We start from the raw sequence: 45447 nt of genomic DNA on the forward strand, positions 1-45447 counted from the left end.
TGACTTCCGTCGAACGATAGGCTTTGCTCTTGCTCACGGGGACGACCTCCTAAAAACAGGGTTTGGGGTTGGTTAAAACAATAACTCAACCTTAACCCTTTCGAGGCGTCCCCGCTCTTTACCCCTCTATAGCCAACTACGCTGATTCGAATGTGCTGAAGCTCGATGTCATTTATGAAGACAATCACCTGCTGGTCGTCAACAAGCCGGCCGGAATTGCCACCCAAGGCGCCGAGGCGCACCAATCCAGCCTGCTGACGCTGGCCAAACAGTATATCAAGCAAAAGTACCGCAAGCCGGGCAAGGTTTATCTCGGCACGGTCAGCCGCCTCGACGCCGCGGTGTCGGGCGTGGTGGTGTTCGCGCGCACGTCCAAGGCGGCCGCCCGGCTGAGCGAACAGTTTCGAGAGCAGACCGTCAAAAAGCTCTACTGGGCGGTGGTGTCGGGCAATCCGGCCGAGAGCGACACGTGCGTCGATTGGCTCGCCAAGGACGAGCCGCGGCAACGGATGCGGGTGGTCGAGCCGGGCACGGCCGGCGCCCAGCTTGCCCGGCTGACGTATCGCCGTCTGCGGCGCCTGGCGGCCGGCTGGCTGCTGGAAATTACCCTTGAGAGCGGCCGAAAGCACCAGATTCGCGTGCAGCTTGCCGGCCGGCGGTTGCCGGTGGTGGGCGACCGCAAGTACGGCAGCGGCGAAACTTTTTCGCAGGGGATTGCCCTCCACGCTCGTATGCTACAATTAGTGCATCCCACGCGCGACGAGGCCATGATCTGGAAGGCCGAGCCTCCGGCGGCATGGAGCGCGTTGGGACTGAAACCTTGACGATGGCCTCATCTTGGAAGCAGGGCGGAACTTTCCGGCTTCCGCAGGGGTTTTGAATACGCGACACGCGGCCTCGCGCCGCGGTTTGTCGGCAGACGCGGCCCTCGGCCGCGTTGCAGCGGCAAGACGCCCGCCGTTGTCAAGGTATATCCTTGGAAAAAGCAGATCGCCGTGTTAATGTGGAGGTGCGGTGCGTCGCGGAATTCGTGAGAATTCCGGGGCCTTGTAAGATTCTGGAGCCTGATCCGTCTCGTGTCGAAGTCGATTTTCCAACAATCTGCCATTGCCAGCGGACTGCTGACCCGTCAGGAGTTGGACGAAGCCATTGCGCTGGCCAGCGCCGAGCGGCATAAGAGCGGGGCTGTCAGCGACGAACGGCTGGCCAAGAAGCTGATCGACTTGGGCAAGATCAACCGCTGGCAGGCCCAGGAATTGGGCCGGGGCCGGATCAAGTTCACGCTCGGCGCCTACCACCTGATCGACTCGCTCGGCAAGGGCGGCATGGGCGAGGTCTATAAAGCGGAGCACTCGGTGATGGGGCGCATGGTCGCCGTCAAAGTGCTGCCGCCGCACAAGACCACGCCCGAATCCGTCGCCAGCTTCATTCGCGAGATACGCACCCAGGCCCAGCTCGACCACGAAAACCTGGTGCGCGCCTACGATGCCGGCCACGACCTCAACGTCCACTTCCTGGTTACCGAATACGTTCCGGGCAACAACTTGCGGAACTTGATCCGTCGCGAAGGCCGGCTGAGCATGCAGTCGGCGGCGTCGATCATTTCGCAGGGCGCGCGGGGGCTGGCCTACGCCCACAGCCGCGGCCTGATTCACCGCGACGTCAAGCCCGGCAATTTGTTGGTCACGAACGACGGGCACACCAAGGTTTCCGATCTAGGTTTGTCGGGCTACTTCAATGATCCGGAGCAGACCGACATTCACGGCGGCAAAGTGGTCGGCACGGCCGACTATCTGGCGCCCGAGCAGATCACCGCTCCGGAGCGGCCCACGCCGGTGAGCGACATCTACGCCTTGGGTTGCACGATGTACTACGCCGTCACGGGCAAGGTGCCGTTTCCCGGCGGCACGCCCCGCGAGAAGGCGCGCAAACACTGCCACGAATACCCGCTCGACCCGCGTCGGCTGAATTCCGAACTCAGCGACGAATTTGTGGAAGTCATCGCCGACATGATGGCCAAGGCGCCGGAAGAGCGGATTCCCACGGCCAATGACGTCATGGCCCGCCTGGCTCCGTGGGTGGAAGGCACGATGGAGCCGCGCCGCGAGGCGGCCCTGGCGGCTCCGGTGCAGTTGAGCTATTCTCCGCCCCGCCCGGTGCCCACGCTCAGCGACACCACGCCGATTTTCGTCTCGCCGCCGGCCGAAGACCCCAGCCAGGTCGAGAGTCCCAGCCAGCTTTCGCTGGGCACCCAGCCGGTCGGCATGGCGAGCCAAGAGACCGTGCCGATGTATCCGCTGGAGCCGAGCATCTGGCAATCGCAGTTTGGCGACATCTCGCCGTTGGTAAAGATACTGATCGGCGTGGGCATGATCACGGCCATCGGCACGATTCTGGCGGTCGTCATCGGCCTGATCTACGCGGCGGCCACTTCGCCGTAAGCGGTCTCGACCAGCCATATCGGCTGCACCTTGGAGGTAAGGTGGGGCCAGCGAGCTTGCGAGCGCCGGCCCACCGTGTTGGACGTAGACCATCGCCAAAGCCAATCAACGTTTAGGAACCCTGCCGCGCGAGTTCCGCCGCCCATTGCGAATCGGCGTCGTCGAGACGTGCCGGCGAAGGAGCAGTGTAGTCCACGTCGTTGTCGTAACCGCCCCGCTCGTAGGTTTCCTCAAAAACGGCCCCCAGCTCCAGGGCGACATCAGGGTCGCCCGGCAGCAAGGGGATGGCAATTGTCGGCAATGGCTGGCGGACGCCCCAGGGAACGATCTGGCACATGGGCCGTTGGTCGGCCCTCGAAACGAAGGCGTAATAGCGTGCGGGCGGCAGGGGTTTCGCCAAGGGCAGTCGCTGCCCGCCAATCAATAGGTCCAGTTCCACCAGATGCACCGGCTGACAGAGAATCGCGTTGCGCTTTGCCAGATAATCGCCCCGGCCCTGACCGGTCTTGTTCGTCGGCGAAAGCAATTCAATGATTCCGACGAGCGAACGTTCGGGCCGATGATAAATCTGAACGTAGGTTTCACGCGATTGCCCGAAATCGCCTGTCATGTCAAACAGCAGGGTTCGCTCGTTGATGCGAGCGTGGTAACCGCGGGGCAGCCGCTGTCGAATTTGGTGCCGCAAGCAGCTTATGAATTCCGAATGGAAATCGGGCCATACGCCCGGATCTTCCAGATACGGATTCACTCCTGGAAAGGGATTAGGCATTGTCATTGCTCAGCGTGGAAGGGCAGACCATTCTAATCGGCCGCGACTCTTGCATCCACCGTCCCTTGCGCGCTGCGCGGATCGAGCTGCCGCATGAGTCTTGTGTTCGCCGGCACCCATCGTAAAATGTTGATGCGTGTTGAACACTGCCCCGCCATATAAGGAGTCACCCGCCATGTCGCGATCCAGCCGCCGCCATTTTCTCAAAACCTCGCTCGCCGCCGCCGGTGCCGCGGGAGTTGCCACCTTCGCCGGTACCCAAGCATCGGCCAAAGCGCGGGGTGCCAACGACGCCATCCGCGTCGGCATCGCAGGACTCAACGGACGCGGCGGCGAACACTTGAAACAGTTTGCTTCGCTCCCCGGCGTGGAAATCACCTATTTGATCGATCCCGATCAAAAGGTGCTCGAGCGCCGCGTGAAGGAAGTCGAGTCGCTCACCGGCCGCAAGCCGCAGGCAATCCAGGACGTTCGCAAGGCGCTGGACGACAAAGAACTCGACGTGATCACCGTCGCCACACCGAACCACTGGCACTCGCTGATCGCCATCTGGGCCTGCCAGGCGGGCAAAGACGTGTACGTCGAAAAGCCGTGCAGCCACAACGTTCACGAAGGCCGCATCGCCGTCGAAACGGCCCGCAAATACAACCGCATCGTGCAGCACGGCACCCAAAGCCGCAGCGATAGCGACTGGGCCGGCGCGGTCGATTTCGTCCGATCGGGCAAGGCCGGAAAGCTGCAAGTCGCACGCGGCCTGGTCTATAAGCCGCGCCCCAGCATCGGCTTCAAAAAGGCGGAAGCTCCGCCCGATTATCTCGACTTCAATCTCTGGCTCGGCCCCGCGACGGAGCAGCCGTTCCACCGCAACCTGGTGCATTACAACTGGCACTGGTTCTGGGACACGGGCAACGGCGACATCGGCAACCAGGGCGTTCACCAGATGGACATCGCCCGGTGGGGCATCGACGGCGCCACGTTCCCCAAGAGCGTCATCGGCCTCGGCGGCCGCTTCGGCTACGAAGATCAGGGCCAGACCGCCAACACGCAGATCGCCGTGTTCGACTACGGCGACGCCCAGTTGATCTTCGAGGTGCGCGGCTTGCCCACCGAGAACTTTGCCCACACGGGCCACGGCAGCGACAACGTTTTCCATTGCGAAGGCGGGCTCGTCACACGCAAGCAGTTCTATCCCAAGGGGAGCGCCCAGCCGGAGCCGATTCCCAGCGCCCCGATCGGGCCGGGCAAGAACCATTTTGCCAACTTCATTTCGGCTGTCCGCAGCCGCAACCAGTCGGAGCTGAACGCCGACATTCTGGAAGGCCACTATTCGTCGGCGCTTTGCCATCTGGCGAACATTTCGTATCGCTTGGGCGAGAAGGTTCCTTTCAATCCGCAGACGAAAGCCTTCGGCGACAACAAGGAGGCTTACGAGACGCTGGCCCGGATGGAACAGCACCTGACGCGCAACGGGCTGAAGCTCGACGAGATCGATTACCTGCTTGGCCGCAAGCTTGCTTTCGACTCACAGAAAGAGTTGTTCGTCGGCGACGAGCAGGCCAACCGCATGCTGACGCGGGACTACCGCGCGCCGTTCGTGGTGCCCGAGAAAGTGGCATAGGAGGCGAGAGCCGACTGTAGGGTGGGACAAGCGAGCTTGCCGCACCCTACGCATTCACGCGCCAACTACCGGATTGCGCAGCAGCCCCAGCCCGTCGATCTCGACTTCGGCCACGTCGCCGGGCTTCAGGAAGACCTGCGGCTTGCGCGCGACGCCGACGCCGGGCGGCGTGCCGGTGAAGATCAGATCGCCCGGCTCCAGCGTGCAAACCTGCGAGACGTAGGCCACCAACTCGTCGACCGGAAAAATAAACTGGTCGGTGTTCGAGTTCTGCATTGTTTCGCCGTTCAGCCGAAAGCGAATGCCCAGCTTGCACGGATCGGCAACTTCGTCCTTCGTGACGATGGCGGGGCCGCAGGGCCCGAAGGTGTCGAAGGTCTTGCCGAGCAGCCATTGCCGGCTGGGCTTGCCCGTTTGCCAATCGCGGGCCGAAACGTCGTGTCCGGGGCAATAGCCGGCGATGTACTCATAGGCCCGCGCGCGCGGAATATCGCGTCCTCGCCTTCCGATGACGGCCACCAGCTCGGCCTCATAATCGACCTGCTGGCTGACGCGCGGCAGCACAATCGCTTCGCCATGACCGATCAGCGCCGTGGGGAACTTATTGAAGATGACGGGCTCATCGGGCGGCGTGCCGCCGGTCTCGCGCGCATGATCGGCGTAGTTCAAGCCGACGCAAATCACTTTTTGCGCGTCGGGCACGGGGGCCAGCAGTTTTTTGATCGCGGCGGGGTCGATTTCGGGGCCTTCGGCCGCGGCGCGAGCGGCCCGCTTCTGCCCGTCGTCTCCCAGAGCGAGCAGGGCCCGCATGGAAGACGGAAGCCCGCTCGCCGACAGGTCGATATACCGCTCGCCCCGCACGGCGGCGATGCGTGGTCCATCGGCGGAAAGATAACTGACGAGCCGCATGGCATATTCTCCGGTGGTCGTAATCGGACTGTAAAACAGGCGTTGTAGCATGGAATGCACCCGGTGCCCAGCCACCGCCGCGCCCGGCGGCGCCGCCGAACCGAGCGAGAACCGGGCACGCGACTCTGCTACGAGTGTTTGCTGAAGAACTCGTCGGAGGCCACGAAGCCGGCGATCACGTCTTCGTTGGTCATCAGTCCTTGAGCGAACTCGCTGACCCAGTAGTTGATTCCGGCCTGGTCGGGCGAGCGGCCCAGGAAGGTCTGGTAGTCGCCGGTGACGCGCGTGGTTTCGCGTTCCAGGCTGGTGGTGAAGCCCAGCGCCACCTGTTCTCGTGATTCGCCGCCGGCCAGTTGCGCCAGCCAGAACGATAGGCCGTTTGCATCGGCCGGTCGGTTCAGTAGTTTCAGATAAAGGGCGTTGACCCAGCCCGAGTCCGTGCCGCCCGCGTTGGTGTAGAACTCGGCCGACGCGATGAAGCCCGCTTCCAGCTCCTCGTCGGTCAGGCCGTGGTCGCGCAACTGGCTGGTCCAGTAGGCCAGGCCCGCGGCGTCGGCAGCGCGCCCCAAATACATCTCGTAAGCGGGCGTGATTATCTTGTCGGCGTAATACTCGTCGCTGTGCGTCAAAGCCGTCGCGAAGTCTTGCCGCGAGAGGCCGCCGGCCAACTGCCCGGCCCAATACGACACATCGGCGGCCGACGCCGCGCGGCCCAACACGTCTTGGAAGGCCGCCGCCACGTAGTCCTGCAACTGGCTCAGCGTCGGGCTCGGTCCTAGATGCGCCACGGGCAGCGGGGCCGGACCCGCCGGCGGCGCCGTCAGGCCCGAAAGCACCGGGTCGCCGGCCAGCGCTTGTTGGAAAATGCTGGGCAGCGACGTCACCGGCGCGAATCGCGCCGTCAGAAACGTGAGCGCGTCGATCCGGCCGTTCACCTGCACGACGTCGCTGGCGCTGTTGATTTCGGTGTTGGGCGTCACCGCGACCGCCGTGCCGCCGCCGGCGTTGACCGTGCTGTTCCCGTTGCCCGTCAACTGCTTGTAACTGACGGTGCCGTCGGCGTTGTATTGCGGAGCGAACTCGGCGAAGACGAAACTCGTTGCACTGCGGGCAGCGAGGCTCTCGCCCGTGCCGCTGGTGTCGCCTCCGCCGAACAGCACGTCCTCTCCCGTGCCGCCCAACAGGGTGTCGGCGTTGAGGCCGCCGATCAGCACGCCGAACGCACTCGTGTCGTTGGCCAGATCGTTGGAATCGACCGGCGAGCCATACATATAAAGGCTCTGGATGTTCTGGATTTGAATCGGGTCGGCGCTACCAAAATTGCCGACGTGCGCGTGGTAGACGTTTCCGGTCGCGGCGGCCGTCTGCGGCACGACCACGTTGAGCTTGTTATGGAAACCGCCGGGGCTGGTGCCGCCGTCGAGCTTCAACGTCGTCGTAATCGGCAACTCGCCGGGACCGGCCGACCCGTCGGCATTCTTCGTGGCGGTGTTCGGTAGGAACAGATTGAACGTATCGTCGACCAACTGGCTGCCAAGCTGGTTGCCGCCATTCACCTCGACCGTCGTGCCCGCGCCCATGTCGAGATACTCGACGAGCACGTGCGGCGCGTTCAAGGGGCGGCCGATCGACATGTTGTCGATGTTGTACACCTGCCCGCTGGTCGAACCTTGATCGTTGAGATCGAGGGTTTTCACCTTATCGACGACCAAGAGTCCGGCGATGCCGTCGAGGCGATGGCCCAGGTCGCCCACGTCGACGGTTCCGCTGGCCTGTCCCTTGAGATTGACCGGCGTGGTGCCGAGCGTGCTTTGAACATTGAAATCGAGGGCGGCGTTGGTGCCCAAATTCACGTAGACTTGTGCCAGGCCGCTGTAATTCACGGTTCCGGCCATGCCCAGCCCGGTGATGCTGGTGGCGGTGAGCGTGCCGGAAGTGCTGGTGGCGTCGCCGCCGTCGTCGAGGTTCAGCGTATTGTTGGCCCCGGCCGCGGCGACGTTCACGGTGCCGGCAATTCCGGAGACGACGCCCGCGCCGCTCGCGCCGGCGGTCGACGAGATGTTGACGGTGTCGCCGCCGCCGTTGGCGTTGATGTTGGTGGTGGTGCCCCCCAGCGTTTGTTGGAGGTTGATCGTGTCGTTGCCCGCCCCGCTGAAGACGTTGATGGTGGGCGAGTTGATGGCGCCATCGAGATCGATCGTGGCACCGGGGGTGGTATCGTTGTTGTTGAAATCGGCCCGCAGGGTGACGGTTCCGGCGGTGGCCGCGAGGGTACTGCCGGCGTCGATCTTCAGATTGTCGCCGGCCCGCAGCTCGATGTTGCCGCCGCTCGACGTCAACGTGGAGCCGCCGCCGAGCTCCAGGTTGTCTTTCGGACCGCCGGCTTCGTCGTGCTGTTCCTCGGCCACGGTGATCAGGACGTTGCCCGTGGTAGTGACGTTGATGCCGGAGTTGAGCGTAAACGGTCCGCTGGTGATGGTCAGCGCGGCGAGCGGATGGAGGCCGCCCACCTTACCCTCGAACTGCACGACGCCAAAGTTGCCGAAGGCGCGGCCGCCGCTAGTGTCGATCGTCAGCGCGGCGCCGCCGAGATTCAGCGCATCGACCGTCGAACTGAAGGTCACGTTGGCGTTGTCGTTGAGCGTGGCCAACGTGTCGTCGATCGTTACCTGCACTGCGCCGCCGTAGCTCTGAGCGCCGGCGGATCTGATCAGGCCACCGTTGAGGTTGGACGTGCCGGTCACTGACAGCGAGTTCAGCGCGAATAGGCCGCCCACCGCGCCATCAAAGGTCACCGCGGCGTTGATCATCAACGCACGGGGAGTGGCGTCGCTGTCCAGCATGCTGGCGAAGGTGACCGAGGTGGCATTGAGCGTAGTGTCGGCCGAGAGCGTCGCCGCTCCGCCGTAATCCTGCGTGGTGGTGGTCGTAACCGCGCCCCCCTCAATGTCGGCCGTGCCTGTCACCGACAGCGACTTCAAGGGATTGGCGCCGCCGACCGCGCCGTCAAACGTGGCCGCACCGTGGATCGTGAGAACTCGGGCTGTGGTGTCGCTGTTCAGCGTACCGGCGAACGTCACCGTGGTGGCGTTGAGCGTGGTATCGGCCGAGAGCGTCACCGCTCCGGCGTAGCTTTGCCTGGTGGTGGTCGTGACGGCGCCCCCCTCAATGTCAGCCGTACCCGTCACCGACAAGGATTTCAGGGCGTGTAGGCCGCCCACCACGCCATCGAACAGGGCGTCGCCCGTGACGGTCAAGGCGTCGGTGTTGCTGGCGGCGTCGTCGAGCGTGCCGCCAAAGGTGATGGTGGTGCCGGTCAGATCGAGAGCCTTGCTCGTCGGCCCGACCGTGACCGCGCCGTCGTAGTTTTGCATCGTGCTGGTGGTGACCGCGCTGGCGGCCGAAGCGAAGCTGCTCGTTCCCGTGACGTGCAGCAAGAGCAGCTCTTTGGCGCCGCCCACCACGCCGTCGAACACGGCGTTGCCGCTGACGGTCAAGGCGTCGGTGTTGCTGGCGGCGTCGTCAACCGTGCTTCCAAAGGTGACCGTGGTGCCGGTCAGATCGAGGGCCTTGCTCGTCGGTCCGACCGTGACGGAGCCGTCGTAGCTTTGCGTCGTGCTGGTGGCGACCCCGCTGGCGGCCGAGGCGAAGCTGGTCGTTCCCGTGACATGCAGCGAGAGCAGCTCTTTGGCGCCGCCCACCACGCCGCCGAACACGGCGTTGCCGCTGACGGTCAAGGCGTCGGTGTTGCTGGCGGCGTCGTCAACCGTGCTGCCAAAGGTGACCGTGGTGCCGGTCAGATCGAGAGCCTTGCTCGTCGGTCCGACCGTGACGGAGCCGTCGTAGCTTTGCGTCGTGCTGGTGGCGACCCCGCTGGCGGCCGAGGCGAAGCTGGTCGTTCCCGTGACATGCAGCGAGAGCAGATCCTTGGCGCCGCCCACCACGCCGCCGAACACGGCGTTGCCGCTGACGGTCAAGGCGTCGGTGTTGCTGGCGGCGTCGTCGAGCGTGCTGCCAAAGCTGATCGTGGTGCCCGTCAGATCGAGAGCCTTGCTCGTCGGCCCGACCGTGACCGTGCCATCGTAATTTTGCGTTGTGCCGGTGGTGACCGCGCTGGCGGCTAAGGCGAAGCTGCTCGTTCCCGTGACGTGCAGCGAGCGCAGCTCTTTGGCGCCGCCCACCACGCCGCCGAACACGGCGTTGCCGCTGACGGTCAAGGCGTCGGTGTTGCTGGCGGCGTCGTCGAGCGTGCTGCCAAACGTCACGATGCCCCCGGTGCTGGTGAGATCCAGAGCAGCCCCCGTCGGACCAGCGGTCACGGTCCCATTGTAGTTCTGGGCGCCGCTGGTGGTGACGGCGCTGGCCAGCAGGGTGAAGTCGCTGGTGCCCGTCACGGTCAACGACTTCAGTGGCGTGCCACCGACCACGTTGTCGAACACGGCATTGCCGCTGACGGTGAGCGCGTCGGTGTTGGCGGTGGCGTCGTTCACGGTGTTGCCGAAGGTCACGCTGCCGCCGGTGCTGGTGAGGTCCAGAGCGGCCCCTGTGGGACCGACGGTCACGGCCCCGTTGTAGTTCTGGGCGCCGCTGGTGGTGACGGCGCTGGCCAGCAGGGTGAAGTCGCTGGTGCCCGTCACGGTCAACGACTTCAGCGGCGTGCCGCCGACCACGTTGTCGAACACGGCGTCGCCGGTGACGGTGAGAGCGTCGGTGTCGGCGGTGGCGTCGTTCACGGTGTTGCCGAAGTTCACGCTGCCGGCGGTGCTGGTGAGGTCCAGCGCGGCCCCGGTCGGACCGACGGTCACGGGCCCGTTGTAGTTCTGGGCGCCGCTGGTGGTGACGGCGCTGGCCAGCAGGGTGAAGTCGCTGGTGCCCGTCACGGTCAACGACTTCAGTGGCGTGCCGCCGACCACGTTGTCGAACACGGCATTGCCGCTGACGGTGAGCGCGTCGGTGTCGGCGGTGGCGTCGTTCACGGTGTTGCCGAAGGTCACGCTGCCTCCGGTGCTGGTGAGGTCCAGCGCGGCGCCCGTCGGACCGACGGTCACGGGCCCGTTGTAGTTCTGGGCGCCGCTGGTGGTGACGGCGCTGGCCAGGAGCGTGAAGTCGCTGGTGCCCGTCACGGTCAACGACTTCAGTGGCGTGCCGCCGACCACGTTGTCGAACACGGCATTGCCGGTGACGGTGAGCGCGTTGGTGTTGGCGGTGGCGTCGTTCACGGTGTTGCCGAAGGTCACGATGCCGCCGGTGCTGATGAGGTTCAGAGCGGCCCCCGTGGGACCGACGGTCACGGGCCCGTTGTAGTTCTGAGCGCCGCTGGTGGTGACGGCGCTGGCCAGGACGGTGAAGTCGCTGGTGCCCGTCACGGTCAACGACTTCAGCGGCGTACCGCCGACCACATTGTCGAACACGGCGTTGCCGGTCACGGTGAGCGCGTCGGTGTCGGCGGTGGCGTCGTTCACCGTGCTGCCGAAGGTCACGATGCCGCCGGTGCTGGTGAGGTCCAGAGCGGCCCCGGTCGGACCGACGGTCATGGCCCCGTTGTAGTTCTGAGCGCCGCTGGTGGTGACGGCGCTGGCCAGCAGGGTGAAGTCGCTGGTGCCCGTCACGGTCAACGACTTCAGCGGCGTACCGCCGACCACATTGTCGAACACGGCGTTGCCGGTCACGGTCAGCGCGTCGGTGTTGGCGGTGGCGTCGTTCACAGTGCTGCCGAAGGTCACGATGCCGGCGGTGCTGGTGAGGTCCAGAGCGGCCCCCGTCGGACCGACGGTCACGGGCCCGTTGTAGTTCTGAGCGCCGCTGGTGGTGACGGCGCTGGCCAGGACGGTGAAGTCGCTGGTGCCCGTCACGGTCAGCGACTTCAGCGGCGTGCCGCCGACCACGTTGTCGAACACGGTGTCGCCGGTGACGGTCAGCGCGTCGGTGTCGGCGGTGGCGTCGTTCACCGTGCTGCCGAAGGTCACGCTGCCGCCGGTGCTGGTGAGGTCAATCGCGGCTCCGATAGCGCTGATGACAACTGGTTGCTGGTAGTTCTGGTCGCCGCTGGTGTTGATCGCGCCGCCGTTCAGGTCGCTGGTGCCCGTGCCGTCGAGCGTCAGTGTCGTCAGGCCGGGAGCGGTTACGCCCACGGTATCGTCGAAGGTGGTCGTGCCGCTGCTGGTGACGTGCAAAGCGAAGGCACCGTCGACCGTCTTGGCGAAGGTCACATTGGTGGCGGTCAAGGCGGTCGTCGTTTGCAGCGTTACCGCGTTGTTGAACTTGAGCTGGGCCGCCTGCATCGCGTCGGTGTGGATCAGCGTCTGGCCGGTGCCCGGCGTGACGCCGTCGACCGTCAACGTGCCCAGCGCGTCGCCGGGCGACTTTCCGACTTCGCCTTTGAAGGTCGTCGAAGGACTGTCGACCTCCAGGTCGTGGGCGGTGCCGTTGGTGTTGACGGTGTTGTCGAACGTGACGGCGGTGGCTGCTTTGACATTGCTGGTCGTTTGCAAAACGACCGCGTTCGCAAAGACGACCGTCGAAGCAACGACTTTGTCGGTGTTGACGTTCGTGGTTCCGCTGCCGCTGGTGGCGCCGTCGAAGGTGAGCGTGCCGAACGGGCCGCCGGCGCCGACTTCGCCGTCCAACGTCGTGCTGGAACTTTCCACCGTCAGGTCGTGGACCGTGCCGTCGGTGTCCAGCGTGCCGTTGAAGTCGATCGTGCCCGCCGCGGCGGTCGATTCGAGAGTCGCGGTGGCAGTGAGCTTGACGGCACCCGTGTAGGTCTGGTCGTTGACGGTTGTGATATCCGCGCCGATGTTGATCGTCTTGGCGGTGACCGACAAGGCGGCCGTGCCGGCAGTCAGATTCAAAGTGTTGAGATTGACAACATCGGTGTTGGTGGTGTCGTCGATCGTCAAACCGGCGTCAAAGTCGGCCGCGAAACCGGCGGTCGTGGTGACCGTGCCGCCGCCGTGGGTGTCTTTGATGGTAAGCGAACTGCCGGGTGCAACAAACGTCGTGGCTTCGAAGGCGGTGTTCGTGCTCGCCAGCTCCGGCATGCCGCCGTTATCTTCGAGCACGGCGTCGGCGCCGCCGGGCAAGACGAACACTACGTCCGTCGCCGTACCGGTGTTGCCGATCGGCGTGAGGTTCGTGTAGTCGATCACTTGCCCGCTGCTGCCCAACTGCACGCTGCCGGCGTGGGCGCCGGTATAGGTGTAGGTGTCGGTGTCGAACGAGCCGCCCAGGATATTGAGGGCATTGCTCGGAGTGCCGGGCAACGCGCCTCCGTTGAACATGATGCCGCCCGCGATGACGAACGTGCCGCCCGAGTAGTCGATGTCGAGCGTATTGGCCACGTTGGCGGCGCCATTGATGGTGACGGAGGTCACGCTGGCCAGGGGCCGGGAATCGAGCACCGTGGCGCCGCTGCGAAGCTGCAAGTTGCCGCCGCTTTGAATCAACCTCAGCGTGCCGCCGGGCGACGTGGCGTTGAACGGACCGGTGACGACGATCGCCACATCGTTTCCGGTGCCGCCCAGATAAGTGAGATAGGCGCTCAAGCCGCTGCCCAGAAGGTTGCTGCTGACGAGGGCCCCTTCGGCCAGGCCGGCGAAGGTGCCGCTGACAGGATTGCCGCCGCCGTTCTTGATGAGGATGTACTCGTCGCCCGCCTGCGGCACGTAGCCGCCGAAGGAGCTCAGGTTCAGCGTGGCGCCGCCCAGGCTGACGTTGCCGCTGACGTTGTCTTCGGAATAGCTGCCGGCGGTGTTGCCGCCGATCGCGACGTCGAAGTTCGCGCCGCTGGTCAGGCTGAGCGAACCGGTGTTGAGGATGGCGGGGGCGTCGCCGGGCGACAAACTGCCGCCGCTATTGACCGTCACCGTGCCGTTGGCCGAGCCTTTGCCACCCAACGTGCCGCCGTTTTGCACCGTCAGGGCGCTGGCCGCGGCGGTCGAGCCGTCGACCAGCAATTTGCCGGCGCCGACCGTCGTGGCGCCCGTGTAGTCGTTCGTGCCCGACAGCGTCTGGGTGCCGGCGCCGTCCTTCGTCAAAGCGATCGTTCCGCTGCCGTCGTCGATGCCGCCGGCGAACGTGCCGCCGCCGCCGCTGACGCCCACGGTCAAGACCGAGCTGGTCGCGGCGGCGCTGTTGGTGATTGTGCCGTCGCCGCTCAGTCCGTCGATCGACTCGCTCTGGCCGTTCATGTCGAGCACGGCCGGCAAATTGACGGCCAGCTCGCTGGTGTCGGCCAGGGCGTTGCCGCCCGCGCCGCTTTCAAGCTGGAAGGTCCCGCTCGTGAGGGTAATCGTGCCGGTGCCGGCGTCGAGGGCGTTGGCCGCGGCCAAATCGGCGGTGCCGACGCCGCTGACCGTGATGTCGCCGCCCGCCGACAATACCTGCGAACCGCTGTTGTCGATCGAGAGGCTGAGATTCGTGCCAGACGATGAGGTGCCGGCGGTGGCCGCGATGCCGATGGTGCCGCTGCCGACCGCGGTCAGATCGCCGCCCGTCGCCAGGTCGAAGCCGTCGTTGCCGCCGGTCGTGCCGCTGCCGCCGGTGGCGGTGACCGAGACGTTGCCGCCGGCGCCGGTCGTGATCAAGGCGCTATTGGCCACCAAGACGCCGACATTACCGCCCTGGTTGGACGCGCTGGAGATGCCGCCTTGTCCGGTCACCGAGACGTTGCCGCCGCTGGAAGTGACCTTCGACCCGGCGCCAGTGACATAAACGCCGAAATTGCCGTCTCCCGCAGCGGCGCCGCCGGTGCCGGTGACGGTGACGGTTCCAGTTCCAGTGGTCTCAACGCCGCCGCCAAGGACTTCGATGCCGTAGTTCGAGCCGTTGCTGTTTCCGCCGGTGGCCTCGAGCAGCACATTGCCGCTGCCGGCAGCCTGGACGTAAACGCTATCGACGTCGATGCCGGCGAAATTGCCGCTGGCGGTTCCCGCGGTGTTGGCTTTGACGGTCAGATCGCCGTCGGTGCTGATGCCGACCACCGAGTCGACCGTGGTCACGGTCAGGCCCAGCGAGTCGACGAGCGCGAAGCCCGCCGATGAACTCTTGGCCGCCACGTCACTGATGGCGCTGGGATTGGTCGAGAGGTCCGCTCCGCCCGATGCATCGACCGCCAGATCCGTGACGCTGACGGCCCCCGTGCCCGATTCTGTAACCGCGCCGCCGGTGAGGAGCGACAGAGTGCTGTAGCCCGCGTGCGTGGTGACGGGGGCGGTGACAGTAATATCGCCGCTGTTGTCGCTGCGGCCGATGCGCACCGTGCCTGCCGTGAGCTCCGCCAACGCCGTATCGCTCACATTCAGGTCGCCGGCCGTGGTGCCGCCGCCGAGGTCGATATTGCGCGCGGTCGTGGTGGCTTGCTGGATGGTGACGGTGCCCGTGCCGGCGTCGATACCGTCGGTGGCGGTGTTGAGCACAAAATCATCGGCGCTGATCGTCACATCGCCGTTGCCGCCGTTGCGGTTGGTTTCAATCGAGGGGTTCGCCCCACCGTGGAGAGTGACGGTGCCGCCGGCGCCGGTGCTGAGGCTGATGGATCCGCCTTGGGTGGCCAGAATGGTCGGGCCGAAATCCGTTTCTAGGATGGAAACGTCGCCTCCGGCCGTGGCGCTGATGGTGCCGGTGCCGTGGGCGCTGACCAGCGAGCTGTCGTCGATGTTGATCTTGCCGCCGGCCGAAAGGACGACGCTCCCGCCGCCTTCGATGTCGCCGAAAGTCTGCGTGCCGGTATCGCCGACGAACAGGTTGCCGGCGGCGTCGAGCGTGGCCGTGCCCCCCGAGGACGCGACGGCACCGGTGAAACTGTCGAAGCCGGAGCCGTTGTTGCCGCCTAGCAAGATGTCGCCGCTGGTGGTGGTGACGCTCACCGCTCCCGGACCCTCGACGTTATCGCCGTTGGTCGTGATCGTGACCTTGCCGGCGTTGGTCAGGCTGATATCACCCGAGGTAGTGACGTGTACTCCGTTCACGCCGGAGATCACGCCGCCATTGATGGTGAGGTCGTCCGTGTTGCCAATAAAGATGCCCCCGGTCGCGGTTTGGGCCGACAGGTTGCTGACCTGGGTTGCCAGCGGCGTCGCAGACGAGCCGATGCCCGTGCTGGCCGACAGGGCGAGGCTGCCGCCCTTGATCGTGCCGGCGGTCTGGCTGATGGCGCCGCCGGCGTCGAGCGAAACGGTGCCGTTGGCGGTAATGCCGTCGACGTTGATGGTGTCGGCCGTCACGGTGAGGTCGCCGGCGCCCGTGGCCAAGTCGATGCCGTCGAGCGAGACGGTGGAGTTGGCCGTGTTGCCGTCGATCGCGAGGCTGGCCAGCGTGCCGCTGTATGTGATCGGCGCGGCGCCGTCACGGGTAACGCTGGAGTCGGTGACGACGTAGGTATGCGCCGCCCCGGTTGCATCGTTCACGTTCAAGGCGGCGGCAGCGGTCGACGTGGTGAAGGCCAGGCCCTGGGGCAGGCTGGCGCCGCTCGTATAGTCGACGTACAGCGAACCGTTGGTCAGCGTGGGGACGTTGCTCCCGCTGTTCCCGGTCGCGCTGACGGTTCCGGCGATGTACGTCGTGGTGTTGGTGCTGACGAGCGCGACATTGCCTTTGCCCGTTGATTTCACGGCCGCGCCGCCCACGATTTCGATCGCATCGTTGTTGCTTCCGCTGCCGCCCGTTCCGGTGATCTGGACGGCGGGACTGGTATCACTGGCAGAAGTCACCTGCGGACCAAACAACTCGACGCCGTAATTGGTGCTTGAGGGGCCGCTGCCGCCGGTGCCATCGAGGGTGACGGTGGCGGCGCCCGTCGAACTCACTCCTCCGGTGCCCTGAGCGTAGATTCCATCGTTGTGACCGCCCGTCCCGGAGCCGCCGGCGCCTGTGATCTGGATGTTCCCAGAGACGGATGTCACCGTGGCTGAGTCGAGAAAGACGCCTTCGTTGGATTCGGTGGGGCTACTGCCACCCGTGCCGTCGAGGGTAATGGTTGCCGAGCCGGTTGACGAGATCGTGCCGCCGCCAACAAAGATACCATCGCCGTCCGAGACGCCGCCATTGCCGCCCGTGCCGGTGAGTTGAATACTGCCGCTGGCCGAGGTGAGTGTGCCCGTGACGTCGATTCCGTCGAAGCTGCCGCTGCTGACCGCGGCCGTGTTCGCGCTGAGGATGACGTTGCCGCTGGACGTCGAGACGTTCGCTCCGCCGTTTACATCGATACTCGTATCGACGTTTGCATCCAACGTATTCGCGCCGAACGACGAGGCGCCATTGAGCGTCAAGCCGGGAAGCGCAGTCGAGTTGCCGAGGGTGACGGTGAAGTTGTTGGAATAGGCGTTGGCACCGCTGTCGTTGAAAGTCACCGAGTCGCTGCCCGACGAGGCGCCAGTGTCGGTGATATCGATCCCGGTGGTGAAGGCGGCCATGCCTGCGGCGGTGACAGTCAGCGTCGCGGTGCCGTTGCCGCTGACGTTGGCGTCGTCCGTGCCGCTCCATGAACCGGAAGTCAGCGTGAGGTCGTAGGTGGTGCCGTTCGACACGATGGCCAGGGCGTCGTTCGTTTGCAGGGCGATGTCAAGCGTGGGGGCGCTGTCCGCGAAAGTCGCCAGCATGCGCCGGTCTTCCAGAAATTCATGGCGGAGAATGCTGAGGCGGTTGAGAAAGTCGGGGGCGCGAAAGTTGGACCGCAGCGTGCGCGGTTTCTTTTGACGGCGGCTGTTCTTACGAGAAGGCTTGGACCCGCGGTGAAAACTCATGGCCGATAACTCCCAGTGGTGGCAAAACCGCCTACAGCACGCCGGTCGCCCGTAAACCGGCTTATTCTCTCGGTCCGGGCATGAACCGTGGCCGCCCCGAAATTGAAGCACGTAAGTTCCTGTGTAGTCAGGAGTGTGGCGAAGTCAAGGAAATTGTGCGGCTGCCGGTTGAAATTTGCTTGCGGCCGGCGAAGTGGTGGTGGGATTGGCAGGCAAGTATCGGTGGCCATGTCTCGACGTGGGGCGGCCTTCCCAGGCCGTCGTCCGGGTCCGACGGCCTAGAAAGCCGCCCCGCGTACCTCGCCATCGCCACAGCGCAGGCTTAGAATTCAGAGGGAGTGTAGGGTGGGACCAGCGAGCTTGCGAGCGCCGGCCCACCGATGGCGACGTCGATGATGGTGGGCCGGCGCTCGCAAGCTCGCTGGTCCCACCTACGATGTTGAACCGATGATGTGCCTTCTCGTCTTTTTATCGCTCTGCGTGGCGCCGGCCGACGATCGGCCGATGGTGCTGGTGGTCGTGGGGGCCGAAGGGACAGAAGACTACGGCAAACAATTCCGCCAGTGGGCCCAGCGGTGGCAGACGGCCGCCCAGCGCGGCAACGCTCGCTTTACCGCCATCGGCCTCGACGCACCGGGCGAAACGAGCGACCACGACCTGCTGCGGCGCCAGGTGCAAGAAGCCGCGGCCGTCAAAAGCGCCGAAGCGCTCTGGCTGGTGTTCATCGGACACGGCACGTTCGATGGCAAGACGGCCAGATTCAACCTGCGCGGACCCGATGTGGCCGCAGGCGAGCTGGCCGCCTGGCTGGCGGCCAGCGAGCGTCCCTTGGCGGTGATCAACTGCGCGTCGGCCAGTGGACCGTTCATCAACGAACTCTCCGGACCCAACCGCGTGCTGGTGACGGCCACCAAGAGCGGCTTCGAGCACAATTTCGCCCGGTTTGGCGATTACTTGTCGGCGGCCATTGCCGATCCCAAGGCCGATCTGGATAAAGACGAGCAGACCTCGCTCTTGGAGGCATTTTTGTCGGCGACTGCGGGCGTGAAGGAGTTTTACGACTCCGACGCACGCCTGGCCACCGAGCACGCGCTGGTCGACGACAACGGCGACCGGCTCGGCACGCCGGCCGACTGGTTTCACGGCCTGCGCGCCACCAAGGCCGCCAAGGACGGCGCCGCACTCGACGGGCTACGTGCCGGCCAATTGCAGCTCGTCCGCAGCGGCAACGAGCAGCGGTTGCCCATCGAGGTCCGCCGGCGACGCGATGAGATCGAGGCGGCCATTGCCCGGCTTCGAGAGCAGAAGGGCAAGCTGCCGGAGGACGACTATTACGGCCAGCTCGAGCCGTTGCTGTTGGAGCTTGCCCGGCTGTACGAGCAGGCGAGGTAGGGCGGGACTGCGAGTGTCAAGGAAACTGCTCTCCACCGAGGGCCAAAGCCAGGGTTGCCGCCGCGTGAGGCGTCGAGCATAATGATGGGCTGACCCAATGTCGTTCGATCCACCTCCCGAGCGAACTCAAATGGCGCATGGCGGTCGCACAGGGGCGACATTTTTCGGCGCGATAGTCGCGGCCGTGGTGTCTCTTCCGCTTGCCGCCGTCTGCGCTAACTCCTTCTTCGGGCTGGGCAGCGTGCTGCTCGTTCCCGCTCTCGCGGTGGGGTTGTGGCGCGCCGTTCCGGCAAGCGATCGCGAGCGTCGTGTGTGGTGGTTCGGTTTTACCGTAGCGGTGGGACTCTTTCTGCCAGCTTGCCCGGCCAGCGAGCGGCTGAGTTGCGACTTCGCCCGTTACGTCCAGGGCCTTACCCAGAGGGGCGCGTTATCGCTCCCCGTGGATATCATTGAGCTATGCTGCTTGTCGGCGACAGTGCTCGCTCCATTATTGTGCGCCTGTCTGGCGGGCATCGTGGCGGGCGAACTCGCTCGCGGCTTTGCTCGCCTCGCTGCCCGCGGACAGGCGACCGACGTTCCTGACGGCGTCCGCTGGCAGTTTTCTCTGCGAGAGTTTTTCCTGGCGATGGCGGCCGTCGGCCTGGTGCTCGCTTGGAACGGCCATTACCTCACCGACCGAGGTGCGCAGGAAAGCGAACACCAGCGCGCCTTCCTGGCCCGGTTCGAAGAGTCTTTCCGTTCGGGCGAGATCGAGCTGCTTGCCGGGCCCGTCGTCTCGGAACAACAAGGGGCAACCGTTTCGGCGCTTTCTTTCAAGGCGCCGGGACAGAACGAATATCGCATCGTCGCGCCGATCGAACGAAACGGCCTGCGGCGCTGGGCCGTTTGGGCGTACACAACCAACGAGGACAACCAGGGGTTCATCTACCAATACGCCTACGCTGAGGTGGAGCGTGAAGCGCAGCTTCCGCAGGCCCCCGCGCCCGCCAAGCGTTACATTGAGGGCACGTGGGAGTTGGTCGACGGCGTTCCCTGCACGGCCGGGCCATCGGCCACCGTGATCGGCGTGGCGACTCCCGCGCTTTTGGGCAGGCCGTTGGTCATCACAGCGCGCGCTCCCGCGGGGACCGTCTGCGAGTTGAAGGTTTTTCCGCTTACGGAAGCCACCCGCGGGCTGCCGCCTCGCGCGCCGGACAGCCAGGGCATCGTTCGCTGGTCTTGGACGCCAGAGTGGGCGGGGCCATTCAATTATGAATTGAGGTGCATCGACAACCGTGCGTCAGGCCGGATGGTCAACTGCACCCGCGGAACCATTCCACAGTTCGCCGTGGCGCCGGACTACTGATGCTTTATCAATGCTAAGCATTGGGGTAGCGAACGTGTACGGTGGGCATGGCCTGCGCAAAAGAACGTATTTAACGCATGGAAACGTCGTCAGGGTTGATGCCAGATTTAATCCTCCGCCACTACCGGGCTCGTCCCGGTAGAGCGATGACTGACATCCTAGCCTGCCAGTCAGCGCTCGACGGGGGCAAGCCCCGTCGTGGCGGAACAAAACTACGGTCTACTGCTACAGAAGCTCGCGCATCGGACGGACGGTAGGAACGGGAAGGGGTTTTGCTTCGGACTTAAAGTGCCGGATCACGTCGTCGACAACTTCGCACAGTTCGGCGTAAAGACGTACCGGATCGTCGCCATGGATGCCCGAAATCAGGTCAGGGCATTGACCTATATAGACACCGTCTTCATCGCTCCACTCGACCCACTTGTGGAAGGCGTCACTCTCTTTCACGTCACTGCCTCGACGGCTTTCTTTACCTGTTTTTCCTGATAGGGTTTTGCGTCGTCGTTAGGCCGACCGCTTAGCGTCACGGCGCCGGCGTATCGAACGTGCGTAAATTTTCGATGCGATCCTTTGCCTCCGCCCGCGATCTCGTAGAAACCAGCGTCGCTCAGATCCTTCATTAATTCCCTGATTTTGCGCGGCATATCGTATGTCAATTTACTAGAATCAATATACCCCCGCCGCCGTCCTTTTGTAAAACTGAAAGAGTGAAGCCCGTTCGTCAGCAAACAGGAGCAAAACCGTGACCAGCGCCTTGCGAATCGTGATCGTCGGAATGGCAGTATTGTGGCTGAGCGGATGGCTTTCCAGGGTTGAGTCGCCTGTGGCGGCTCAAGAGAAAGCCACCGCGCGCACTGCCGACGGCGCTGCTCAATCGCCGCCTGCCAACGAGCCATCATCCGCCGAAAAAGAGCAGCTTCGCACGGCGAGGCAACACGTGCAGCGTCTGAAGATGCGTCTCGGCGAGTCGGGCGACGCGGTGGAGCTCCTCGAAGATCCCTTGCTGGCGTTCGGCGACGCCGCCCGCGGCAACAGCCACGGCACGCTGTGGGGCTTCGGCTCAAACGGCCGCCCCGACGCCTTGATGGAACTTTGGCAGCTTTCCGACAGTCCGGGCGTCTGGTATCAGTCGTTTATCCGCGTCGGCGATCGTCCCTTGTTGCTCGAACCTCCGGATGGCCGACGCTGGCAGCCGCCGGACGGCAAAATAGCCAGAACCGCGCTCGCCGGCGCGGAGCCGCCCGTGGCGAACCGGCCAGGCCGCCTGCGGCAGCTCCGCTCGCTCGCGCGGCGTTTCACGGCCCACGAGTCGGGCGACGCCGATCACTTACGCACCGAGCTGCGCACGCTCGCGCAGCCGGTGCGTCGCTACGACGACGCTGACGGCGGCATTCAAGACGGGGCCATTTTCATTTTCGCCCACGGCACCAATCCCGAAGCCATTCTGCTGGTCGAAGCGCTAGGGACGACCGTGGACGAGTCGCGCTGGCACTACAGCCTGTTTCCCACGACGAGCGCCGACCTGCACGTAGAGGTCGACGGCAAGGACATCTGGATGCGGTCCGGCGCTCCCGGCATTGTCGGTAATCCGACCGACGATTATTGGCTGTTCTCGCTGCCGGCAGGAAGTTGATATTCACGATCGAATGGTCGCTCCGCGGAGAAGCCAGACAGCCGGAAACCGAAAAGATAGGAACACCTCCAGATGGCCACTGGGAAGCCCGGCTGAAGCCGGCTCACAGCAGCGATCATTTCCAGCCGCGAACGGTGGTGGCCAGTACCCAAAGTTCAACTGTCACCCAAGTCTCATTTTGAGATTATCGCAACTCTATAGAGCAATGTAACTTACTGCGAACGCGCAAAGCGGTGCGCAAACAAAAGCGACGCGCGCCTGTCGCTTTTGCAATGGAACATTGCGTATTTGACGCGACACGCGTGTCGCCTCTCCTTGTCTAGTGCCTTACGCACAATGCCGGCCGGGCGTAAACTTGCTCCTCATGGAAACCACACCGCCCCTCGGCTCGACCAAGTCCGATCTCGACACGCCGGCCCTCTGCCTCGACCTCGACGTCATGGAGTCGAACATCCGCCACGTCGCCGCCACCTGCCGAGAGCACGGCGTGGCCTGGCGGCCGCACTCCAAGGGGCATAAGGTCGCGGCGATTGCCCAGGCTGAAATCGCGGCGGGCGCCCTGGGGGTCACCTGCGCCAAGCTGGCCGAGGCGGAAGTCATGGCGGCCGGAGGCGTGCGCGATATCCTCATCGCCAATCTGGTCGTCGGGCCGCACAAGGTCCGTCGCCTGGTCGAGCTGCGACGCACCGCCGATCCGATCGTGTGCATCGACCACATCGACCAGGCCCTGCCGATCGGCCGGGCCATGAGCGAAGCCGGGCTGCAAGTGAGGGCGATCGTGGAAGTCGACATCGGCTTGCGGCGCGTCGGCGTCTTGCCGGGAGCACCGACCGTGCAGTTGGCAAAACAACTCGTCGAGCTGCCGGGCATCAATTTCGCCGGCATCATGGGTTACGAAGGACATCTGCTTACCGTGGCCGACGCCGACCAAAAGGCCGAGCAAATCCGCCAGGCGCTGGGGACTCTTGTCGAAACCAAGGCGGCACTGGAGGCGGCCGGCGTCGCTTGCCCGATCGTGTCGTGCGCCGGCACCGGCTCTTATCTTTACGCCGCGCGCCAGCCGGGCGTCACCGAGCTACAAGCGGGTGGCGCGATTTTCATGGACGCCTTTTATCGGCACAAGTGCCAAGTGCCCGACCTGGGCTTCGCGTTGACGATCGTGACCACGATCGTCAGCCGTCCGGCGCCGGAACGGGCCATCATCGACGCGGGCCGCAAAACGCTGCACGGCGACTTCCAGCCGCCGTTTGTGGTCGGGCGCGACGACGTGCAGGTGGGCCGGCTGTCGGCGGAGCACGGCCAACTGGAGCTTGCGCCGTCGGCGCAGAACCTGCGCATCGGCGACCGTTTGGAGCTCGTGCCCGGCTATGCCGACCTGACGACGGTACTCCACAATCAGTACTACTGTTTCCGCGGCGGCAAATTGGCCGCTATTTGGCCGATCGAGGGCCGGGGAAAACTGACCTGAGAGGCTGTCCGAGAGGTCTCCGTGGGGCGGCCTTCCTAGGCCGTCGCTCGGTCGAGACTGCCTGGGAAGGCCGCCCCACGACTAAGCTCTTCCCACAGATACGCGCTGGCCTTGATGCCGCGGTGAAAATCGAGCAAGCGAAACTTCTCGTTCGGACTGTGCGTGTTGTCGTCGTTCAACCCCCAGCCCAAGAGCAGCGTGTCGACGCCCAATGGCTGGCGGAAGGTCGAGACCACCGGAATCGAACCGCCTTCGCGGATGTAAACCGGCGCCCGGCCAAAGCCGTGCTCGATGGCCTTGGCCGCCGCCTGAATGAAAGGACTATTCAGCGGCACCACCACGCCCGGTGCGCCGTGATAAGCCATCATCTCCATCTTGATGCCCGGCGGGCACAGCCGCTCAGTCGCACGCGCCGCGGGACGAACACGGGAGCGGCGGGGCCGAATCTGGTGGCTGCCCAGCGCGGCCGAGTGCTCAAAGGAACAAGGAGACGGGCGACGGGCTTGACAGCTGCGCGGCGCTTCGCTGAATTATCTGTATCGCGTTCCGGCTGGCAGTGATTTCATTCCCTATTCTCTCAGATGTGGCACCATGACCAACTTTATCCGCAGGCGTCTACAGGTTTTTGTATCATCGACGTACCACGACTTGATCGAGGAACGACAAGCGGCCGTTGAAGCCATCTTAGCGGCGGGCCATATTCCCGCAGGGATGGAGTTATTCCCGTCTTGCGATGCCTCACAACTGCAAGTCATCAAGGAATGGATCGATGAATCGGACGTCTATCTTCTTATTTTCGGAGGTAGATACGGGAGCATCGAGCCAGAGACCGGAAAAAGCTACTCGCAACTCGAATTCGAATACGCGCTCCAAACGAACAAGCCGCTCTTTTCATGCGTCATCAAAGATGACGCCCTCGAGCACCGCACTATGGAGAGAGGGCGAGCCGTGCTCGAATTGGGGAATCCAAGTGCATTGCAACACTTTCGCGAAATAGTCACCGGTAAGACCGTAAGGTTTTGGAGTGATGCAAAGGATATCAAAATCATTGTTGGCGAAACGCTCGGCCATTTTTCCCGCAGAGAGGACTTGGTCGGCTGGGTCAGGCCTACGGAACGAGCAAATATATCAGCGCTGGCTGACGAGATTGCGCGATTAAGTAAAGAGAATTCTGATCTTCGACAGGAGTTTTTTACGAAGGCGATCCCCAATCGCGCTGATTTGTATCGGTCGTGCATCGATCTCGTCAAAAGCTCGCAGCAAATCCGTGACACATCGTGGGGTCAGTACACTCGCCCCTTAGACGAGTTCGCTCTCGCTGCGCGGCAGGAATATCGCCGTGCCGTGAGTGAAGCGATTCGGAAAGGGAGGTCTTATCGAGAGCTGTTTAGCAAGTCGGAGCAACGGTCCGAACTGATAAGCGATGCTAAACAAAAGCTTCAGCAGAAAGGCGGCTATGAGGCAAAAATACTTGATATCGACCTTTCGCGCATCTCAATTCTGGACTTCATGATCGGCGATGATTCCAAGGTCATTTTATCGCATGTGGACGCGCGCCATGAGGTACCAACATTTCTGTACGTTCATTCCAGAGACGTTGCACAAATTTTCCTGCGTCTTTTTCAGGAGTGTTGGTCATTAGCTAATGATCTTGCGAAGTCTGTTAAAGATGCAAAACAGTCACACCGAGGAACCGATCGCGGTAGTCGCCGCTGAATTCGCCCGCCGTAGCTCCTGGCGCGGCAGCCAGACCGTACGACTTGCGTCCTTCCATCGGGCGTTATACTCGCCGAACTGACGGCGCGGCCATCGACCACCGATTCGTCGTACGGCGGAAAAATCGACGTCACTGGCCACATTTCCGGCCGGTACGCGGTTGAGCGCGTCGGCCCATCGCGGCACGCTTCGGCACCGAACGGATTAATCTGGCGCAGGCATTCATCGACGCGGATCACAATCCGGCCCTATCCGACTCAATTCTTCCCACAGATACGCGCTGGCCTTGATTCCGCGGTGAAAATCGAGCAAGCGAAATTTCTCGTTCGGGCTGTGCGTGTTGTCGTCGTTGAGTCCCCAGCCGAGCAGCAGTGTGTCGACGCCCAACTGCTCGCGGAACGTGGAGACTACCGGAATCGAGCCGCCCTCGCGGATGTAAACCGGCGACCGGCCGAAACCATGTTCGATTGCCTTCGCCGCCGCGCGAATGTACGGACTCTCGAATGACACAACGACGCCCGGCGCGCCGTCATAGGCCATCAGCTCCATCTTGATGCCCGGCGGGCACAACCGCGTGAGCATTGTCTCCAGTGCGGCGTGGATCTTCTTGGGATCCTGCCGCGGAACCAGGCGGAAGCTGAACTTGGCGCCGGCCCTGGCGGGCAACACGGTCTTCGAGCCTTCGCCTTGATAGCCGCTGAACAGGCCGTTGATATCGAACGTCGGCCGCGCCGAGCGCCGCTCGAGCGTCGAATAACCCTTCTCGCCCGCCGTCGTTGCAATGCCCAGCTCGTCGCAGAACTCCCGGTCGTCGAAATTGAGGGCCGCGAACTGCCGCCGCTCGGCCTCGGTCAGCGGTTCCACGTCGTCGTAGAAGCCGGGCACCTGGATCTGCCCGTCGCGATTGATGAGAACCGCGAGCATCTGGGTCAGTGCATTGGCGGGATTCATCACTCCGCCGCCGAACGTGCCGGAGTGCAAGTCCTGCTTCGGGCCGGTGAGCCGCAGCTCGAAATAGGCGATGCCTCGCAGTCCGTAGGTGATGGCCGGCTGGTCGGGCGCGAATTGGCTGGTGTCGCTGATGACCACCACGTCGCAGGCCAGCCGCTGCCGATGGGCGGCGATGAAGTTGTCCAAATGCTCGCTGCCGACTTCTTCTTCGCCCTCGATCAAGAATTTGACGTTCACCGGCAGGCGGCCGGCCGTGCGCATCCACGCCTCGGCGCTTTTGACGTGCGTGAACATCTGACCCTTATCGTCGGTGGCGCCACGGGCATAAAGGTTGCCGTCGCGGCGGGTCGGCTCGAACGGCGGAGAGTGCCATTCATGGAGCGGATCCGGCGGCTGAACGTCGTAGTGGCCGTAAACCAGCGCCGTCGGTGCGCCCGGTGCGCCAAGCCACTCGGCGTACACGATCGGATGTCCGGGGGTCTCGCACAGCTCGACCTTCATCTCCAGCCCGCGGAGCTGGGCCGCCACCCATTCGGCCGCCCGTCGCACGTCGGCCCGATGGCGGCTGTCGGCGCTGACGCTCGGAATGCGCAGCAACTCGCACAGCTCTTCCTCGAAGTCGGCCGCGTGCTGGTTCAGATAGTCGTCGATGTCGGGCATAGATGCTCCTCCTGATCGTTTGGCCCCACGACGGGCATTCACTATAATGTTCCACAGCGAATCCGACCATGCTTGAGCACATCGAGGGACCGCCATGCCGGAACCGGCCGTTGCCGAGCCCGACCAGATTGAAGTCGCACCCGCCAAAATACAACAACCGCGCGGCAAGCCGAAGCGTCAGCCACGCTACAACGTGGTGCTTTGGGACGACGACAAGCACAGCTATGCCTATGTCATTGTGATGCTGAAAGAGCTGTTTGGGCACCCGTTCGAGAAAGGTTTCGAGCTGGCCAAGGAAGTCGATACCCGCGGCCGCGTGATCGTGCTCACGACCACCAGGGAACACGCGGAGCTGAAGCGCGACCAGATTCACGCCTATGGCAAAGACGACGGCATCGAGGGTTGCTTAGGTTCGATGTGGTCGACGATCGAACCCGTGGAAGCGTGAAGGATGACGATTGTGGATCTTCCTCGGCCCCTGTTTCGCACGGCGACGCTCGGTTGCAAGGTCAACCAGTACGAAACGCAGTACGTGCGCGAGGGTCTGGAGCTGGCGGGCTACCGCGAAGCCGCCGACGGCGAAACGGCCGACCTCTGCGTCGTGAATACCTGCACCGTGACGGCCGAAGGCGACGCCAAAAGCCGCCAGACCATTCGTCAGCTCGCCGTCCGCAATCCGGGCACGCGCATCGTGGTCATGGGATGCTATGCCACCCGCGCCCCCGACGAAGTGGCGGCCCTGCCCGGAGTGGCGGAAGTCGTTCGCGACAAGCGCGAGTTGCCCGACCTGCTGGGCCGCTTCGGCGTGATCGACGTTCCGACCGGCATCTCGCGGTTCGATTGCCGCAAGCGGGCCTACGTGAAGGTGCAGGACGGCTGCCTGCTGCGGTGCAGCTTCTGCATCATCCCGCACGTCCGCCCCCAGTTGGCCAGCCGCCCGCCGGAACTCATTCTCGACGAAGTGCGGCGGCTGCGCGACAATGGCTATCGCGAGGTGATCCTTACGGGCATCCATCTGGGTCACTACGGCGTCGATTTCAACGCGGGCCGGGCCAAGGCAGACTGGCTGCGCCTTTCGCACTTGCTCGACCGGCTGGCGCGGCTGGACGGTGAATTTCGCATTCGGCTGTCGAGCATCGAGGCCACCGAAGTGACACGGGAACTGATCGACGTGATGGCGTCCCATCCGACGCGCATCTGCCCTCACCTGCACGTCTCGCTGCAAAGCGGCTCCGACCGCGTGCTGCGGCGGATGCGGCGGCGGTGGGGAAGCCAACGGTTTGTCGACCGATGCGGGCTGGTGAAGGAAAAACTCGATCGGCCGGCGTTCACGACCGACGTGATCGTGGGCTTTCCCGGCGAGACCGACGCCGACTTCGAAGCGACATGCCAGGTGGTTGACACGGTGGGCTTTTCGAAACTGCACGTCTTTCCGTTCAGCTCGCGCCGTCCGACGCCGGCCGCCGACATGCCCGACCAGGTGCCGAAGCACGTCAAACAAGAACGGGCACAACGACTGGCGAAGCTGGAGGAAGAATTGTCGCGTCGCTATGCCGAAGGACTCATCGGCCGGCGGTTGCAGGTGATGGTGGAATCGCCCGTGGCCGATCGGCCAGGTTGGGCCTATGGCACATCCTGCCGCTACGTGCCGGTTGCGGTTCCCGCCACGCCGCAATGCTACGGCAAATTCAAAGACGCCGTTGCGGCGCGGTTCGCCGCCGGCCGCTTGGAAGCGGTTAGCACGCTGTAACGTCCGCTGGCGTGTGAGCCACTAGGGCTTATAGAACGCCGCCTGTCATCGACAGGCATTGTCACGCCCACCGCGCGCTTGCCGCGCCGACCATCCAAGGATGAAAACCATGCGCAGAGTCTTTAATTGGAAATGGACCTTACCTCTCGTCGCCGCGCTGATCTCAACGACTTCGGCGCGGGCCGGCGAAGAACGGCGACACGACGAAGCCCCGCCTTCTCGCCGGCACGGACATGGCGACGAACCGTCGCCTGGGCTCTCACATCACCAGCATCAGCACAGCGGCCATGCTCACCATCGGACGGCCACTCACGACGGGCGGCATTACGCCGGCCACCACGCGCATCATGGGTCCCGACCATCGGCCGTACATCACGGCCATTGCCTAGAGCATCATGCCCATCACGCGCACCACGCATCTCACCACGACGCTGGGCCGCCGCATCATCACGCTGGTCCGCCGCAGCACGCGGGACCGCACGGCGACGGGCAGCACGCCCACGCGGTATCGGAACACCACCGTGGACCGTCGCACCACGCCCACCATCATGCCACTTGGCGACAACACGCCGGGACGCACCACCACGCGGGCTACGAGCGCGGCGGGCCGCACGCGGGCCAGCACCATTCACGTGCGAGCGGCCATACGTCTGGGGCGGCATCGCACCACGGCGGGCACGCGGGAGAGGCAAGTCCGCGGCACCATCGGCATTGGCGCCATCAGCCGGAAGACGGGGGCGAGCGGCCGTAGCGTCGGTGTCAATCCGCGAATCCGGCCGTTGCCAAACGCTCGTCCAGCAACGCCGGCAGCGGCGAGCGGCACGCGCCGGTACGGCCGTAAAGCTTCGCCGAACCCGTTCCCATTTCACACTAACCCGAAGCGCAAGCGAGGTTTTGCCGCCTTTTCCATGTTGCTCGCTAGCGCTTCGGGTTGGTGTACGGCACCTGCATACCGGCTTCGGCGAAGCTTTAGGGCCGGGCAGTCGCTGCGTTTCTGGCGCCAAACCCAGGTGCCTTACCCGGCATCTTGACGCCTGCCGCTCGCCCGTCTCAAACCCCCTTCCACAAATCCGGCGGGGGCCTATAATACGTGATTCTTTGAAGTCGCCAACCTTTGCCCGGACGGATTTCAGATGCCCAAGCAAAAGACCCACAAGGCCACCAAGAAGCGGTTTCGCCTCTCGGCGAACGGTAAAGCCATGCACCGCCATGCGGGCACCAGCCACTTGGCGGCCGGCATGTCGAAAAAACGCCGCCGCAATTTGCGCGGCACCACCGCCGCCGCCGAGGTCGAGTCGAAGCGGGTGCAGACCCTGCTCGGCAAGTACAGTTATTAACCGCGGCGCAAGACCAGCAAAAAAGGACAGACTGCCATGAGAAGCATGAAGGGCGCGGCCCGCACACAGGCCAAGAAGCGGTTGTTCCGCAAGGTGAAGGGCTACGTCGGTGGCCGCGGCCGACTCTATCGAACGGCCAAGGAGACGTTGGCCCGCGCCGGCGCCTATGCCACCCGCGACCGTCGCGCTCGCAAGCGCGATTTCCGCCGCTTGTGGATCATCCGCCTGAACGCGGCCGTCCGCGAGCGGGGTCTGCGCTACAGCGAGTTTATCAACGGCCTCAACAAGTCGGGGATGGAACTCGATCGAAAGATGCTTTCGGAGATGGCCATCGCCGATCCGGCCGGTTTCGACGTGGTGGTGGCCCAGGTGCGGCAGGCACTCGCCGTAGGCTAACGGCGGCTGTCTCCGGTTTGTTTCGGACGATATACTGGAGATAGCATTTTCCAGGCTCGGCCAATCGGTTGATCGATGTTGGAACCGTCACGACAGACTGCCCACCGCTGCTGTATTCTGGTGTCGCCGGAAGACGGTGGCTATTGTGTTCGCGCCGCCGATCTGGCGGGTGTCGTTAGCGAAGGCGATACCGTCGAGGAAGCCGTGCAAAACATCAAAGAGGCTTACGCCGGAGCGATCGAGAGCTACCTCGAACACGGCGATGCAATCCCGTGGCTAGTTCCTCCCCGAGAACCGGAGGAACAGGAGCAGTGCCTGTGGATCGATCTCGATGTCTGAGTTACCGCGGGTAACCGGCGCCGAGGCGTGCCGGGCGTTTGCGAAGTTCGGTTTTGCCTTGGACCGAATCAGCTCGTCGCACCACATCTTCAGGAAGCCCGGTTTCCCGAACGTCCTCTCCGTCCCGATCCACGGCAACAAGGCTCTAAAGAAGGGTACGCTCCGTTCGCTTATCCGCGATGCGGAGATTTCGGTCGAACAATTTGTGCAAGCTCTTAAGTGACGAGGTGCGCGGCTGTGAAGCTCGACGATTTCAAGCTTGAACTCGATCAACTTGAAGCTGCCGCGCTGGCGGCATTCAATGCTGCCGGCAGCGCTGAACCGCTGGAAGCCGCCCGCGTGGAATACCTCGGTGCCAAAAGCGGTCGGTTGAAGGATCTACAAAAGGGGCTGGGCGGCGTCGACAAGCCCGATAAGCCGGCCGCGGGCAAACGCTTCAACGAAGTCAAGCAATCCGTGGAAGCCGCGTTCGAAGCCGCACGCCGGCGCGCCGAGCAGGCGACCGTCTCCACGGGCACGTCCGCTCAGTTCGATCCGACCTTGCCCGGCCGCCGCCCGCGTTTGGGGCACCTTCATCCGCTGACGCAGACGATCGACGATCTGAAGCAGATCATGGGCCGGCTCGGCTTCAATGTGGCCGAAGGCCCGGAGATCGAAGACGAGTGGCACAACTTCGAGGCACTCAACATCCCCGGCGAACATCCGGCCCGCGATCCGCTGGAGAATTTCTATTTGGCCGCCGCGCAGACCTCGGCCGGCAAGAGTGGCTCGGCCCCGCCGATGCTGCTGCGCAGCCAGACGAGCACGGTGCAAATCCGCGTGATGGAACAAACACGGCCGCCCGTGCGTATCATTTCGCTGGGCCGCGTTTACCGGCCCGACACCGCCGACGCCACGCACTATCCCATGTTCCATCAAATCGAGGGCCTGTTGGTCGATCGTCACGTGACCATGGCCGATTTGAAGAGCGTGTTGCGGCTGTTCGCCATGAGTTACTTCGGCGGCGACGTCCACATTCGCTTCCGGCCGTCGTTCTTTCCCTTCACCGAGCCGAGCGTGGAGGTCGACATGAGCTGGCACGACCGCTGGATCGAAATGGGCGGCGCCGGCATGGTCGATCCGAACGTGCTGCGGGCGGTCGGCTACGATCCCGAGGAAGTGAGCGGTTTTGCCTTCGGTCTGGGCGTGGAGCGCGTCTGTGCCCGACGCCATCAGGTGACCGACATCCGCGAGTTCTATCGCAATGATGTGCGGTTCCTCGAACAATTCTAGTCAGCCGGGCTGCTCGAGCGCGCGGACCGCGTCGTTGAGCAGAGCGACAAACGGCGGCGGGTTGTAAAGACCCAGCAGCAGCACCAACGCCATGCACAACAAGATCGGCAGACCGGTGCCGATGCTGTCCTGGAAGCCGGCCGGCGCCGCCTCAGCGGAGGGCGACCCAAACGACATCGAAACCACCGTCACTCCCATGCCGATAAAGACCATGAAGAGCAGCAACACGAACAGACCTCCGGCCCAATAGTGTCCGGTGACAAACGTGGCCGAGAGAATCTGAAACTCACTGACGAACGGGGCGAACGGCGGCGACGCCGTGATGGCAAAGAAGCCCGCCAGGAACATCGCCCCGGAAAGCGGCAACCGCCGCAACACGCCGTGCAGATCGTCGGTGAATTTACTGCCGTAGGCGCGGTGGATGTTGGCGGCCGAGAGAAAGAGCACACCTTTGGTCAACCCATTGTGGACGACGTGCAGCAGTGAGCCAAGCACCGCCGTGCCGCCCACGCCGATGCCGAACACCAGAATGCCCATGTGCTCCACGCTCGAATAGGCCAGCAGCCGCTTCACGTCGCGCTGCCGGATCATGAACACCGCCCCCAGAGCCATCGAGAACATTCCGATCAACATCATGATCCGCTGCACGAAAGGAAGGTCATGCGCCACGGCGGCGATCTGATAGAACCGCAGAATGGCCAGAAACGCGCAACTGGTCAAACTGCCGGCCATCAGCGCGCCGAGAAGGCCCGGCGCCTCGCCGTAGGCGTCCGGCTTCCAGGTATGCATCGGCGCCAGGCCCATCTTCGTGCCATAGCCGACGAACAGCAGCACGAACGCGGCGTGCAGCCAGGGCAAGGAGAGGTGGGGGGCCTCGCGGACGAGATCGTCGAACAGCAGCGTCGCTTCCAGGCCGGCGTGGAGCGACGAGTAGGCGAGAAAAAACGAGCCGAGCAGCGCCAAGGCGATACCCACGGAGCAGATCACCAGGTATTTCCACGTCGCCTCCAACGACCGCCGGTTGTGATTGAAATAGATGCCGGGAGCGGTCGCGAGGGTCGTGGCTTCCATGGCCACCCACATCACGCCCAGATGATGCGACAGCACGATGAGCGTCATCATCGCTTGCGCCAACAGCAGGCAAGCGCAGAACACGCGGTTCGGCCGCTCCTGCCTCAGGGCCAGATAGGGCGGCGCGTAGAGCGAGCAGAGCACGAAAAAAAGGGCGTTGAATCCAAGAAACAGCTTGCTCAGCGGGTCGAGCGACAGCCAGCCGCCGAAGGCCGACACCTCGCCCTGGTCCAACGCCGCGGCGACCAGGCCAAGTTGAATCGCCCCCGCCAGCGGCACCAGCCAGGGCCGCCAACGGTTCGACGGTGTGGCGAACACCACCGCGGCGGCCAGGAGCGGACAGAGAATCAGCCAAACGGCCATCGGTCAGTCCCGCAGGGTTTTCAGGTGGGTGGGGCTGGCTTCGCCGAAGGCGCGGCTGACGTGGTTGATGATGATGCCCATCACGAACACGCCGACGAACAGGTCGAGCAGCACGCCCAGCTCGACGAGGCTCGGAATCGCATCCACCAGCAGCAGGCCGAAGATAAAGATGCCGTTTTCCAGCACGATGTAGCCCAGCACCTGCGTGAGCGCCCGCCAGCGCGTGGTAAGAATCACCGAACCTGCGAAGACGGTGGCCAGGGCGGCGGGCACCACGAGATTGCTGCTGTCATCGGCACGCAGCGGCAGCCGGGCGGCGAAGGCCATGGCCAGCACGGTGCCCACCGCTCCCACGAGCAGCGCCGGCACGATGCCGATGGTCGATTCCTCGTCGCGGCGGATATCCACTTCGCGGAGGGCCTTCAACAACAGCCAAGGAATCACGGCCCCTTTGACGGCGGCCATGACGAGGGTCAGAACGATCAGCCGCGGCACCGCCCATGCGTCGCCGCCGCCGGCCGCACTATCCGCCACTCGGCCTCCAAAATGCGCCACCGGGTAGGCCAGCGCCAGCAACACTCCCTGCAAAGCCACCGCCCGCACGACCGCACGCAATTGCGTCGACGTGAGGATGTACAGATTCATCAACAGCACGAGGACCAGCAGCGGATCGAGGGATTTAATCGTCATCTATGCATACGCGATGATGAGCACCAGCCCCAAGGCCGACAACACGACCGCGGCGATCAGCAGGTGCGGGAGCGACACCAGACGCAGCCGCGCCATGCCCGATTCGACGACGCCGACCACGACGGCGACCGCCAGCACGCCGGCCACAAAAACGACCCAGTCGACCAGGCCGACGCCCGTAGCCAGCGGCACCGACAGTTGCACGATGAGGGCCGCGAACACGAATAGTTTGACGGCCGCCCCGTAGACGATCAAGCTCAGGGCCGGCCCGCTGTGGTCGAGCACCATGACTTCATGAATCATGGTCAGTTCGAGGTGCGTATTGGGGTCGTCGAACGGAATGCGGCAGTTCTCGACGAGCAGCAGCACGAACCAGCTTGCCAGAATCAGCAGCATGCCGGCCCCGGCCGTTCCCCATTGGGCTTCGAGCGACGTATCGAGCATGCCCGCCAACCGCAGCGATCCGCTGATCTTCGCCAGCACCAGCAGGCCGAAAAACAACACCGGCTCCGCCAGGCAGGCATACGTCGCCTCGCGGGCCGACCCCATCCCTTCGAAGGCCGAGCCGGTGTCGAGCGCGGCCAGCACGGTGAAGAAACGCCCCAGTCCCAGCAGGTAGGCGAAAAGAACCAAGTCGCCCGTAAAAGACAAGGGGGCGTCGTGCTCTCCCAGCGGAACGATCATGGCTGCCAGCAAGGCCGTGGCCAGGCCGATCACCGGACCAAATTTGAACACCCAGGTCGTCGTCTCGCTGAAGACCGATCCCTTTTGCACCAGCTTCCACAGATCGTAGTAGACCTGCGCCAGCGGCGCCCCGGTGCGGCCGGCGAAGAACGCCTTGGTCTTGTTGATCACGCCCGGCAGCAGCGGCGGCAGGGCCAAGACCAGCAGAATGTGCAATAGAAAGTTGATCATATCTGGAGGATGGCCTTCCCAGGCCATCTCGTTGCTTGTTTTCGTGCTGGACGGCCTGGGAAGGCCATCCTCCGGACGTCGCATATTGACCTGAGCACGGCCTTAACTCCACACCAACAGGAGAATGAGCGTCGCGAAAATGTAGAGCAGGTAGACCTGGAGACTGCCGCGTTGCAGGACGCGAAACCGGGTGAAGAAGCGTGCCGCCCAGGCGAACGACGGCCCGATGCCGCGGTCGAGGACCGTTTCCGGCACGTGCGTATGGAAATCGGCCTGTTGCGGAAACAGGCCCTTGGGCCGGTGCTCGTGACGGCGGGGCAGCAAGGCCCAGGCGAAAAGATCGACGAGCATCTGAGCGAACGACGACGCCGTGTACTGCATCCGCGGCGACGGGGCCGCGAAGCCGCAGTCCCAAGTGAGGGTTGAGGCGACTTCGCCGCTGCGCAGCCTCTGCCGGAGGAAGACGCCGATCGCGACGGTGAGCGCGATCAGCGCCGCGGCCGCCACGCTGATCCGTCCCAGCGGCGCCAAGCTGACGAGCGGCTGCTCTGGGGCGGCCACGTTCACGGTCCATGCGCGGGCAGCTTGTTCGAGCCAGGGGGCGACGAGAACGGGCAGCAGCCCGATCGCGGCGCAGCACGTGGCCAGGATGCACATCGGACCGAACATCGTCACGGGTGCTTCATGCCCCCGCCGGGCGTGCTCCGACCGAGCGACGCCGAGAAACACCGCGCCGAACACTTTGGCGAAACAGGCGGCGGCCAGCACGCCCATCAGCGCCAGCGCCGGCGCGGCAAAGGCCGCGATCGGCCAGCCCGGCGATCCCTTCAGGCCCAGCGTCTTGAAGAGTCCCAAGTAGATCAACAGCTCGCTCACAAAACCGTTCAGCGGGGGCAGACCGCAGATGGCGACCGCGCCGATCAGAAACAATACCGCGGTGCGGGGCATGGGTTTGGCCAGTCCGCCCAACAGGTCGATCTCGCGTGTGCCGACGGCGTGGATCACCGAGCCGGCGCTCAAGAACAACAGCGACTTGAACAAGGCGTGGTTCCAAACGTGCAACAGGGCGCCGCCGAGGCCCAGCACGACCCACGAGACTTGTCCCAGCGATCGGCCGACCAGCGCCAGACCCAGCCCCAGCAGAATGATGCCGATGTTCTCGATGCTGTGGTAGGCCAGCAACCGCTTGAGGTCGTGCTGACCGATGGCGAACGCGACGCCAAGCACGCCGGAGATCACGCCCAGGCCCAGCACCAGCCCTCCCCACCACAGCGGCGGATGCGGCAACAGCGAGCCGATGCGCACCAGGCCGTAGATGCCCATTTTGATCATCACGCCCGACAGCAGCGCCGAGACGTGACTGGGCGCCATGGCATGCGCGCTGGGCAGCCAGATGTGCAGCGGCATGACGCCGGCCTTCGTGCCGAATCCCAACAGGGCGACGAGAAAGATGGCGGTGGCCAGGCCCGGCGTCGCCGCTTCGAGGCTGACGAAGTCGAACGTTCCGCTCACGCTCCACATCAGGGCGAACAGCCCGACCAGGCAGAGCGTGGCGAAGTGGCTGGCGGCCAGATAGATCCAGGCCGCCTCGCGCACCTGTTGGTCGTGGTCTTCGGTGGCGACCAGGAAGAAGGCGCTGAGGGCCATCGCTTCCCAGGCATAGAGAAACAGCACGCCGTCGCGCGCGACGACCAGCAGCGTCATCGCCGCCGCCAGCAGTCCATAGAACAGCGACAGCTTGCGATGGTTTTCCGGGTGTTCCGTGGCCTTCCAATAGCCGACGCCATAGACCGCCCCGCAGAGCGAAACGAGCAGCACGGGCAGCAGAAAAAACGCCGAAAGAAAATCGACGCCCACGGTCAACGTGCCGCCGGTCGGCGAGGGACAGGTCAGGCCTTGACCTACCGCGCCGGATAAGCGCCCCACGGCGCCGATCAACCCGCAGCCGCAGCCCACGATCACCAGCAGCGCCGCCAGGCGTTGGCCGAAGAACGAGCGGCGATCGAAAAAAAATCCCGGCACCCCGCTGACGGCGAGCAAGACGACGGCCGCGATCACCCATTGTTCGGCGTTCACGTCGCTATGATACAAGCCGGGCGACGGCCTTCCTAGTGCCGCGTGCCAAGAGTTGGTGGAACAGCAACAACCTACCAATGGAAGTGCAAGTGCGGCAGCGATTCTTGCAGACGGCCCGCGGCCTCGTCGGTCACCTGGCTCCCTTCGATATAAAGCGTTTCGAGTTGGTCGAAGCCGAGCAGCTTTTCCAGGCCGGCGTCGGTGAGGGGTGCGTTCTGCAGAATCAAGGCGGTCAAGTCGGGCATGCCGCGGACGCTCCCCAATGCGTCGTCGCCGATCTGACTGGCTCCGAATCGAAGCGTGCGCACGTGTTCCAGCGACGTCAGCTTTTTCAGGCCCGCGGAAGTCACCGCCGCGCTGCCGAAATTGAGCGTCTCCAATCGCCGCATGCCGAGCACCGGACCGAGCCCCTCGTCGGTGACGCTCGTTTCGCCGAGAACGAGCGTTTGCAAATCGGTCAGCCCGGCCAAGTGTCGCAGGCCCACGTCCGTGAGCTCCGTGTTTTTCAGCACCAGCTTGTGCAAGCCCGGCAGACCTTCGAGAGTGGCCAGATCGTCGTCGGCGACGGGTTGCGTCTCCAACTCGATTGAGTCGGATTTACCTTCCCGGACTCGCTCGATCTGCTCGGTCAGCGAATCTTCGGCTGGCGCGTCTTTGCGACTTGGTACGCTGGCCGACCGCGGCGCTGGCGGAGGTTCGCAACCGGCGATGAGCGACAATAAAACAAGGGCGAGCGGCAGGCGTGAGCGTGCCGCTGCGCGAGCCAAGCGAACACGACACTGCACGCGGTGGTCATTGCGGTAGCCGACATTCTTTTCCAACCAACTATTTCTCGATGCCAAAATCGCCGTCCCTCTGCCGCCAGACCGAGTGAATGTGATTGGCGGGGTTGCCGGCGCCGTCGGGCTGGTTGTTGCAGAATTCGATGACAAACGTCGGCCCCTGCACGCGGTAAGAATGGCCGATGCCCGGCCTGTCGGGTCCGGCCCAGGCAAAATAGACCTTCTGGATGCCGGCATCGCGCACCTCGGCCAACCGCTTCTGGCCGACTTCGGGCGTCATGTTTTCGGTGTACGCCTCCAACAGCGTCCACAGGATTTTAACCTGGTCGTCGCTCAGTTCGGTGCCCGGCAGGCCCTCGGGGCCGCTTTGCGGCGGCTGCGGCTGGGCGGCGCCGCGAATATCGGCGGGCGACTTGTCGGCAATCACGGCCTTGCCCCGCTGATCGGCGGTGAGCGACTTCAAAAGCTGGAAGGCCAGGTCTTCTTCCGCGTGCAGCACGCGCGTGCCCCGCGGCGGACCGACCTTCACGTCGCTGCGCACTTCGGCCGGGTTGGCGCCGTAAAACGTCGGCGTGACCGAGGCGATTTTGCCGGCGTCGACCACGAAATTCAGCGAAAGATGATGACCCTCGACGCTGAGGCCCCAGCGGTCCGACTCGCTGGGCTGCCCGAAGAGGGTGAAGTAGTAGCGTTCGGGGTCGCGGAGGGGAGAACCCTGCCGGCCTTTTTCCAGTTCGCGCAAGATGGCCTCCAGGCTCATGATGGTCTTGGCTTTGTCATAGCCGAGCTGGCTGACGGCACTGCGCAGCAGAGCGTGGGCCCGCTTTCGCTGCTCGCCGTCCATGTGCTTGACTTGCAGGCCCTTGCGCTTGTCCTTGGGAATATAGTGCCAATCGAGCCGGGCCGGGTCGTCGAATTTCATGGTGGCCGCGGCCCGTTGCTCGGCGGAAAGGCCGGCCAAAAAGTCGCGGGCGGCCTGCGTCATGTCGGCGCCGGCCGGGCGAAAATTCATCGCCGCCAGCGTGCCGGCCGAAGAGATCAAAAGGACGGCCAGTGCGGCCAGGGATTTACGGCTTTGCATCGTCAGGACTCCCGTGCGTGGTGCGGTTCGTTTCCGCCCACGATAGTCTGCCAAGGGGCTGCTGGCCAGTGGCCCGTGGTTTTGCCGCCCAATTTGCCTTATAATCGGCCTGCTTAACCCCCGGCGTTTTGGCAATCATCATGGCTCACCTTCCGCGACTTTTGTTGACCCTGCCGCTGACAGCGGCGATTTGGCTGACGGCCGGTCCTGCCTCGGCCCAGGCTCCCGCCGCGACGGGCCCGGAAATGCCTTGGCAAGTCGCCGTGTTGTTCACCGCCAATTGGGTGTTGGCGGCGGTGGCTGTGGCCATTCTGTCCCGGCCCTCGAAGCGTCCCGATAAGCCGAAGAAGTCCCTGGACGAAGAGGCCGCCTGATGAACATGCCGATTCTGTTCGCCGACCTGAACGCCACCAAGGTGCTGGGCATCATTCACTGGATTGGCATGGCGTTCGTCTTTTTGTGGTTTCTCGGGTCATGCATGAAAGACGGAATGTGGAACAACGGCCTGCGATGCATCAGCGCATTCGTCGCATCGATGCTGAGCTTTCCGCTGGCCGTGCTGGCGGCGGGCCTGTTCGGCGGCAGTTCCGGAGCCAGCGCGCCGGATGATTACCTGCCGCTGGCGATCGCCATCGGCGCAAACTGGATCGCGTTCGTCGTCTGCCTCGGCGTCATTCTGACTCTGACCGACGGTCTGTCGCAAGTGAAAGTGGCCTTTCACCCCATCGTCAACAGCGTCGGCAGTTTCATCTTTATCTGCGGGATCGCGGCGGTGTTCCTCTTTTACGCGACGCCGATCTACAGCGTCGTGCAAGCGCTCAAGTAGCCGTAGCTGACTTCGTGAGAAGTCAGGTGTTGGCAAGTGGGTGTAGGGTGGGACCAGCGAGCTTGCGAGCGCCGGCCCACTATAAACGACGTCCGTATCGGTGGGCCGGCGCTCGCAAGCTCGCTGGTCCCACCCTACGATTCACGTTTCTTTCAAGGCCCGCTGAAGCTCCGGCAAGGAGGTCACGCCGGTCACCACCAGCAGCAATCCTTCTTCTTGCAGCGTGCGCATGCCGGCCTTGCGGGCGGCCTGCCGGACGGCCTCCACCTGCGGCTTCTTCTGCAGCGTTTGGCGCACCAGGTCGTCGACCACCAGCGACTCGAAGATGCCCGTGCGACCGAAGTAGCCGATGCCGCGGCACTGCCCGCACGGTTCCTGAGGCTGTTCGGGATTCGGCGTCGGCGGACGATAGAGCGCTTCGATGCGGCCTTGGGGAATTCCGAGCTGCTGCAGCAACTGCGGCGGCGGAGCGTAGGCTTCTTTGCACTTGTCACACAGCTTTCGCACCAGCCGCATGTTGACCGCCACCTTCACGGCGCCGGCGTATTTTTGCGGCGGCATCTTCAAGGTCATCACGCGCAACAGCGCCTCGGCCGCTTCCTTGGCCCGCGCCGTGGTGATCACCGTCCGATCCAGGCCCGTCTGGTCGCACAACAGCTCGGCACTTTCCGCGTCCTTCATGTCGGGCACCACGATCACGTCCGGGTACTCGCGGATCAACTTGGGCAAGACCGTGAGCGGCGATTCGCCGCCCGCCGCGTTGAAGGTGGTGACCGGCACGTTCTCGATCTGCACCTCTTTGGCCGCGGCGTCTTCGACGCAGATGAAGCCGCGAGTATAGCGGTCCATGCCGCTGACGATGGCGTGCAACAAGCTCGTCAGGCCCGCGCCCGGCGGCGCCGAGATCACCACCATGCCCGTGCGCGACTCGAGCACCGGTTTCAAATCCTCCCACATCTTCTCGCGCATGCCGAGGTCGATCGACCGTTTCTTGCGCACATCGGGATCGGGGAACTGGATCAGCACGCGCTCGCCGGTTTGTGTGCCCTGGCTCATCACGCGAGGCGTGTGCTTTTTGCCCTGATACTCGGCGCCGAACGATCCCTGTTGCCGTGCCCGCCGCTCGTTGGGGTTCAACGCGCAGAGCACCTTGAGCACGGCCAGCAGCATGTCGCCCGGCTCGCGCTCCAGGTTCTCGCCCGGATGCCAGACGCCATCCACTTGAAAGCGGACCGAAACCGATTGTTGCGTAAAGTCGAGCATGATCGAGTCGGCCCGGTTGTCGAGACCCTGGGCCAACAACTCGCGGGCCGACAGAAAGCCGGGGGCCTGCCGGGCCGTGAGCAAGTTTACATTGTCGTCGCGCTCGGTCGCGCCGCCGCTGGCCGTGAGCTTGATCGGCGGGCCGACGTCGTCCGCCGTAAGCTGATCGGAACGGACTTTGATGCCGATCATCTGTAATTTCCTGGCCGTCCAGCGGCGAATGTGCGCCGAATTGAACACCTTCTGGTCCAGGGCCACTTGCTGGTTGTGCTTGACGCAATAAACGATGAACGGCACCAGGAAGAACAGGAATTGGAGCGCATAGCCGACCCAGAACGTGACGCTGGACGAAAGCAACGACATGACGGGGTGGCACAGAAAACCGCTCGCCAGAAAGCACAGGCCAAACGGCAGACACATGGCCAGGTTCCAGTTGCGGTTTTGCTTGCGAAAGTAGCGGTCGCGGTTGACCCAGTCGGCGGCGGAGACCCACCACAGGACGACCACCAGGTAAAGCAGTGCCTGAACCACGGCATAAATCAAAATGCCGACGTTGATGTCGACGCCCGTGAATTTGTCTGCCCAGTAAGGCACCAATTTACGGATCACGTCATTGAACGAACCGGCCGACGCTTGGGGCACGGCTACCGGGGCGGCTTGTGGCGCAGCGGGCATCGGCGCTTGGCCCAACGCCGGCAGCGCGGCGAAACACCAGCAAAGGAACCCCAGGAGGATAATGGCAAGTCGTCCGCGCATCACAGGATTCCGGGAGCCTTGACCTCGATGCCTTTGAGCGCCATGCGCAACGCATCGACGTTGGGCGCCACCTCGAACGCCGTGGCACGGTCGATCAGGTCCGTGTCGACCAGGTTTTTGAGACTCATAGTGAAGTCCTGCATCCCTTCCTTATCGCACATGCGGATGGCGTCAGGCAGCTTCTCGTCTTTCTCTTCCAGCACCAGCTTGCGGATGATGGAGTTGAAAATCATGATTTCCACGGTGGGCACGCGTCCCACGCCCGGCTTGATCGACGGCAGCAGCTTCTGGCCCACAATGGCCTTCATGTTCATGGCGATCGCGCTGCGCAGTGCGGAGTGCATCGATTGCGGAAACAGGTCGAGAATACGGCCGATGGTGGACGGCGCGCCCGAAGCGTGAATGGTTCCGAACACCAGGTGGCCGGTTTCGGCCGCGTGAATGGCCGTCATAAACGTCTCTTCATCGCGCATTTCGCCCACCAGCATCACGTCGGGGTCTTCGCGCACGGCGTGCTTCATGCCGATGCCGAAATCCACCACGTCCAATCCGACCTCGCGCTGGTTGATCAGGCATTTGTCTTCGGTAAACACGAATTCGATTGGATCTTCCAGCGTCAGAATGTGCTTGCGATAGTTCTGGTTGATCCAGTTGAGCATCGAGGCGATGGTGGTGCTCTTGCCCGAACCGGTCACGCCGGCCAAGAGCACCATGCCCTGGTCCCATTTGCAGAGCGACTCCATGATGGGCGGCAGATTCAGCCCTTCGAAGGGCGGTATGAGCTGGTTCACGCGGCGGGCCACCAGCCCCACGTGGCCAAGCTGCTGCAGCACGTTCACGCGGAACCGCCACATGCTGCCGTCGACGTCGGTGGTATGGGCGAAGTCGGCCCCGCCGGTCTCCTCGAAGATTTTGCGGTTGCGGTCGGTGAACATGGGGAAGATCAGCCGCACCATTTCTTCGTCGTCGACCGGCCCGCGGTCGAGCGGCCGCAAGGTGCCGTTGACGCGCACGATCGGCGCGCGGCCGACTTTCATGTGCAGGTCGCTCCCCTTCAGCTTCACCAGGGCGCGAAACAGCTTGTCGATCTCCAGCTCGACGTGTTTCTTGACGAATTTTGCCGCCAGGGCGTCGCTGCCGGGCGTTACGGGGGGTGCCATTGCTGTTGCCATAACATTGCTCTCGGTGAGTGGTGAGGGTTCAGGGTTCAGCGTTCAGAGTTCAGCTTGACGAAGATCAATTCGCTTGCGCGTCATGAACCCTGAACCCTGACCACTGAACCCTCTTACGCGGCGATCGACCGCACGGGAATGCCACGGGCGGCCATCACCTGTTTGGTTTGTTGAATCGTATACTCGCCAAAATGAAAAATACTGGCCGCCAGGGCGGCGTCGGCCTTGCCCATCTGGATGGCGTCGGCCAGGTGTTCGGGCCGCCCCGCGCCACCGCTGGCCACGACCGGAATCGACACGGCCTCGCTCACCGCCGCCGTGATCTCCAAATCGTAACCGTTCTTGGTGCCGTCCGCATCCATCGACGTCAGCACAATTTCGCCCGCCCCCAGCCGCTCGACCTCGCGTGCCCAGGACACGGCCTCCAGGCCCGTGCCGACTCGACCGCCGTTGATGTGGACTTCCCAAATCTCGCGGCCGTCTTTCACCACCCGCTTCGGATCGATGTTGACCACGATGCACTGGCTGCCGAACCGCCGGGCGGCGTCGGCCACAAACCGCGGGTTCTGCGGGGCGGCCGAATTGATCGACACCTTGTCGCAGCCGGCGCTCAACAGTTGCCGGATGTCGTCGATCGTGCGGATGCCGCCCCCCACGCAGAGCGGCATGAAAATGACTTCGGCGGTGCGGCGGACCACGTCGAGCATGATGGCGCGGCCTTCGTGGCTGGCGGTGATGTCGAGGAACACCAGTTCGTCGGCCCCCTCTTTTTCGTAGCGCGCGGCCACCTCGACGGGGTCGCCGGCATCGCGCAACTGAATGAAATTGGTGCCTTTGACGACCCGCCCGCGATCGACGTCGAGGCAGGGAATCACCCGCTTGGCCAGCATCGCTTCTCTTTATCAACCGAGGTTCCCGGCGGCCTGCGACGGCGCGGGAGCTTGTTTCCGTATCGCGAATCCAGCTTTGTACTTTAAGCGGTCGCGCCGGGCAGGTCAATGAACCTTACGTCGGCCGAAAGGCTGGCGTATAATCTCTACGGCATGGCCACTATCGAGATCAGCCGACTCGCCAAGTCGTATCGCGTCTATCAGAAGCAGGAAGGGCTGCTCGCCTCGCTGGGCGGGCTTTTCCGCCGGCAGTATCGCACGGTCGAGGCGGTGCGCGGCATCGACCTGACCGTGGAACAGGGCGAGCTCGTCGCCTTTCTCGGCCCCAACGGCGCCGGCAAGACGACCACCCTCAAGCTGCTTTCCGGCGTCATCACGCCCACCAGCGGCACGGCCAGCGTCATGGGCCATGTGCCCTGGAAACGCGAAAACGCCTATCGCCGCCGCTTCGCCTTGGTGATGGGGCAAAAAAACCAGCTTTGGTGGGACCTGCCCGCCCAGGAGTCGTTCCGGCTGCACCAACAAATCTATCGCATCGAGCCGGTGCGCTTCGACCACACACTCAACGAGCTGGTCGAGTTGTTGGAAGTGGGCGGCCTGCTGCGGCAACCGGTGCGCGAACTTTCTCTGGGCGAGCGGATGAAGATGGAACTCATCGCCGCCTTGCTCCATTCGCCCGACGTGCTGTTTCTCGACGAGCCGACGATCGGCCTCGACGTGATCGCCCAGCACAACATCCAGACCTTTTTGCGGCACTATCAGCAGCATCGCCGCATCACCATTCTGCTCACCAGCCACTACATGAAAGACGTGGCCGCGCTCTGCCAACGCGTGGTGATCATCGCGCACGGGCGGATCATGTACGACGGCTCTCTGTCGGGCATCGTCGACCGCTTCAGCGGCCACAAGGTGATCAGCTTGCAGTTTCCGGCCGACGCCGAGCCGCCCGCCGATTTGCACCGCTACGGCGAGATGCTGGAAGAACACTTTCCGCGGATCAAGTTTCGCATTTCGCGGCGCGAGGTGTCCGACGTGCTCACCGATCTGCTGGCCCGCTATACGGTGGAGGACGTGAGCGTGGAAGATCCGCCGCTGGAAGAAGTCATCGCCGAGCTATTTTCGCTGGCCGGCGAACAGGCGGCTTCGGAGCAACCCGCCACGGGCGCGTTGTGAACCCCACCGTTGGGCCAACTGGCGGAATCTGCCAGTTGATCGGGGGTTCCGCGTCCCGCCGGCAAGCCAAGCGAAGATCATCGCGGTCTAAAACACTTGTGAAGAATAGGCGTGGTTCAAAGCAGGGTAACACTTCCCGTTGGAGTTCTGCCAGCACCTCCTGCCGGAAGTACCTGCCGCTGCGTTGGTTACGTCCTGACGCGGCCCACGCAGGGCGGCGAAAGCTGTTACCCTGAGATTCCTTGCTTTGAACCACGCCGAAGAATAAAAGCATTCAGCGTCATTGCCCGGCGGTAACACCAATCCGGACATGCCTTTACAGCCACGCGCGAACGCATCAACGTTCGCTTATAAAAGCTTTTAAGCCCACCGCCTTGTGACTGGCACAAACCGCCCTCACTTGCGCCGCGTGCGGCGCATTTGCCGACCGTAGCCCTTTTCGCCGCGCGAGAGGAAAGCCGTCTGCTCCGCGACCATGCGACACGCGTGTCGCCTCGGCGCGTGCCGCCGGCGACTCACGGGCCGCACGCACTTTGGCCGCGCGCGGCCAATTTGCCGACCGTAGCCCTTTCGCTGGAGCGAGAGGAAAGCCGTTTTCTCCGTGCCCAGGCGACACGCGTGTCGCCTCGGCGCGTGCCGCCGGAGACGAACG

At 63.9% G+C, this 45447-nt stretch carries 35 protein-coding genes; 18 read left to right on the top strand and 17 right to left on the bottom strand.

Annotated features, from left to right (window positions below):
* The first annotated feature begins 152 nt into the window (after nt 1-152).
* Together VNH11_20265 and VNH11_20270 are read left to right on the top strand one after the other, a co-directional pair.
* Nucleotides 153-824: an RluA family pseudouridine synthase gene (locus VNH11_20265; protein HVA48711.1), complete on the top strand. Its 672-nt coding sequence runs from the start codon at nt 153-155 to the stop codon at nt 822-824.
* Between the two features lie 252 nt (nt 825-1076).
* Nucleotides 1077-2441 carry a serine/threonine-protein kinase gene (locus tag VNH11_20270; protein HVA48712.1) on the top strand — a complete coding sequence of 455 codons (1365 nt, stop codon included), beginning with the start codon at nt 1077-1079 and terminating at the stop codon, nt 2439-2441.
* A gap of 112 nt (nt 2442-2553) precedes the next feature.
* On the opposite strand, the gene VNH11_20275 is transcribed toward VNH11_20270, so the two are convergent.
* Nucleotides 2554-3210 (bottom strand): DUF4058 family protein, encoded by a 657-nt coding sequence (locus VNH11_20275; protein HVA48713.1) that lies wholly within the window; start codon nt 3208-3210, stop codon nt 2554-2556.
* Between the two features lie 175 nt (nt 3211-3385).
* Here VNH11_20275 and VNH11_20280 point away from each other — a divergent pair, with 175 nt between their 5' ends.
* On the top strand, nt 3386-4828 hold the full coding sequence (locus tag VNH11_20280) for a Gfo/Idh/MocA family oxidoreductase (protein ID HVA48714.1): 1443 nt from the start codon (nt 3386-3388) through the stop codon (nt 4826-4828).
* Nucleotides 4829-4882: 54 nt separating this feature from the next.
* Here VNH11_20280 and VNH11_20285 read toward each other — a convergent pair whose 3' ends face one another.
* Together VNH11_20285 and VNH11_20290 are read right to left on the bottom strand one after the other, a co-directional pair.
* Complete coding sequence (locus tag VNH11_20285) at nt 4883-5788, bottom strand: fumarylacetoacetate hydrolase family protein (protein HVA48715.1); 906 nt, start codon at nt 5786-5788, stop codon at nt 4883-4885.
* A gap of 77 nt (nt 5789-5865) precedes the next feature.
* A complete protein-coding gene (locus VNH11_20290; protein HVA48716.1) occupies nt 5866-17478 on the bottom strand; it encodes a DUF4214 domain-containing protein in 11613 nt (3870 codons plus the stop codon).
* A 447-nt stretch (nt 17479-17925) separates the two neighbouring features.
* On the opposite strand from VNH11_20290, the gene VNH11_20295 reads away from it, so the two are divergent.
* Together VNH11_20295 and VNH11_20300 are read left to right on the top strand one after the other, a co-directional pair.
* A complete protein-coding gene (locus VNH11_20295) occupies nt 17926-18870 on the top strand; it encodes a hypothetical protein (GenBank protein HVA48717.1) in 945 nt (314 codons plus the stop codon).
* A 187-nt stretch (nt 18871-19057) separates the two neighbouring features.
* Nucleotides 19058-20215, top strand: coding sequence for a hypothetical protein (locus tag VNH11_20300; GenBank protein HVA48718.1), 1158 nt, complete (start codon nt 19058-19060; stop codon nt 20213-20215).
* Nucleotides 20216-20440: 225 nt separating this feature from the next.
* Here the strand turns inward: VNH11_20300 and VNH11_20305 are convergent, their stop codons facing one another.
* Both VNH11_20305 and VNH11_20310 read right to left on the bottom strand, forming a co-directional pair.
* Nucleotides 20441-20662: a hypothetical protein gene (locus VNH11_20305; GenBank protein HVA48719.1), complete on the bottom strand. Its 222-nt coding sequence runs from the start codon at nt 20660-20662 to the stop codon at nt 20441-20443.
* Nucleotides 20659-20859, bottom strand: coding sequence for a type II toxin-antitoxin system HicA family toxin (locus VNH11_20310; protein HVA48720.1), 201 nt, complete (start codon nt 20857-20859; stop codon nt 20659-20661). Before VNH11_20310 ends, VNH11_20305 begins: the two co-directional genes overlap by 4 nt.
* Before the next feature lie 98 nt (nt 20860-20957).
* Between VNH11_20310 and VNH11_20315 the strand changes: the two genes are divergently transcribed.
* A complete protein-coding gene (locus tag VNH11_20315) occupies nt 20958-21848 on the top strand; it encodes a hypothetical protein (protein ID HVA48721.1) in 891 nt (296 codons plus the stop codon).
* Nucleotides 21849-22212: 364 nt separating this feature from the next.
* Nucleotides 22213-23316 (top strand): DSD1 family PLP-dependent enzyme, encoded by a 1104-nt coding sequence (locus VNH11_20320; protein ID HVA48722.1) that lies wholly within the window; start codon nt 22213-22215, stop codon nt 23314-23316.
* Between the two features lie 35 nt (nt 23317-23351).
* On the opposite strand, the gene VNH11_20325 is transcribed toward VNH11_20320, so the two are convergent.
* Nucleotides 23352-23684, bottom strand: a complete 333-nt coding sequence (locus tag VNH11_20325; protein HVA48723.1) for a M20/M25/M40 family metallo-hydrolase — start codon at nt 23682-23684, stop codon at nt 23352-23354.
* 223 nt (nt 23685-23907) lie between these two features.
* Between VNH11_20325 and VNH11_20330 the strand changes: the two genes are divergently transcribed.
* Nucleotides 23908-25032, top strand: a complete 1125-nt coding sequence (locus tag VNH11_20330; GenBank protein ID HVA48724.1) for a DUF4062 domain-containing protein — start codon at nt 23908-23910, stop codon at nt 25030-25032.
* A gap of 222 nt (nt 25033-25254) precedes the next feature.
* Here VNH11_20330 and VNH11_20335 read toward each other — a convergent pair whose 3' ends face one another.
* Complete coding sequence (locus VNH11_20335) at nt 25255-26643, bottom strand: dipeptidase (protein ID HVA48725.1); 1389 nt, start codon at nt 26641-26643, stop codon at nt 25255-25257.
* Nucleotides 26644-26737: 94 nt separating this feature from the next.
* On the opposite strand from VNH11_20335, the gene VNH11_20340 reads away from it, so the two are divergent.
* The 3 genes from VNH11_20340 to VNH11_20350 all read left to right on the top strand — a co-directional run bounded on the left by VNH11_20340 (nt 26738) and on the right by VNH11_20350 (nt 28782).
* The gene (locus VNH11_20340; protein HVA48726.1) at nt 26738-27091 is read left to right on the top strand and encodes an ATP-dependent Clp protease adaptor ClpS; all 354 of its coding nucleotides are present in this window, start codon (nt 26738-26740) and stop codon (nt 27089-27091) included.
* 3 nt (nt 27092-27094) lie between these two features.
* Nucleotides 27095-28393 carry a tRNA (N(6)-L-threonylcarbamoyladenosine(37)-C(2))-methylthiotransferase MtaB gene (gene mtaB / locus VNH11_20345; protein ID HVA48727.1) on the top strand — a complete coding sequence of 433 codons (1299 nt, stop codon included), beginning with the start codon at nt 27095-27097 and terminating at the stop codon, nt 28391-28393.
* Between the two features lie 233 nt (nt 28394-28626).
* Entirely contained in the window at nt 28627-28782 is a 156-nt protein-coding gene (locus tag VNH11_20350) for a hypothetical protein (GenBank protein ID HVA48728.1), read from the top strand.
* On the opposite strand, the gene VNH11_20355 is transcribed toward VNH11_20350, so the two are convergent.
* Nucleotides 28779-29021 carry a hypothetical protein gene (locus tag VNH11_20355; protein ID HVA48729.1) on the bottom strand — a complete coding sequence of 81 codons (243 nt, stop codon included), beginning with the start codon at nt 29019-29021 and terminating at the stop codon, nt 28779-28781. The genes VNH11_20350 and VNH11_20355 overlap by 4 nt on opposite strands.
* A 505-nt stretch (nt 29022-29526) precedes the next feature.
* On the opposite strand from VNH11_20355, the gene rpmI reads away from it, so the two are divergent.
* From rpmI to pheS, 4 genes are all read left to right on the top strand, one after another.
* Nucleotides 29527-29730, top strand: a complete 204-nt coding sequence (rpmI, locus tag VNH11_20360) for a 50S ribosomal protein L35 (protein HVA48730.1) — start codon at nt 29527-29529, stop codon at nt 29728-29730.
* A gap of 36 nt (nt 29731-29766) precedes the next feature.
* Nucleotides 29767-30126 (top strand): 50S ribosomal protein L20, encoded by a 360-nt coding sequence (gene rplT, locus VNH11_20365; protein HVA48731.1) that lies wholly within the window; start codon nt 29767-29769, stop codon nt 30124-30126.
* Nucleotides 30127-30201: 75 nt separating this feature from the next.
* On the top strand, nt 30202-30465 hold the full coding sequence (locus VNH11_20370) for a type II toxin-antitoxin system HicB family antitoxin (GenBank protein HVA48732.1): 264 nt from the start codon (nt 30202-30204) through the stop codon (nt 30463-30465).
* Nucleotides 30466-30702: 237 nt separating this feature from the next.
* Nucleotides 30703-31737, top strand: a complete 1035-nt coding sequence (gene pheS, locus VNH11_20375) for a phenylalanine--tRNA ligase subunit alpha (protein HVA48733.1) — start codon at nt 30703-30705, stop codon at nt 31735-31737.
* Here pheS and VNH11_20380 read toward each other — a convergent pair whose 3' ends face one another.
* The 6 genes from VNH11_20380 to VNH11_20405 all read right to left on the bottom strand — a co-directional run bounded on the left by VNH11_20380 (nt 31738) and on the right by VNH11_20405 (nt 38715).
* The gene (locus VNH11_20380; GenBank protein ID HVA48734.1) at nt 31738-33171 is read right to left on the bottom strand and encodes a proton-conducting transporter membrane subunit; all 1434 of its coding nucleotides are present in this window, start codon (nt 33169-33171) and stop codon (nt 31738-31740) included.
* Between the two features lie 3 nt (nt 33172-33174).
* Complete coding sequence (locus VNH11_20385) at nt 33175-33861, bottom strand: hypothetical protein (protein HVA48735.1); 687 nt, start codon at nt 33859-33861, stop codon at nt 33175-33177.
* Nucleotides 33862-34776, bottom strand: a complete 915-nt coding sequence (locus tag VNH11_20390; protein ID HVA48736.1) for an NADH-quinone oxidoreductase subunit H — start codon at nt 34774-34776, stop codon at nt 33862-33864. It lies immediately after the preceding gene.
* Nucleotides 34777-34878: 102 nt separating this feature from the next.
* Nucleotides 34879-36852 carry a proton-conducting transporter membrane subunit gene (locus VNH11_20395; protein ID HVA48737.1) on the bottom strand — a complete coding sequence of 658 codons (1974 nt, stop codon included), beginning with the start codon at nt 36850-36852 and terminating at the stop codon, nt 34879-34881.
* A 71-nt stretch (nt 36853-36923) separates the two neighbouring features.
* On the bottom strand, nt 36924-37673 hold the full coding sequence (locus tag VNH11_20400) for a hypothetical protein (GenBank protein HVA48738.1): 750 nt from the start codon (nt 37671-37673) through the stop codon (nt 36924-36926).
* Nucleotides 37674-37677: 4 nt separating this feature from the next.
* Nucleotides 37678-38715, bottom strand: a complete 1038-nt coding sequence (locus tag VNH11_20405; GenBank protein HVA48739.1) for a DUF3500 domain-containing protein — start codon at nt 38713-38715, stop codon at nt 37678-37680.
* Nucleotides 38716-38855: 140 nt separating this feature from the next.
* Here VNH11_20405 and VNH11_20410 point away from each other — a divergent pair, with 140 nt between their 5' ends.
* Both VNH11_20410 and VNH11_20415 read left to right on the top strand, forming a co-directional pair.
* Entirely contained in the window at nt 38856-39089 is a 234-nt protein-coding gene (locus VNH11_20410) for a hypothetical protein (GenBank protein HVA48740.1), read from the top strand.
* The gene (locus VNH11_20415) at nt 39089-39541 is read left to right on the top strand and encodes a hypothetical protein (GenBank protein HVA48741.1); all 453 of its coding nucleotides are present in this window, start codon (nt 39089-39091) and stop codon (nt 39539-39541) included. The genes VNH11_20410 and VNH11_20415 overlap by 1 nt, the downstream gene beginning before the upstream one ends.
* Before the next feature lie 141 nt (nt 39542-39682).
* Here the strand turns inward: VNH11_20415 and VNH11_20420 are convergent, their stop codons facing one another.
* The 3 genes from VNH11_20420 to hisF form a co-directional block, all read right to left on the bottom strand.
* Nucleotides 39683-41560 (bottom strand): ATPase, T2SS/T4P/T4SS family, encoded by a 1878-nt coding sequence (locus VNH11_20420; GenBank protein HVA48742.1) that lies wholly within the window; start codon nt 41558-41560, stop codon nt 39683-39685.
* The gene (locus tag VNH11_20425; GenBank protein ID HVA48743.1) at nt 41560-42720 is read right to left on the bottom strand and encodes a PilT/PilU family type 4a pilus ATPase; all 1161 of its coding nucleotides are present in this window, start codon (nt 42718-42720) and stop codon (nt 41560-41562) included. Before VNH11_20425 ends, VNH11_20420 begins: the two co-directional genes overlap by 1 nt.
* 125 nt (nt 42721-42845) lie before the next feature.
* Nucleotides 42846-43622 carry an imidazole glycerol phosphate synthase subunit HisF gene (hisF, locus tag VNH11_20430; protein HVA48744.1) on the bottom strand — a complete coding sequence of 259 codons (777 nt, stop codon included), beginning with the start codon at nt 43620-43622 and terminating at the stop codon, nt 42846-42848.
* A 153-nt stretch (nt 43623-43775) separates the two neighbouring features.
* On the opposite strand from hisF, the gene VNH11_20435 reads away from it, so the two are divergent.
* Nucleotides 43776-44795 carry an ABC transporter ATP-binding protein gene (locus tag VNH11_20435; protein ID HVA48745.1) on the top strand — a complete coding sequence of 340 codons (1020 nt, stop codon included), beginning with the start codon at nt 43776-43778 and terminating at the stop codon, nt 44793-44795.
* The last annotated feature ends 652 nt before the right edge of the window (nt 44796-45447 follow it).

The sequence above is a fragment of the Pirellulales bacterium genome (assembly GCA_035533075.1).
In the GTDB taxonomy this organism is placed as follows: domain Bacteria; phylum Planctomycetota; class Planctomycetia; order Pirellulales; family JAICIG01; genus DASSFG01.

Bases quoted from the DNA above. Each gene is read 5' to 3' on its own strand.
- VNH11_20285 (HVA48715.1), bottom strand. From the start codon at position 5,788: ATGCTACAACGCCTGTTTTACAGTCCGATTACGACCACCGGAGAATAT.
- VNH11_20425 (HVA48743.1), bottom strand. From the start codon at position 42,720: ATGGCACCCCCCGTAACGCCCGGCAGCGACGCCCTGGCGGCAAAATTC.
- VNH11_20280 (HVA48714.1), top strand. From the start codon at position 3,386: ATGTCGCGATCCAGCCGCCGCCATTTTCTCAAAACCTCGCTCGCCGCC.
- VNH11_20320 (HVA48722.1), top strand. From the start codon at position 22,213: ATGGAAACCACACCGCCCCTCGGCTCGACCAAGTCCGATCTCGACACG.
- VNH11_20385 (HVA48735.1), bottom strand. From the start codon at position 33,861: ATGACGATTAAATCCCTCGATCCGCTGCTGGTCCTCGTGCTGTTGATG.
- VNH11_20435 (HVA48745.1), top strand. From the start codon at position 43,776: ATGGCCACTATCGAGATCAGCCGACTCGCCAAGTCGTATCGCGTCTAT.
- VNH11_20340 (HVA48726.1), top strand. From the start codon at position 26,738: ATGCCGGAACCGGCCGTTGCCGAGCCCGACCAGATTGAAGTCGCACCC.
- VNH11_20310 (HVA48720.1), bottom strand. From the start codon at position 20,859: ATGCCGCGCAAAATCAGGGAATTAATGAAGGATCTGAGCGACGCTGGT.
- VNH11_20325 (HVA48723.1), bottom strand. From the start codon at position 23,684: ATGATGGCTTATCACGGCGCACCGGGCGTGGTGGTGCCGCTGAATAGT.
- VNH11_20410 (HVA48740.1), top strand. From the start codon at position 38,856: ATGGCTCACCTTCCGCGACTTTTGTTGACCCTGCCGCTGACAGCGGCG.
- VNH11_20350 (HVA48728.1), top strand. From the start codon at position 28,627: ATGGCGACGAACCGTCGCCTGGGCTCTCACATCACCAGCATCAGCACA.
- VNH11_20335 (HVA48725.1), bottom strand. From the start codon at position 26,643: ATGCCCGACATCGACGACTATCTGAACCAGCACGCGGCCGACTTCGAG.
- VNH11_20390 (HVA48736.1), bottom strand. From the start codon at position 34,776: ATGATCAACTTTCTATTGCACATTCTGCTGGTCTTGGCCCTGCCGCCG.
- VNH11_20405 (HVA48739.1), bottom strand. From the start codon at position 38,715: ATGCAAAGCCGTAAATCCCTGGCCGCACTGGCCGTCCTTTTGATCTCT.
- VNH11_20370 (HVA48732.1), top strand. From the start codon at position 30,202: ATGTTGGAACCGTCACGACAGACTGCCCACCGCTGCTGTATTCTGGTG.
- VNH11_20420 (HVA48742.1), bottom strand. From the start codon at position 41,560: ATGCGCGGACGACTTGCCATTATCCTCCTGGGGTTCCTTTGCTGGTGT.
- VNH11_20415 (HVA48741.1), top strand. From the start codon at position 39,089: ATGAACATGCCGATTCTGTTCGCCGACCTGAACGCCACCAAGGTGCTG.
- VNH11_20330 (HVA48724.1), top strand. From the start codon at position 23,908: ATGACCAACTTTATCCGCAGGCGTCTACAGGTTTTTGTATCATCGACG.
- VNH11_20295 (HVA48717.1), top strand. From the start codon at position 17,926: ATGATGTGCCTTCTCGTCTTTTTATCGCTCTGCGTGGCGCCGGCCGAC.
- VNH11_20275 (HVA48713.1), bottom strand. From the start codon at position 3,210: ATGCCTAATCCCTTTCCAGGAGTGAATCCGTATCTGGAAGATCCGGGC.
- mtaB (HVA48727.1), top strand. From the start codon at position 27,095: ATGACGATTGTGGATCTTCCTCGGCCCCTGTTTCGCACGGCGACGCTC.
- hisF (HVA48744.1), bottom strand. From the start codon at position 43,622: ATGCTGGCCAAGCGGGTGATTCCCTGCCTCGACGTCGATCGCGGGCGG.
- VNH11_20380 (HVA48734.1), bottom strand. From the start codon at position 33,171: ATGGCCGTTTGGCTGATTCTCTGTCCGCTCCTGGCCGCCGCGGTGGTG.
- rpmI (HVA48730.1), top strand. From the start codon at position 29,527: ATGCCCAAGCAAAAGACCCACAAGGCCACCAAGAAGCGGTTTCGCCTC.
- rplT (HVA48731.1), top strand. From the start codon at position 29,767: ATGAGAAGCATGAAGGGCGCGGCCCGCACACAGGCCAAGAAGCGGTTG.
- VNH11_20355 (HVA48729.1), bottom strand. From the start codon at position 29,021: ATGGTGCTGGCCCGCGTGCGGCCCGCCGCGCTCGTAGCCCGCGTGGTG.
- VNH11_20290 (HVA48716.1), bottom strand. From the start codon at position 17,478: ATGAGTTTTCACCGCGGGTCCAAGCCTTCTCGTAAGAACAGCCGCCGT.